At 67.6% G+C, this 56,680-nt stretch carries 53 protein-coding genes and 2 tRNA genes (2 of these 55 running past the window's edge); 22 read left to right on the forward strand and 33 right to left on the reverse strand.

Annotated features, from left to right (window positions below):
• Together ileS and E3T61_RS03540 are read right to left on the reverse strand one after the other, a co-directional pair.
• Positions 1–119, reverse strand: partial view of an isoleucine--tRNA ligase gene (gene ileS, locus E3T61_RS03535; RefSeq protein ID WP_134639503.1) — the start only. It extends 3,292 nt beyond the left edge of the window; only the first 119 of its 3,411 coding nucleotides appear in the window; it begins with the start codon at positions 117–119; its stop codon lies beyond the left edge, outside the window.
• Between the two features lie 271 nt (positions 120–390).
• Positions 391–1,005, reverse strand: a complete 615-nt coding sequence (locus tag E3T61_RS03540) for a TetR/AcrR family transcriptional regulator (protein ID WP_134639504.1) — start codon at positions 1,003–1,005, stop codon at positions 391–393.
• Positions 1,006–1,171: 166 nt separating this feature from the next.
• Here E3T61_RS03540 and E3T61_RS03545 point away from each other — a divergent pair, with 166 nt between their 5' ends.
• From E3T61_RS03545 to E3T61_RS03560, 4 genes are read left to right on the forward strand one after another with little or no spacing between them, the layout of a single operon-like run.
• Entirely contained in the window at positions 1,172–2,851 is a 1,680-nt protein-coding gene (locus tag E3T61_RS03545) for an ABC transporter substrate-binding protein (RefSeq protein WP_134639505.1), read from the forward strand.
• Positions 2,836–3,852 carry an ABC transporter permease gene (locus E3T61_RS03550; protein ID WP_134639506.1) on the forward strand — a complete coding sequence of 339 codons (1,017 nt, stop codon included), beginning with the start codon at positions 2,836–2,838 and terminating at the stop codon, positions 3,850–3,852. Before E3T61_RS03545 ends, E3T61_RS03550 begins: the two co-directional genes overlap by 16 nt.
• Positions 3,849–4,742, forward strand: coding sequence for an ABC transporter permease (locus tag E3T61_RS03555; protein WP_420898463.1), 894 nt, complete (start codon positions 3,849–3,851; stop codon positions 4,740–4,742). The genes E3T61_RS03550 and E3T61_RS03555 overlap by 4 nt, the downstream gene beginning before the upstream one ends.
• The gene (locus E3T61_RS03560; RefSeq protein ID WP_241992359.1) at positions 4,739–6,505 is read left to right on the forward strand and encodes a dipeptide ABC transporter ATP-binding protein; all 1,767 of its coding nucleotides are present in this window, start codon (positions 4,739–4,741) and stop codon (positions 6,503–6,505) included. Before E3T61_RS03555 ends, E3T61_RS03560 begins: the two co-directional genes overlap by 4 nt.
• A 34-nt stretch (positions 6,506–6,539) precedes the next feature.
• Here the strand turns inward: E3T61_RS03560 and E3T61_RS03565 are convergent, their stop codons facing one another.
• The 3 genes from E3T61_RS03565 to E3T61_RS03575 form a co-directional block, all read right to left on the reverse strand.
• Positions 6,540–7,286, reverse strand: a complete 747-nt coding sequence (locus tag E3T61_RS03565; RefSeq protein WP_198418631.1) for a DUF2071 domain-containing protein — start codon at positions 7,284–7,286, stop codon at positions 6,540–6,542.
• Entirely contained in the window at positions 7,283–7,777 is a 495-nt protein-coding gene (locus tag E3T61_RS03570; protein ID WP_134639507.1) for a metalloregulator ArsR/SmtB family transcription factor, read from the reverse strand. The genes E3T61_RS03565 and E3T61_RS03570 overlap by 4 nt, the downstream gene beginning before the upstream one ends.
• Before the next feature lie 76 nt (positions 7,778–7,853).
• A complete protein-coding gene (locus E3T61_RS03575; protein WP_166793129.1) occupies positions 7,854–8,597 on the reverse strand; it encodes a TetR/AcrR family transcriptional regulator in 744 nt (247 codons plus the stop codon).
• 187 nt (positions 8,598–8,784) lie between these two features.
• On the opposite strand from E3T61_RS03575, the gene valS reads away from it, so the two are divergent.
• From valS to E3T61_RS03590, 3 genes are read left to right on the forward strand one after another with little or no spacing between them, the layout of a single operon-like run.
• Positions 8,785–11,367, forward strand: coding sequence for a valine--tRNA ligase (gene valS / locus E3T61_RS03580; protein WP_134639509.1), 2,583 nt, complete (start codon positions 8,785–8,787; stop codon positions 11,365–11,367).
• A gap of 11 nt (positions 11,368–11,378) precedes the next feature.
• A complete protein-coding gene (locus E3T61_RS03585; RefSeq protein WP_134639510.1) occupies positions 11,379–11,825 on the forward strand; it encodes a GNAT family N-acetyltransferase in 447 nt (148 codons plus the stop codon).
• A 2-nt stretch (positions 11,826–11,827) separates the two neighbouring features.
• On the forward strand, positions 11,828–12,094 hold the full coding sequence (locus E3T61_RS03590) for a hypothetical protein (protein ID WP_134639511.1): 267 nt from the start codon (positions 11,828–11,830) through the stop codon (positions 12,092–12,094).
• A gap of 3 nt (positions 12,095–12,097) precedes the next feature.
• Here E3T61_RS03590 and E3T61_RS03595 read toward each other — a convergent pair whose 3' ends face one another.
• Positions 12,098–12,925 (reverse strand): methyltransferase domain-containing protein, encoded by an 828-nt coding sequence (locus E3T61_RS03595; protein ID WP_134639512.1) that lies wholly within the window; start codon positions 12,923–12,925, stop codon positions 12,098–12,100.
• An 83-nt stretch (positions 12,926–13,008) separates the two neighbouring features.
• Between E3T61_RS03595 and E3T61_RS03600 the strand changes: the two genes are divergently transcribed.
• On the forward strand, positions 13,009–15,054 hold the full coding sequence (locus E3T61_RS03600) for a M3 family metallopeptidase (RefSeq protein WP_134639513.1): 2,046 nt from the start codon (positions 13,009–13,011) through the stop codon (positions 15,052–15,054).
• 31 nt (positions 15,055–15,085) lie between these two features.
• Here E3T61_RS03600 and E3T61_RS03605 read toward each other — a convergent pair whose 3' ends face one another.
• The 7 genes from E3T61_RS03605 to E3T61_RS03635 form a co-directional block, all read right to left on the reverse strand.
• Positions 15,086–16,108 carry a 1-aminocyclopropane-1-carboxylate deaminase gene (locus E3T61_RS03605; protein ID WP_134639514.1) on the reverse strand — a complete coding sequence of 341 codons (1,023 nt, stop codon included), beginning with the start codon at positions 16,106–16,108 and terminating at the stop codon, positions 15,086–15,088.
• Positions 16,109–16,136: 28 nt separating this feature from the next.
• Positions 16,137–16,811 carry a GntR family transcriptional regulator gene (locus E3T61_RS03610; protein WP_134639515.1) on the reverse strand — a complete coding sequence of 225 codons (675 nt, stop codon included), beginning with the start codon at positions 16,809–16,811 and terminating at the stop codon, positions 16,137–16,139.
• A 130-nt stretch (positions 16,812–16,941) separates the two neighbouring features.
• Positions 16,942–18,222, reverse strand: a complete 1,281-nt coding sequence (clpX, locus tag E3T61_RS03615) for an ATP-dependent Clp protease ATP-binding subunit ClpX (protein WP_134639516.1) — start codon at positions 18,220–18,222, stop codon at positions 16,942–16,944.
• 158 nt (positions 18,223–18,380) lie between these two features.
• Positions 18,381–19,052 carry an ATP-dependent Clp protease proteolytic subunit gene (locus E3T61_RS03620; protein WP_166793130.1) on the reverse strand — a complete coding sequence of 224 codons (672 nt, stop codon included), beginning with the start codon at positions 19,050–19,052 and terminating at the stop codon, positions 18,381–18,383.
• A gap of 16 nt (positions 19,053–19,068) precedes the next feature.
• A complete protein-coding gene (locus E3T61_RS03625; RefSeq protein ID WP_110127494.1) occupies positions 19,069–19,668 on the reverse strand; it encodes an ATP-dependent Clp protease proteolytic subunit in 600 nt (199 codons plus the stop codon).
• A 164-nt stretch (positions 19,669–19,832) separates the two neighbouring features.
• Positions 19,833–21,221: a trigger factor gene (tig, locus tag E3T61_RS03630; protein ID WP_134639517.1), complete on the reverse strand. Its 1,389-nt coding sequence runs from the start codon at positions 21,219–21,221 to the stop codon at positions 19,833–19,835.
• A gap of 54 nt (positions 21,222–21,275) precedes the next feature.
• Positions 21,276–21,352, reverse strand: a tRNA-Pro gene (locus E3T61_RS03635).
• 216 nt (positions 21,353–21,568) lie between these two features.
• On the opposite strand from E3T61_RS03635, the gene E3T61_RS03640 reads away from it, so the two are divergent.
• Positions 21,569–21,642: transfer RNA gene (locus E3T61_RS03640), tRNA-Gly, on the forward strand.
• Here E3T61_RS03640 and E3T61_RS03645 read toward each other — a convergent pair.
• A complete protein-coding gene (locus E3T61_RS03645) occupies positions 21,631–22,614 on the reverse strand; it encodes an oxidoreductase (RefSeq protein WP_134639518.1) in 984 nt (327 codons plus the stop codon). The two genes, E3T61_RS03640 and E3T61_RS03645, sit on opposite strands and share 12 nt — an antisense overlap.
• Positions 22,615–22,617: 3 nt before the next feature.
• Positions 22,618–23,619 (reverse strand): L-lactate dehydrogenase, encoded by a 1,002-nt coding sequence (locus E3T61_RS03650; protein ID WP_134639519.1) that lies wholly within the window; start codon positions 23,617–23,619, stop codon positions 22,618–22,620.
• Positions 23,620–23,691: 72 nt separating this feature from the next.
• On the opposite strand from E3T61_RS03650, the gene E3T61_RS03655 reads away from it, so the two are divergent.
• Complete coding sequence (locus E3T61_RS03655; protein WP_134639520.1) at positions 23,692–24,405, forward strand: hypothetical protein; 714 nt, start codon at positions 23,692–23,694, stop codon at positions 24,403–24,405.
• A 16-nt stretch (positions 24,406–24,421) separates the two neighbouring features.
• On the opposite strand, the gene E3T61_RS03660 is transcribed toward E3T61_RS03655, so the two are convergent.
• From E3T61_RS03660 to E3T61_RS03690, 7 genes are all read right to left on the reverse strand, one after another.
• A complete protein-coding gene (locus tag E3T61_RS03660; RefSeq protein WP_134639521.1) occupies positions 24,422–25,096 on the reverse strand; it encodes a response regulator in 675 nt (224 codons plus the stop codon).
• A 20-nt stretch (positions 25,097–25,116) separates the two neighbouring features.
• The gene (locus E3T61_RS03665) at positions 25,117–26,736 is read right to left on the reverse strand and encodes a sensor histidine kinase (RefSeq protein ID WP_134639522.1); all 1,620 of its coding nucleotides are present in this window, start codon (positions 26,734–26,736) and stop codon (positions 25,117–25,119) included.
• Positions 26,737–26,881: 145 nt separating this feature from the next.
• Positions 26,882–28,372: an amidohydrolase gene (locus E3T61_RS03670; RefSeq protein ID WP_134639523.1), complete on the reverse strand. Its 1,491-nt coding sequence runs from the start codon at positions 28,370–28,372 to the stop codon at positions 26,882–26,884.
• Positions 28,369–29,055 carry an FMN-binding negative transcriptional regulator gene (locus E3T61_RS03675; protein WP_134639524.1) on the reverse strand — a complete coding sequence of 229 codons (687 nt, stop codon included), beginning with the start codon at positions 29,053–29,055 and terminating at the stop codon, positions 28,369–28,371. Before E3T61_RS03675 ends, E3T61_RS03670 begins: the two co-directional genes overlap by 4 nt.
• Before the next feature lie 78 nt (positions 29,056–29,133).
• Positions 29,134–30,162, reverse strand: coding sequence for an Fpg/Nei family DNA glycosylase (locus E3T61_RS03680; RefSeq protein ID WP_134639525.1), 1,029 nt, complete (start codon positions 30,160–30,162; stop codon positions 29,134–29,136).
• A gap of 33 nt (positions 30,163–30,195) precedes the next feature.
• On the reverse strand, positions 30,196–30,681 hold the full coding sequence (locus tag E3T61_RS03685) for a ribose-5-phosphate isomerase (protein ID WP_134639526.1): 486 nt from the start codon (positions 30,679–30,681) through the stop codon (positions 30,196–30,198).
• A gap of 40 nt (positions 30,682–30,721) precedes the next feature.
• Positions 30,722–31,348: a mycothiol-dependent nitroreductase Rv2466c family protein gene (locus E3T61_RS03690; protein ID WP_134639527.1), complete on the reverse strand. Its 627-nt coding sequence runs from the start codon at positions 31,346–31,348 to the stop codon at positions 30,722–30,724.
• A gap of 283 nt (positions 31,349–31,631) precedes the next feature.
• Here E3T61_RS03690 and E3T61_RS03695 point away from each other — a divergent pair, with 283 nt between their 5' ends.
• The 7 genes from E3T61_RS03695 to E3T61_RS03725 all read left to right on the forward strand — a co-directional run bounded on the left by E3T61_RS03695 (position 31,632) and on the right by E3T61_RS03725 (position 42,378).
• The gene (locus E3T61_RS03695; protein ID WP_134639528.1) at positions 31,632–33,206 is read left to right on the forward strand and encodes an MFS transporter; all 1,575 of its coding nucleotides are present in this window, start codon (positions 31,632–31,634) and stop codon (positions 33,204–33,206) included.
• A 167-nt stretch (positions 33,207–33,373) separates the two neighbouring features.
• Entirely contained in the window at positions 33,374–34,918 is a 1,545-nt protein-coding gene (locus E3T61_RS03700) for an SDR family oxidoreductase (RefSeq protein ID WP_134639529.1), read from the forward strand.
• Positions 34,919–35,060: 142 nt separating this feature from the next.
• Complete coding sequence (locus E3T61_RS03705; protein WP_241992360.1) at positions 35,061–35,816, forward strand: exonuclease domain-containing protein; 756 nt, start codon at positions 35,061–35,063, stop codon at positions 35,814–35,816.
• A 141-nt stretch (positions 35,817–35,957) separates the two neighbouring features.
• Positions 35,958–38,501, forward strand: coding sequence for an aminopeptidase N (pepN, locus tag E3T61_RS03710; RefSeq protein ID WP_134639530.1), 2,544 nt, complete (start codon positions 35,958–35,960; stop codon positions 38,499–38,501).
• Positions 38,502–38,613: 112 nt separating this feature from the next.
• Positions 38,614–40,134, forward strand: coding sequence for a mechanosensitive ion channel domain-containing protein (locus tag E3T61_RS03715; RefSeq protein WP_134639531.1), 1,521 nt, complete (start codon positions 38,614–38,616; stop codon positions 40,132–40,134).
• A gap of 85 nt (positions 40,135–40,219) precedes the next feature.
• Complete coding sequence (locus E3T61_RS22135; RefSeq protein ID WP_241992372.1) at positions 40,220–40,627, forward strand: globin; 408 nt, start codon at positions 40,220–40,222, stop codon at positions 40,625–40,627.
• 65 nt (positions 40,628–40,692) lie between these two features.
• Positions 40,693–42,378 carry an FAD-binding dehydrogenase gene (locus E3T61_RS03725; RefSeq protein WP_134639533.1) on the forward strand — a complete coding sequence of 562 codons (1,686 nt, stop codon included), beginning with the start codon at positions 40,693–40,695 and terminating at the stop codon, positions 42,376–42,378.
• 86 nt (positions 42,379–42,464) lie between these two features.
• Here the strand turns inward: E3T61_RS03725 and E3T61_RS03730 are convergent, their stop codons facing one another.
• Entirely contained in the window at positions 42,465–43,142 is a 678-nt protein-coding gene (locus E3T61_RS03730; protein ID WP_134639534.1) for a DUF8185 domain-containing protein, read from the reverse strand.
• Between the two features lie 63 nt (positions 43,143–43,205).
• Between E3T61_RS03730 and E3T61_RS03735 the strand changes: the two genes are divergently transcribed.
• Both E3T61_RS03735 and E3T61_RS03740 read left to right on the forward strand, forming a co-directional pair.
• Positions 43,206–44,081: an acyl-CoA thioesterase gene (locus E3T61_RS03735; protein WP_174776978.1), complete on the forward strand. Its 876-nt coding sequence runs from the start codon at positions 43,206–43,208 to the stop codon at positions 44,079–44,081.
• 47 nt (positions 44,082–44,128) lie between these two features.
• Positions 44,129–44,545, forward strand: a complete 417-nt coding sequence (locus E3T61_RS03740) for a QcrA and Rieske domain-containing protein (protein ID WP_134639535.1) — start codon at positions 44,129–44,131, stop codon at positions 44,543–44,545.
• 89 nt (positions 44,546–44,634) lie between these two features.
• On the opposite strand, the gene E3T61_RS03745 is transcribed toward E3T61_RS03740, so the two are convergent.
• The 4 genes from E3T61_RS03745 to E3T61_RS03760 are packed head-to-tail and all read right to left on the reverse strand — an operon-like array spanning position 44,635 to position 47,883.
• Positions 44,635–45,138, reverse strand: a complete 504-nt coding sequence (locus E3T61_RS03745) for an acyl-CoA thioesterase (RefSeq protein WP_134639536.1) — start codon at positions 45,136–45,138, stop codon at positions 44,635–44,637.
• A 6-nt stretch (positions 45,139–45,144) separates the two neighbouring features.
• Positions 45,145–46,827, reverse strand: a complete 1,683-nt coding sequence (ettA, locus tag E3T61_RS03750) for an energy-dependent translational throttle protein EttA (protein ID WP_130178805.1) — start codon at positions 46,825–46,827, stop codon at positions 45,145–45,147.
• A 5-nt stretch (positions 46,828–46,832) separates the two neighbouring features.
• The gene (locus E3T61_RS03755; RefSeq protein ID WP_241992361.1) at positions 46,833–47,339 is read right to left on the reverse strand and encodes a DUF6993 domain-containing protein; all 507 of its coding nucleotides are present in this window, start codon (positions 47,337–47,339) and stop codon (positions 46,833–46,835) included.
• 46 nt (positions 47,340–47,385) lie between these two features.
• Positions 47,386–47,883, reverse strand: coding sequence for a single-stranded DNA-binding protein (locus E3T61_RS03760; protein ID WP_134639537.1), 498 nt, complete (start codon positions 47,881–47,883; stop codon positions 47,386–47,388).
• A gap of 194 nt (positions 47,884–48,077) precedes the next feature.
• Here E3T61_RS03760 and E3T61_RS03765 point away from each other — a divergent pair, with 194 nt between their 5' ends.
• The 3 genes from E3T61_RS03765 to E3T61_RS03775 all read left to right on the forward strand — a co-directional run bounded on the left by E3T61_RS03765 (position 48,078) and on the right by E3T61_RS03775 (position 50,323).
• Positions 48,078–49,085, forward strand: coding sequence for an aldo/keto reductase (locus tag E3T61_RS03765; protein WP_134639538.1), 1,008 nt, complete (start codon positions 48,078–48,080; stop codon positions 49,083–49,085).
• A gap of 100 nt (positions 49,086–49,185) precedes the next feature.
• Positions 49,186–49,467: a hypothetical protein gene (locus E3T61_RS03770; RefSeq protein WP_134639539.1), complete on the forward strand. Its 282-nt coding sequence runs from the start codon at positions 49,186–49,188 to the stop codon at positions 49,465–49,467.
• Positions 49,468–49,498: 31 nt separating this feature from the next.
• On the forward strand, positions 49,499–50,323 hold the full coding sequence (locus E3T61_RS03775; protein WP_134639540.1) for an EI24 domain-containing protein: 825 nt from the start codon (positions 49,499–49,501) through the stop codon (positions 50,321–50,323).
• 29 nt (positions 50,324–50,352) lie between these two features.
• On the opposite strand, the gene E3T61_RS03780 is transcribed toward E3T61_RS03775, so the two are convergent.
• The 6 genes from E3T61_RS03780 to E3T61_RS03805 form a co-directional block, all read right to left on the reverse strand.
• The gene (locus E3T61_RS03780; RefSeq protein WP_478213445.1) at positions 50,353–51,435 is read right to left on the reverse strand and encodes a formylglycine-generating enzyme family protein; all 1,083 of its coding nucleotides are present in this window, start codon (positions 51,433–51,435) and stop codon (positions 50,353–50,355) included.
• Between the two features lie 73 nt (positions 51,436–51,508).
• Entirely contained in the window at positions 51,509–52,591 is a 1,083-nt protein-coding gene (locus E3T61_RS03785; protein WP_134639541.1) for a LacI family DNA-binding transcriptional regulator, read from the reverse strand.
• 30 nt (positions 52,592–52,621) lie between these two features.
• Positions 52,622–54,463 (reverse strand): glycoside hydrolase family 2 protein, encoded by a 1,842-nt coding sequence (locus E3T61_RS03790; RefSeq protein WP_134639542.1) that lies wholly within the window; start codon positions 54,461–54,463, stop codon positions 52,622–52,624.
• 26 nt (positions 54,464–54,489) lie between these two features.
• On the reverse strand, positions 54,490–55,326 hold the full coding sequence (locus E3T61_RS03795; protein ID WP_241992362.1) for a carbohydrate ABC transporter permease: 837 nt from the start codon (positions 55,324–55,326) through the stop codon (positions 54,490–54,492).
• A 52-nt stretch (positions 55,327–55,378) separates the two neighbouring features.
• Entirely contained in the window at positions 55,379–56,320 is a 942-nt protein-coding gene (locus tag E3T61_RS03800; protein ID WP_134639544.1) for a carbohydrate ABC transporter permease, read from the reverse strand.
• Positions 56,321–56,350: 30 nt separating this feature from the next.
• Positions 56,351–56,680: the 3' portion of an extracellular solute-binding protein gene (locus tag E3T61_RS03805; protein ID WP_134639545.1), read on the reverse strand. Its footprint extends 957 nt past the window's final position; the window shows 330 of its 1,287 coding nt (coding positions 958–1,287); the start codon falls outside the window, past its right edge; the stop codon is at positions 56,351–56,353.

A 56,680-nucleotide genomic window follows, 5' to 3' on the forward strand; every position in this document is an offset into this window, starting at 1 on the left:
TTCGCCCAGAAGTCGAGCACTTCGCCCTCGATCTGGGGGAAGTTCGGTGAGGGAACGACGGCAGCGTCGGGGGTGGCCGGATCGGACTGGTTGTCTTCGGGGGACTTCGGGTACGTCATAGTTCTCCTGGACGAGGCGGGTGAAAAGCCGCTGGCCTATTCCACGAGGACGCCCGCCCCGACAGGGCATAACGCGGTACCACCTCGCTTGCCGTTCCCGTGCAGGCGAACGACCGCTCATACAAAGGCTGTGACGGGCCCGACCCGTTCGGCTCTACTGGCTGGTCTCGCACCGGGGTGCGATTCCACTGTTCTTCCGAAGACTCCCCGGTGATGGCCGGATCAACGTCGGTTCATACTACCGCGCCCGTCGACTCTGGCGCCGGGCGGGTCAGCCGTGATCGAGAACAGGACCGAATCCGGCGCAGACCGGAGTGATCGCCGCATCCACATAGGCGGCCAGATCGCCGCGCGCGACTCCGGCGCCGGCCCACTCCGTGGCGGCAGCGGCCGCGGCGGCCACTACGGCGGTGGAGAAGGCGCGCCCTACCGGGTCGGTGTCGGCGGAGTGCCCGGGACGGGCCCCCACGAATTCCCGCACCAGGCCCACCTGCACCAGAAACCGGGCGAGGGCGGATGCCTCCAGCTCGCTGGCCGTGGCCATCAGCTCGTATTGGGTGACGGACCAGGGCACCCGGCCGGGCCCGAACCCCGCGGCCACCCGCAGCAGCGCCTGACGCACCGCACCGGTCACGGCGGCGCTGCGGTCACACTCGGCGAGCGCGTCTGGCAGGGCGGCGAGGCCCGCATCGACATCCACCCAGAGCAGGTCGCTTTTGGCGGAGAAGTAGTTGAAGAACGTGTTGCGGCTCACGCCGGCTCGCCGCGCGATGTCACCGATGGTGGTCTTGGCGTAGGTCTGCTCGAGGAACAGCTCGGCGGCGGCCTCTTCGAGCATCGCCCGGGAGGAGCCGCGAGGGCGGCCGACGGTGCGGGAATCGTTCATGGTTCTTTCGTGTTCTACGATGGGACTCGACGTCTTCGGTTTTTGGACCGAGTCCAATAATGGCACAGCAGCCCTCGAAGCAGACATCATGGCCGGTCCCCCGGCCGCCCGACCGTCGACGCCCGTCTCCCCCCAGCATTCCGCACCCGTGAAAAGAGCCCATCGCATGCCCCGTCCGGCACTCGTTCGATCCATACCGCTCCTCTCGACCCGGCGCCCGCTCGGCGTGGCCCTCGCGGCCGGCGTCACCGTCCTCGGCCTTGCGCTCACCGGCTGCACCAGCGCCGCCCCCCAGGCCTCGTCGACCCCGACGGCGGGTGGAACCCTCACCTACGCCTCCGGCGACGCGGAACCCACCTGCCTCGACCCGCACGTGGGCGGCAACTACCCGCAGGCCCTGGTGAGCACCCAGTACCTCGAATCGCTGGTCTCCCTCGACTCGAAGGGCACCGTCATCCCCTGGCTGGCCGACAGCTGGACCGTCAGTGACGACGGCTTGACCTGGGAGTTCACGCTGCGCGACGGCGTCACCTTCTCCGACGGCACGCCGCTGGACGCCGCGGCCGTGCAGGCCAACATCGCCCACCTGCAGGACCCCGCGACCGGGTCGTCCACGGGCTACCTGGCCCTGGCGAAGGTCACCGGCACCGAGGCCGTCTCCGACTCGGTTGTGCGTTTCACGCTTTCCCAGCCAGACAGTGCCCTGCTCGAGTCGCTCTCCCAGCCGTGGCTGGGCATCGAGTCCCCCACCGCACTGGAGCGCAGCCAGGATGACAACTGCGCCGCCCCGGTGGGCACCGGACCGTTCGTCGTCGACTCCTGGGTGAAGCAGAACGCGATCACCCTGGTGCGGAACGACGACTACACCTCCCCGCCCGCCGACGCCGAGCACGACGGACCGGCCTACCTCGACACCATCGTCTGGCGCTTCATCCCCGATTCGGCCTCCCGCTATGCCGCGCTGCAGGCCGGCGAGGTAAACGTGATCGACAACGCCCAGCCCGACACGATCGCCCAGGCCGAGCAGAGCGATTCCATCGTGCACCTGGATGCCCCACGGCCCGGCGCCTCCAACCGGATCGAGCTGAACTCGGGCAAGGCACCGTTCAACGATGCGGCCGTGCGCGAGGCGTTCATCCGCTCGGCGAATGTCGACGACGCCGTTGCATCCCTGTTCCAGGGCAGCGCGGAGCGCTCCTACTCGGCCCTGTCGAGCGTCGAGCCCCTCGGCGTCTCGCGCCAGGAGCTCTTCGACTACGACCCCGCGGCCGCCGCTACCCTGCTCGATGAAGCCGGCTGGTCCGAGAAGGACGCTGACGGGTACCGCACCAAGGACGGCGTGCGCCTCACCGTGGTCTTCCCGGTGAGCACCAACCAGTCCATCCCGGCCGAGCAGTCCCTGTTCGAACAGATCCAGGCGACCGCCAAGGAGACCGGGTTCGACGTGCAGCTGACCAAGCTCGATCTCTCCAGCTGGTACACGGCCCTCGGCAGCAACGCCTACGACGCCGTGAGCGCGCCCTATACCAAAGTCGGGCCCGACGTCCTGCGGATCCTCTTCCACTCCGACGGCATCACCCCGGCACCGAGCGGCTATTTCGCCAACCACGCCCAGGTGAACGACCCGGAGCTTGACTCGCTCCTCACCCTCGCCGACCAGACCAATGACGCCGACGAACGCTCCGCGCTCTACGCCGACGCGCAGGACCTCATCCTCGAGGGCTTCTACATCCTGCCGCTCTACGACCAGCAGAACCACTTCCTGCTCGGCACGGCCGTCCAGGGCGCCCGCGCCCTGCCGACGGTGTCGACGCCCACCTTCTACGACGCATGGCTGAGCCGCTGACGGTTGCCCGCAGCTCCGGCGGGCGGCGCGTCCGGCGGCTCGGCGTGCTGATCGGCTGGCCGCTCGCACGGAGGCTCGGCGGCGCCGTCTTCGTGCTGTGGGCGGTCGCCACGCTCACCTTCTTCGCCGTCCGGCTGATCCCCGGTGACCCTGCCGAAGCCATCCTCGGCGGGCCGGGGTCGCAGACCTCACCTGAGGCTCTCGCGGCTGTGCGCGCCGAGTACGGTCTCGACCAGCCTGTCTTCCTGCAGTACCTCGCCCAGCTGGGCCGCCTCGCCACGGGCGACCTGGGCCGCTCGTACGCCCTGAACATGGACGTGGGTCCCCTGGTGCTCAGCCAGCTCGGCGGCACCCTGCTGCTGGCGGTGTTGTCCCTCACCGTCGCCTGGCTCCTCGCCCTCGGCCTGGCCACCTGGTCCACCGGACGTGGCGCGATGGCCCGGCGCATCGGATCGGGCCTGGAGATCGTCGCGGCGGCGCTGCCGCACTTCTGGCTGGCCACGACCCTCATAGTGGTCGCCAGTGTCTGGTGGGGCATCCTGCCGCCGATCAGCACCGCGGATGCGCGCGGCCTCGTGCTGCCGGTGCTCACCTTGGCCATCCCCCTGGCCGGGTTTCTCGGCCAGGTGATGCGGGAGAGCCTGACCACGGCCCTGGAGTCCCCGTTCGTGCTCTCGGCCCGCGCCCGCGGGGAGAGCGAGCGCGGTGTTCTGTGGCGCCACGCTCTCCGGCACGCGGCCCTGCCCGCCATCGGCCTGTCCGGCTGGGCCTTCGGCTCACTGATCAGCGGCGCCGTGGTGGTCGAGACCGTCTTCGCCCGCCCAGGACTCGGCCGCACCCTGCTCAACGCCGTCACGGTGCGCGACGTACCCGTGGTGATCGGAGTTGTGATGGTCGTCGCGCTCGCCTACATCCTCATGACGATCCTCACCGACCTGGCCTCCCGCCTGGCCGATCCGCGCCCCACGACAAACACCCGCACCCCCGGAGGAGCACAGTGAGCGAACTCGAGATCACCGCCTCCGCAGCCGGCCGGCCGGGTGCTCAGGATGCAGAACAGAGCGGCCGACCGGCTGAAGCCGCTCGGCGTCCCCGGATCAACGCCGTCGAGATCGCGGCCGGCCTGCTCGCCCTGCTGCTGCTGACTGCGGCCATCGCCCCCCAGTTGCTGGCACCGGGAGATCCGCTCGCGATCGACCCGCTGTCGGCATTCGGTGCGCCATCCTGGACGCATTGGTTCGGCACCGACGAGTCCGGCCGGGACATCTATACCCGGGTGATCGACGGCGCCCGCGACTCGCTCGTGATCGGCGTCTCGGCCACCCTGATCGGGTTGGGCCTCGGCGCCGTGCTCGGAACCGCCGCCGGCACGCTGGGCGCCGCCGTGGACTTCACGGTCAACAGGTTCCTCGAGGTGCTGTTCGCCTTCCCCGGCCTGCTGCTCGCGCTCCTGTTCATCCTCGTCTTCGGCCCAGGAGCCGGCAGCGCGATCGTGGCCGTCGGGCTGTCGACGGCACCGGGATACGCGCGCATCATCCGTGCCCAGCTGGTGCGGGTGCGCTCCTCCGCGTTCGTCGAGGCCGCCACGGTGCAGGGCCTGAGCCGCGCGCGCATCCTCGGCCGGCACATCCTGCCCAACACCCTGGCGCCCCTGCTCGTTCTCGGCACCCTCGGTGTGGGCCAGGCCATCGTCTGGGCCGCCGCCCTGAGCTACCTGGGCCTGGGCGCCCAGCCGCCGGCGGCCGAATGGGGCGCGATGCTCGCGGCCGGCCGCACGTACATCACATCAGCGTGGTGGATGAGTTTCTTCCCCGGCCTGTTCATCGTGCTGACCGCCGTGTGCGCCACGGCCCTTGGGCGAGCGATCGAACGCCGGATGAGGCACGCATGAGCGCCGCCGACGCTGTCCCGCTGGCCGTGCCGATGAGCGGCCGGCCCGCGCCGGCGCTGCGCGTCCGGAATCTCTCCGTCGGGTTCGGCTCCCAGACCGTGGTGCGCGGCGTGTCCCTGGAGCTGGCACCGGGCGAATGCCTGGCGATCGTCGGCGAGTCCGGGTCGGGCAAGAGCGTCACCGCCCGCAGCCTGCTGGGTCTCGCCGGGGCCGGCGCGCAGGTCAGCGCCGACGAAATCAGCCTGGCCGGCGAATCGGTGCTCGGCCTCAACGAGTCCGCCTGGCGCCGACGCCGGGGCCGTGACGTGGGCCTGGTACTGCAGGATGCTCTCGCCTCGCTCGACCCGCTTCGCCCGATTGCGCGGGAGATCGGTGACTCGCTGCGCCTCCACACGAAGCTCGACGGTGCTGCCCGCAGCAGACGGGTGCTCGAGGTCCTCACCGCCGTCGGCCTGCCCGACCCCGAACTCTACGCCGGCCGGTTGTCCGGGGAGCTCTCCGGCGGCCAGCGCCAGCGGGCGCTCATCGCGGCCGCGCTCGCCCTCGATCCCCCGCTGCTGATCGCCGACGAACCCACCACGGCGCTGGACGTCACCGTGCAGGCCCAGGTGCTCGACCTGCTCGAGGAGATCCGCGACCGCGGCACCGCCATCCTGCTGATCAGCCACGACCTCGCCGTGGTCAGCCGCATCGCCAACCGGATCGCGGTCATGCACGACGGCCGGATCATCGAGACCGGAACGCCGAACGAGGTGCTCGGTCGCCCCACGCACCCCGAGACGCGGCGGATGCTCGCCGCGGTTCCCGTGGACAAGCCGCGGGGAACCAGGCTGGCGCCCGCACCGGAACCGTTACTCACACCGGAGCAGACCGCCGGGGCGGGCCGTCTGCGCGTGGCCGAACGCCCGAGTGCGCCGGCAACTGAGGTGACCTCCGGGTCCCCGGGCGCCGCTCCCGACGCCCGGACGCCCTCCAGTCCCGACCTGGCCCTGGAGGGCATCGGGCTGAACAAGACCTTCCGAGGTCCGCACGGCACCGTGCAGCATGCCGTCGACGACGTGAACTTCAGCCTGCCGCGCGGCCGCACCCTGGGCATCGTGGGCGAGTCCGGCTCGGGCAAGACCACCACGGCCCGTCTGGCCCTGGCGCTCACTCCGGCGGACTCGGGCGTGGTGCGGCTCCTCGGCGAACCGTGGAGCGTGTTGCCCGAGAAACAGCGCCGCGCTCGGCGCAGATTAGTAGGAGCCGTGTACCAGGATGTGCTCGCCTCCTTCGACCCCAGGCTGAGCGTGCGCGAGATCCTGCGGCACGCTGTGGCCGTCGCCGCACCCGACGGGCGCGACGGGGCCAACCGCCGGGCCGGCGAGGCGCGGGTGGGCGCACTGCTGGACGATGTCGGCCTGTCGGCCGCCCTGCTCGACCGTCGGCCGACCGATCTGTCGGGAGGGCAACGACAGCGGGTGGGCATAGCCCGCGCACTGGCCTCCCGTCCGCAGATCCTGATCTGCGATGAGCCGGTGTCCGCGCTCGATGTGAGTGTGCAGGCCCAGGTTCTCGACCTGCTCGACGAGCTTCAGCGCGAGCTGGCGCTGACCCTGCTGTTCATCTCGCACGACCTGGGTGTGATCCAGCACGTCAGCGACCAGGTCGCCGTGATGCACGCTGGCCGCATCGTCGAGACGGGACCGGCGGAGCAGGTCTTTGCGCAACCGGCCCATCCGTACACCGAGGCCTTGCTCGCGGCGGTGCCCCGGCTCGTCTGATCCGGCTCCCTCCGGTCCAGGTCCATCGAGCGATCTAGGCGAGCCGGGCACGGCGAGCCGGATCACCTGCCGACGCCGTCGGGCCTGCCACCACCGCCCAGGTGATGGGAACATCGCGCATGACGAGGACGCTGTCGAGGGTGGCCGTGCCGGCGGGGAGGGCGGCGAAGAACGAGGACCGCACCGCCCGGGCCCGGCCCGGCGTGACCTGCCATCGCGTCGTCTCGAGGCGCAATCCCTCGAGGCGGCGACCGTCCCGGCTCGGCGACCAGCCCACGGCCCCGTTCCGGAAGAACGCCGAGGCGTCCTCAACGCTCGCGAAGAGGTCACTTGTCCAGTCCTCTGTGAGGTCGACCGCCGCGTGCACGTGGGTGCCTGGGGCTGTCATGGTCACCTCGATATGGCCATCCGTCTCGTGGCCGGCGAAACGCGCATGGTGATGCACCCCGGGAAGCAGGCGCCCACCCGCGACGACGGGCAGCCAGGAGGCGCTGTGCCGCTCGGGAATATAGACGCCCACCTGGGTTCCGTGCGCGTCGTCCCACTCCACGGCAATCCGATGCGCGGCGTTCTCGGCGCCCCACCCGACTGCCGGGGCGACCCATGCCGGTCGCAGGGAGCCGAGCCGCAGCAGGCACACGCCGGCGACGGCCTGATCGTTCACCAGCTGGGGCCGCAGCCCGGCGGGAAGCAGCCGGAGTGCCACCTCGGGGTCAACCCGGTAGTTGATCAAAAGGCGACGCTCGATAGTGGCCGCCAGGCGCGGTTTCACGGCCGTCACCGGTCGTCCTGGACCGACTTGGCGGCCTTCTGGGCTTTCTCGGCCTGTGCTGCAGACTTCTGCGCCTTCCGGGTCCTCTTTTGAGCACCCTTGTGCGACGCCGGCTGATTCCCCTTCGTGGCGGACTTCTTGGATCCCCCGACCGGCTCGGCGTCTGGTGACACGGCTGGGCGGGCTGTCGGCCGAATGCTGCGCAGCACCATCTGCTCTGGACAGACGGTGGAAAGGAAGTCCCCCACCGACAGGGCAAGGCGGTCTCCCGCCAGCGCGTAGAGGATGCGGTTGGCGTCCCGACGCTCGGTGACCAGACCAGCGACCCGGAGGACCGACAGGTGCCGGGAGATTGTGGGCCCGGTGGCCGGGAACCGTGCGGCAATCTCTCCCGCAGCCAACTCTCCGTCCTTCAGGTCCTGCAGGATCTGCCGACGAGTGGGATGCGCCAGGGCGGTGAAGACATCGCCAACGGCTTCGGGCGTGCTCGTAGCTTGCATGTTCGCAATCTAGCACTCAAGCTAAATAGCACACAAGCATTCCCCGAGCGGGGTGGTGCGTCGGCGCACGCGGCGTTCAGGCCTCGGGAACAACGACTGGGTCGGGCATCTCCCTCAGCAGCGTTCCCGCTCGCTCGGTGATGCCGTGACCGGACTCACCGTCATGGCCAAGCACCCGCAGGCTGCTGTAAAGGATCGTGGAGACCAGCGTCGGCGCATCTTCGTCCGGACGATCGGCGCGGATGGCGATGACGCTCTCCACCAGGCCGAAAATCACGTCGACCAGATAGTCGAGGGCGGATCTGGTGCCGCCTCCCGTCCCGCCGAGATCGGTGCGGACGGAGGCCTCGACACTCGCCATGATGAGTGCCGCGTAGGTCTCCCGGAGCCTGGCGCGTTCGCGTCGGAACGGTTCGAGGAGCTCATTGCGGATCTCGGGGAGGAAGTACAGCGTGCCGATGTTGTAGGAGGACCGGGCAAGTTGCCCGGAGTCGAAGCTGATCAGCGCGGCGAGCCGGACCACGGCCGGCGCCGGCGCGACCTCGAGGTAACCCGCCACCCGCACGGAGGGTTCCACCGTGCGCATCAGCAGCACCTTGAGGATCTGTTCCTTGCTCGGGAAGTGGTAGTACAGCGAGGCCTGGCGGATGCCCACCCGGTCGGCGATCGCGCGGGTGGAGGTGGCCGCGAAGCCGCGCTCCACAAAGAGCTGGGCGGCCGCGTCCAGGATCTGCTCGGTCGCGGAGAGATCGGGGCGCCGGGCCGTTCCGGACCGCGGGCGGCCCCGTTCGGGGCGATGATCCACGAGGGCGTCTGTCACAGAGCCATCGTGCCACAGACTCGTTCTCCCCGGGCCGGTCGTCTGAGAGGACTCCCAAACAGGGCCCGGATCAGCCGGTTCGAGGGGGTCCAGTGCGGCCTTCGGCGCAGAATCGGCTAGATTAGATCAGCACTACTGAAGGCACCTCACCATCGACACGGTGCCGCAGATATCGAATCGGAGAGTCATGACCAGCGCCGACCGCGTTCCCGAAAAGCCCGCCCTCGAAGGGTTGGAAGCGAAATGGGAAACCAGCTGGGAGGCCAAGGGCACCTACCGCTTCGACCGTGCCAGCGCCACGAAGGAGTCGATCTTCTCGATTGACACTCCCCCGCCCACGGCATCGGGCTCCCTACACATCGGCCACGTCTTCAGCTACACACACACCGACGTCGTTGCCCGGTTCCAGCGCATGCGTGGGAAGAGCGTCTTCTACCCGATGGGCTGGGACGACAACGGCCTGCCCACCGAACGCCGCGTGCAGAACTTCTACGGGGTCCGCTGCGACCCGTCACTGCCGTACACGGCAGACTTCGTTCCTCCGTTCGAGGGTGGCGACGGCAAGAGCACCAAGGCCGCCGATCAGCTTCCCGTGAGCCGTCGAAACTTCATCGAACTGTGTGAACGCCTCACCGTCGAGGATGAAAAGCAGTTCGAAGAGCTCTGGCGCACCCTGGGCCTCAGCGTCGACTGGACGCAGAGCTACCGCACGATCGCGCCCGAATCGATCACCGCGTCCCAGCTGGCCTTCGTCGGCAACGTCAACCGCGGCGAGGCCTACCAGGCCATGGCGCCCACCCTCTGGGACGTCACCTTCCGCACCGCCGTCGCCCAGGCCGAGCTTGAAGACAAGGAGATGCCGGCCGCGTACCACCGGGTCTCCTTCCACAAGCCGGATGGCGGCACCATCGAGATCGAGACCACGCGCCCGGAGCTCCTGGCCGCCTGCGTCGCCCTGGTGGCGCATCCCGACGACGACAGGTACAAGGAGTTCTTCGGTACCACGGTGCGCACCCCCGTGTTCGACGTTGAGATTCCCGTTCTCGCCCACCACCTCGCCCAGAAGGACAAGGGTTCGGGCATCGCGATGATCTGCACCTTCGGCGACGTGACCGACGTGGTCTGGTGGCGGGAACTCGACCTGCCCAACCGCGCAATCATGGGTTTCGACGGCCGCATCATCGCCGAGGCCCCTGACGTCATCGTTACCCCGGCCGCACAGGCCGCCTACGCCCAGCTCGCCGGCAAGACCGTCTTCTCGGCCAAGCAGGCCATGGTCGAGCTGCTCCGCGAATCCGGCGACCTGATCGGTGACCCCAAGCCGATCGTGCACCAGGTCAAGTTCTTCGAAAAGGGCGACAAGCCCCTCGAGATCGTCTCCACCCGGCAGTGGTACATCCGCAACGGCGCCCGCGACGAGAAGCTGCGCGCCAGACTGATCGAACACGGTTCCGCCCTGCAGTGGCATCCTGAGTTCATGCGGGTGCGCTACGAGAACTGGGTCAATGGCCTGACCGGCGACTGGTTGGTGTCCCGACAGCGTTTCTTCGGTGTCCCCCTGCCCGTCTGGTACCCGCTCGACGCCGAGTCCAACCCGGTCTTCGACCAGCCGATCATCGCCACCAGCGACCTGCTTCCCGTCGACCCGTCCTCCGACGTCGCCCCCGGCTACACGGCCGAGCAGCGCGGCGCGGCCAACGGCTTCGTCGGCGAGGTCGATGTGATGGACACCTGGGCGACGTCCTCGCTGACCCCGCAGCTCGCCGGCGGCTGGGAGCGCGACCCCGAACTCTTCGAGCTGGTCTACCCGTACTCGCTCCGCCCGCAGGGTCAGGACATCATCCGCACCTGGCTGTTCTCCACCCTGCTGCGCGCCGAGCTCGAGCACGGCGAATCGCCGTGGCAGCACGCGGCGCTCTCCGGTTTCATCGTGGACCCCGACCGCAAGAAGATGTCCAAGTCCAAGGGCAACGTCGTCACTCCGGCCGACGTGCTGGTTCAGCACGGTTCGGATGCCGTGCGGTATTGGGCTGCGTCCTCCCGTCTGGGAACGGATGCCGCCTTCGATCCGAAGAACCCCACCCAGATCAAGATCGGCCGCCGCCTCGCCATCAAGATCCTCAACGCCAGCAAGTTCATCCTCGGCTTCGCCGGCGACGACGCCGCCCCGGTGAGCCAACCCATCGACGCGAGCATGCTGGCCCGCCTCGACGTGGTTGTCGGCCAGGCCACTGCCGCGTTCGAGGGCTACGACCACGCCCGCGCACTCGAGCTCACCGAGAGCTTCTTCTGGACGTTCTGCGACGACTACCTCGAGCTGGTCAAGGAACGCGCCTACGGCGAAGCCGGTCCGGAGCAGGCCTCGGCCGTTGCCGCACTGCGCATCGCCCTGTCGACCCTGCTGCGCCTGTTCGCACCGTTCGTACCGTTCGCGACCGAGGAAGCATGGTCCTGGTCGAACGACGGCTCGGTGCACCAGGCCGAGTGGCCCGCCGCCTCCGGCGTGACGCCGGACGCCGACAGCATCGCCCTGTTGGACCTGGCCAGCCGGGCGCTCACGGGCATCCGTCGCGCCAAAACCGACGCGAAGGCGTCACAGAAGTCTGCCGTCGAGTCCGCCACCATCGGCGGACCTGACGCAGAGGTGGCCCTGCTCGCGCAGGTGGCCGCCGACTTGAAAGCAGTAGGCCGGATCACCGACTTGACCTTCGTCAAGGCCGATGACTTGGTCGTAGCTGATATCGTGCTCGCCACGGTGTCGGAAATCTAAAGGAGAACCGCATGTCAATCAAGGTTCGCCCGCTGGGCGACAAGGACTTCTTCCCGTGGCTCGGCCTGTTCGAAGGGTACAGCGAGCTGTCCAAGAGCGACCTGACCGATGAGAAGGCTCTGCGCGTGTGGAGCTGGATCATTGACAAGAACCATGATCTCGACGGCGCTGTCGCGGTCGACGACAACGGCGACTTCGTCGGCTTCACCCTGTACCGGGGTGTCCCCCGCACCCTCAGCGGCGACATGGGACTCTTCATCGATGACCTGTACGTGACCCCCGACGCATCAGAAGCCGGTGCCGGCCGGGACCTGATGGCTTTCGCGACCGAGTACGCCAAGGCGCACAACTACCGCAAGCTGCAGTGGATCACCACTGCCGACAACGCCGCGGCCCAGAAGCTCTACGACACGGTCGGCACCCGCACCAGCCTGGTCACCTACGAGGCAGAGGTTTAACCATGCAGCTCGGAACCCGCTGGTCCCTCGGCGCAGAACCGCCCGCGGGGCTGCCCGAGGTTGTCGTCATCGCGCTGCAGGCCGTGGAGGGCGACCTCGCCGCCCTTCCCGATGACACCAGTGCCTGGCGGTGGACCCTGACCTGGCTCGAGGGCAAGCCGGTCATCGAACTCGACGACGGCACCGTCATCAGGTTCGACCCGAAGGAAGACAGCGCCACCATCACCCAGCCTGCCGTCGTGGTGGACGACGACGAGGACTGGATCTAGACATCACCGGGTGGCGATGATTTCGCCGTGCGGGATGCCGAACCACGCGTCAGGGTCCTGCGCCCACTGGTGCCAGGCCGCGCCGATCTCGTGGAGATCCGCCAGCCTGGCACCGGTCTCGATCGCCCGTGCGGCGAAGTCGGGTTCGGTGACCCGTGCGGCCCAGGATTCCCCCCACCACTCCCGCTCGGCCGCCGACGCGAAGCACCAGATCGATGCGCTGCTCGCCACATCATCGAAGCCGGCCTGCCGTGCCCACGCCTTGAGCGCCCGCCCGGCGTTCGGGTCGCCGCCGCCCTGCCCGTGCACCGCCCGGTACACGCTCAACCAGGTGGCCAGCCCGGGAAGCCCTGGATACCAAGTCACGCCGCCGTAGTCGGCGTCGCGGGCGGCCAGCACACCACCCGGTTTGAGCACCCGCCGCATCTCCCGGAGCGCTGCCACCGGGTTGTCGAGGTGCTGCAGCACCTGGTGGGCATGCACGATGTCCACCGACGCATCCGGCACCGGGATGGCGTAGGCGCCACCGACCCGGAAGCGCGCGTTCCGCACCCCGCCGTCGAAGGCCAGGCCTGCCGCCTGCTCGACCATGAGGCGGGATGTGTCGATGCCGAGCACCGTGGCCGGCGCGACGCGGCGCGCCAGATCAATGGTGATGGTGCCCGGCCCGCACATCACGTCGACGACGCTCCGCCCCGCGCGCAGCTGGGGCATGAGGTACGCGGCCGAGTTGGCCACGGTGCGCCAGGTCAGCACGCGCGGAAGGTGCTCCCGGCCGCCCCCGGGTTCGTCTCGCGGTGCGGTTTCCTGACGCTCCGGGCTCTCAGTCATGCCCACACCCTACGTCGCGGTCAGGCTCAACGCACCGGGCACTACCCGGACCGACATCCCGACGGCGACACTAGGCTGGGGCGATGGCCGACACCTCGAACCCGTTTCTCGCTCCCAGTACCCTGCCGTACCAGCTGCCGCCATTCGCAGAGATTCGCAACGAGCACTACCGCCCGGCCTTCGACGCCGGCATGGCCGAACAGCTCGCCGAGGTCGCCGCCATCACGGCGGATCCCACCGAACCGACCATCGAGAACACGCTCATCCCCCTGGAACGAAGCGGACAGGTTCTGCAACGCGTGGCCACGGTGTTCTTCTCCCTGAGTTCGTCAGACGCGACCGAGTTCGGCACGGCCCTCGAGGAGGAACTGGCGCCCAGGCTCGCAGCGCACGCCGACGCCATCCGTCTCGACCCCGCCCTGTACGCACGGATCGCCGCCTTGCACCAGCGCCGTGCCGGCCTGGATCTCGACCCCGAGACCGCCTACCTTCTCGAGCGGTACTACACCGAGTACACCCTCGCCGGTGCGGCGCTCTCCGACGACGACAAGGGTGCCCTGCGCGACCTGAACATGCGCCTGTCCACCCTGACCACCAGGTTCGAGAAGAACCTGCTCGCGGACACCAACGCCCTGGCCCTGGTGCTCGACGACGTCAGCGAGCTGCACGGACTCGGCGAGGGCGAGATCTCCGCCGCCGCGGAGGCCGCCGCCGAGCGCGGTCTCGCCGGCAAGTACGTCATCACCTTGGTGCTGCCCACCAGCCACCCGTACCTCGCGTCTCTCACTGACCGTGCGGTGCGCGAGCGCTTGCTGACCGCATCCAGGTCACGGGGCATCCGCGGCGGCGAATACGACAACCGCGAGCTGGTGCTCGAGATCACCCGGCTGCGCGCCCACCGCGCCCGGCTGCTGGGCTTCAGCAACCATGCCGCGTACGTCACGGCCGACGAAACGGCCAAGTCCCCCGAGGCCGTCGCCGGCATGCTGGACCGGCTCGCGCCGGCGGCGGCACGGAACGCCCACGCCGAGCAGCGGGCTCTGCAGAACGCTGTGCGGGACTCCGGCGGCGACTTCGACCTGGCCGCCTGGGACTGGGCGTTCTACACCGAGCGGGTGCGCCAGTCCCGATTCGATGTCGACGCCAGTGCGATGCGTCCGTACTTCGAACTGGAACGGGTGCTGCACGACGGGGTTTTCTTCGCCGCCACCCGGCTCTACGGTGTCACCTTCACCGAACGCCCCGACCTCGCCGCCTGGAACCCCGAGGCCAGAGTCTTCGAGGTCGCCAACGATGACGGCTCACCGGTGGGCCTCTACATCGCCGACTTCTACACGCGCGACGCCAAACGCGGGGGCGCCTGGATGAACGCCCTGGTCTCCCAGTCCACCCTGCTGGCCACCCCGACGATCGTCACGAACAACCTCAACCTGCCCAAGCCCGCCGCGGGCTCCCCCACGCTGCTCAGCTTCGACGAGGTGACCACCCTGTTTCACGAGTTCGGCCACGCGCTGCACGGCCTGTTCGCGCAGGTGACCTACCCGCGTTTCGCCGGCACCAATGTGTACAGGGACTTCGTCGAGTTCCCCAGCCAGGTCAACGAGATGTGGATGCTCTGGCCCGAGGTCCTGGCGAACTACGCCAGGCACTACCGCACCGGCGAAGCCATGCCCCAGGAGCTCGTCGACCGCATCCGTGAAACGACGACGTTCAACGAGGGCTTCGGTACCAGCGAGTATCTGGCCGCGGCCCTGCTGGACCAGGCCTGGCACCGGATCGGCGCCGACGAATCCATCACGGATGTGGCCGCGTTCGAAGCCGCCGCGTTGGCCGAGGTGGGCCTCGACAACCCGGTGGTGCCCACACGGTACGCGAGCACCTACTTTGCGCACACGTTCTCCGGCGGTTACGACGCCGGCTACTACTCCTACATCTGGAGCGAGGTCCTCGATGCCGACACCGTGGCCTGGTTCACGGAGAACGGCGGCCTCACCCGCGCCAACGGCGACAGGTTCCGAGACCGCCTGCTCGGTGTGGGCGGCAGCGTGGACCCGCTGGCCGCCTATCGGGACTTCCGCGGCCGTGACGCCCGCATTCAGCCCCTGCTAGACCGCCGCGGGCTCAACTGACCAACTGTTCCGGGCTGGCAGGGGCGTCGCGTCAGTGATAGAGCGCACTGTAGGCGTTGATGGCTGGCTGGCCGCCCAAGTGGGCGTAGAGCACGTTGCTGTCGGGGCCGATGTCGCCGCTCGTGACGAGGTCGATCAGCCCGGCCATCGACTTGCCCTCGTAGACGGGGTCGATGATCACGCCCTCCAGACTGGCGGTGAGGCGGATGGCATTGTTCGTCGACTCCACCGGGATGCCGTAGTAATCGCCGGCCCAGCCCTCGAGCACGGTGACCTCGTCATCGGAGATGGGCCGCCCCACGCCGATCAGTTCGGCGGTGTTGCGGGCGATGCGGGCAACTTGCTCGCGGGTCGCGTCGATCTTGGCGGATGCGTCGATACCGATCACGCGGCGCCTGGCGCCGCCGAAGTTGGCCACGAGGTCGGCAAACCCCGCGATCATGCCGGCGTGGGTGGAGCCGGTGACGCTGCACACCACGATGGTGTCGAAGAAGACTCCGAGCTCGGTCTCCTGGGCCGCGACCTCGTGCGCCCAGTTGGCGAAGCCGAGGCCGCCGAGGCGGTGGTCGGAGGCACCGGCCGGGATCGGGTACGGCGTGCCGCCCGCGGCTTCCACGTCGGCGATCGCCTGGGTCCAGGAGTCCTTGAAGCCGATCCCGAAGCCATCCGCCGAGATGCGCACGTCGGCGCCGGTGAGTCTGGACAGTAGGATGTTGCCGACCCTGTCGTTCACGCTGTCCGGCCAGTCCACCCACTGTTCCTGCACAAGCACGGCCTTGAGCCCGAGGTGGGCGGCGACGGCGGCGACCTGCCGGGTGTGGTTGGACTGGATCCCGCCAATGGACACCAGGGTGTCTGCGCCCTGGGCGAGGGCATCCGGGATCAGGTACTCGAGCTTGCGGGTCTTGTTGCCGCCGAAGGCGAGCCCGCTGTTCACGTCTTCGCGCTTGGCCCAGATACGGGCACCGCCGAGGTGGTTGCTCAGCCGGTCCAGCGGGTGGATCGGGCTCGGGCCGAAGGTGAGCGGGTGACGGGGAAAATCACGGAGTGCCATGGGGTCCTTTGTGTCGGGGTGAGTGAGGTCAGTCGGCGTCGTGCTCGGCCGCGGTGGCCAGCATCCGGCCCAGGGTCAGCCAGTTCTCACGCACGGCGGCGCCGGCCTCTACGGCCCGCCCGGCCGCGCACAGGCGGATGATCCGATCGTGGTCGGCCACGGAGCCCCGGCCGGCGAGGGAGGAGAACCGGGCCCGCTCGAGGCGGCGCAGGGTGGGGGTCACCTGCTCGAGCAGGGCCGGCAACAACTCGTTGGCGCTGGCCCGCACGGCGACCGCATGAAAGTCGTCATCGGCGGCGATGGCGGCGTTGACGTCGTTGTCGGCCAGCGCCGTCCGAAAGCGCTCGTTGGCGGCCTCCATCAGGCCCAGGTCGGCGTGGGTGAGCTGGGCGACGGCCTCACGCGCGGCGAGCTCGTGCAGCGACGCCGCGATGGCCTGGGCACTCAGGGCCGCACGCTCGTCCAGCGGTGCCACGATGGTCTGCCGGGCCCGTTCGGTGCGCACCAGGCCGGCCGTCTCCAGCCGGGCGATCGCTTCCCGGATGGGCGTGCGGCTCACGCCGAGCCAGGACTCCAGGTCTGCGTCGCGCAGCTTCTCCCCCGGCGCGAGGGTGCCGTCGACGATGGCGCTGCGGATGGCCTCGTAGGCGTAGTCGCGCAGCGAAGCGGGGCGGTGGGAGCTATCGGGGCGGGGAACCGGCATGCAATATATTAGATATCCCCCACCCCGTCCTGTCAACTTCGGCGTGCCCCGCCGCCTGCGGCGTCCGTGAAGCAGAACCGCCCCCACCGATGCGGTGGGGGCGGTTCTGACCGGACAGCGAGCGGGTGGGTTACGCGGACTTGTCCTCGCGGCGGGCCTTGTGCAGCACGATGGTGGGAGCCGCGTTCTCGAGCACCGACTCCCGGGTGACGATGACCCTCGCGACATCCGTGGCTGACGGCACCTCGAACATGATCGGGCCGAGCACCTCCTCCATGATGGCGCGGAGGCCCCGGGCACCGGTCTTGCGGAGCACGGCGAGGTCGGCGATCGCCTCGAGGGCCGGCTGTTCGAAGTCGAGCTCTACCCCGTCGAGTTCGAACATGCGCTGGTACTGGCGCACCAGGGCGTTCTTGGGCACGGTGAGGATCTGCATGAGCGCCACCTGGTCGAGCTGGGTGACCGTGGTCACAACCGGCAGGCGCCCGATGAACTCCGGGATCAGGCCGAACTTGTGCAGGTCTTCCGGCAGCACCTCGCTGAAGAGGTTGATGTCGTCGCCCTTGCTGTGCAGCGGGGCGCCGAAGCCGATGCCCTTCTTGCCGGCACGCTGGGAGATGATGTCGTCGAGTCCGGCGAACGCGCCGGCCACGATGAACAGCACGTTCGTGGTGTCGACCTGGATGAACTCCTGGTGCGGATGCTTGCGCCCGCCCTGCGGCGGAACGGAGGCGACGGTTCCCTCGAGGATCTTCAAGAGGGCCTGCTGCACGCCCTCCCCCGACACGTCGCGGGTGATCGACGGGTTCTCGGCCTTGCGGGCGATCTTGTCGATCTCGTCGATGTAGATGATGCCGGTCTCGGCACGTTTCACGTCGTAGTCGGCGGCCTGGATGAGCTTGAGGAGGATGTTCTCCACGTCCTCACCGACGTAGCCGGCCTCGGTGAGTGCCGTCGCATCCGCTACGGCGAACGGCACGTTGAGCCGCTTCGCCAGGGTCTGCGCGAGATAGGTTTTGCCGCAGCCGGTGGGGCCGATCAGCAGGATGTTGGACTTGGCTATCTCGACGTCGTCGTGGATGGCGTCGGCGGCGGTGAGGGTGGCGCGGCTGCGCACACGCTTGTAGTGGTTGTAGACGGCAACGGCGAGGGCGCGCTTGGCGGCTTCCTGCCCGATGACGTATTCCTCCAGGAATCCGAAGATCTCCCGGGGCTTGGGCAGTTCGAACTCGCTGCCGGCTTCTTCGGCTCCGGCCTCGGCCAGACGTTCCTCGATGATCTCGTTGCAGAGCTCAACGCATTCATCGCAGATGTACACGCCGGGTCCGGCAATGAGCTGCTGCACCTGCTTCTGGCTCTTTCCACAGAAAGAACACTTCAACAGGTCGGCGCTCTCGCCTATTCGGGCCATCCGTGAGCCTCCTCCATCAGTGACGCTGAATTCGAGCCTAGCTTGTGCGTGTGACAGATTCGTGCACCCGCGGAACAAAGCGAAACGGCGCGCCGCCTCGAGAGCGACGCGCCGTTCGGCTAACAAGCTGGCCAGAGGGCCAACTCGGTGGTGGAGTGCTACTTGACCAGCGTGGGAACGTTCTTGCGGCTGGTCAGGATCTGGTCGATCAGGCCGTATTCGAGGGCCTCGGGAGCGCCGAGGATCTTGTCACGGTCGATGTCCTTGTGGACCTGCTCCTTGGAGCGGTTGGAGTGGCTCGCGAGGGTCTCTTCGAGCCATTCCCGCATCCGCTGGATCTCGGCTGCCTGGATCTCGATGTCGGACGCCTGGCCGCCGCCCTGGCCACCGGCGGAGGGCTGGTGGATGAGGATGCGGGCGTTCGGCAGCGCGAGGCGCTTGCCGGGGGTTCCCCCGGCCAGCAGCACCGCCGCGGCGGAAGCCGCCTGGCCGAGGCAGACCGTCTGGATGTGTGGACGGATGTACTGCATGGTGTCGTAGATCGCCGTCATCGCGGTGAAGGAACCACCGGGCGAGTTGATGTACATGACGATGTCGCGGTCCGGGTCCTGGCTCTCGAGTACGAGCAGCTGGGCCATCACGTCGTCGGCGGATGCGTCGTCAACCTGCACGCCGAGGAAGATGATGCGGTCCTCGAACAGCTTGGCGTAGGGGTCCTGGCGCTTGTAGCCGTAGGCGGTGCGTTCCTCGAAGGTGGGGAGGATGTACCGCGACTGGGGTGCCTGCGGAGCCATTCCGCCGGCCTGGTGACCAAAGTTAGTGAATTCCATGTCGTTTCTGCCCGTCCTACTTCTTGTTGACTGAGTCGTCGGTGCCGCCGCCGCCGACCACATCCGACGCGAATTCGCGCAGGTGGTCGACGAATCCGTAGGCCAGCGCCTCCTGGGCGGTGAACCAGTTGTCGCGGTCGTTGTCGATGAGGATCTGCTCGACCGACTTGCCGGTCTGCTCGGCGGTGAGTTCGGCCATGCGCTTCTTCATGTCGAGGATGACCTTGGCCTGGGTCTGGATGTCGGCGGCCGTGCCACCGAATCCGCCGGACGGCTGGTGCAGCAGCACTCGCGCGTTCGGGGTGATGTAACGCTTGCCCTTGGTTCCGGAGGAGAGCAGGAACTGGCCCATCGAGGCGGCGAGGCCGATGCCCACCGTGACGACATCGTTCGGCACGAACTTCATCGTGTCGTAAATGGCCATACCCGCGGTGATCGAACCACCGGGTGAGTTGATGTAGAGGAAGATGTCCCGCTGCGAGTCCTCTGCGGCCAACAGAAGGATCTTGGCACAGATCTCGTTGGCGTTGTCGTCCCGCACTTCTGAGCCGAGCCAGATGATGCGGTCGCTGAGCAGTCGGTCAAAAACTCCGGGTGTAAGTGCCATTTCGGCCATGTCGCGCTCCGTTTCGCTTGTCGCTTCAGAATGAATCTATAGGGTCCAACGCACACAAAAGGCTCTGTTCGCCCTCGGCAGATTCACACGGTGTGCGGCCACGCAAAACGGGCCGGATGTCCAGAGACATCCGACCCGTTAGCCAACGCCATCAGGCGTCGAGGTTACTTCTTGGCTGCAGCCTTCTTCTTGGGCTTGGCCTCGGCGGCCGGTGCCTCCTCGACGGCGTCGTCGGAAGCTGCCTCGTCGGTGGCCTCATCCGCGGCCGGCTCGTCGTCGACGACGGCCGTGAACTCGGACAGGTCGACGGTGGCACCGTTGGAGTCGGTGACCAGGGCCTTACCCAGGGCGATGGCGAGGGCCTTGTTGCGGGCGACCTCGGCGACCATGGAGGGGATCTGGCCGTTGCCGGACAGGGCCTGAACGAACTCGCTCGGGTCCATGCCGTACTGCGACGCACCCTGGATCAGGTACTGGGTGAGCTCGTCCTGGCTGACCTTGACCTTCTCGGCCTCCGCAATGGTGTCGAGGAGGATCTGCTGGCGGAAGGTCTTCTCGCTGGCTTCGGTGACCTCGGCGCGGTGGGTCTCGTCCTCGAGGCGGTTCTCGCCCTCGAGGTGACGGTGCACCTCGTCGGCGATGATCGCTTCGGGGATGGGGACCTCGACGGAGGAGAGCAGCTGCTCAATGAGCAGCTCGCGGGCCTGGTTGCCCTGGCCGAAGACCTTGGAGCGGCCGACCTGAACCTTGAGGCTCTCGGTGAGCTCCGCGATCGTGTCGAACTCGCTGGCGATCTGAGCGAAGTCGTCGTCGGCGGTGGGAAGCTCGCGCTCCTTGACGGCGATGACGGTGACGGTGATCTCCGCGGTCTCGCCCTCGTGGTCTCCACCGAGCAGCTTGGAGGCGAAGGTGGTGGTCTCACCGGCGGTGAGGGATTCGAGGGCCTCGTCGATGCCCTCGATGAGGTCGCCGGAGCCGACCTCGTAAGAGATGCCGCTGGCGTTGTCGACCTCGACACCGTTGACGGATGCGACGAGGTCGATCTGGGCGAAGTCGCCGGTGGTGGCGGGACGGTCGACCGTGATCAGCGTGCCGAACCGGCTGCGCAGGGTGTTGAGTTCCTCGGTGACCTCGTCGTCGGAGATCTCCACGGCGTCAACGGTGAGCTTGAGGCCCTCGTAGGCGGGCAGGTCGATCTCGGGGCGCACGTCGACCTCGATGGCCAGCAGCAGGTCTCCGGAGAAGTCCTTGTCGCTGGGCCATTCGACGATGTCGGCCTCGGGGCGGCCGAGCGGGCGCAGCTTGTGCTCGTCGACGGCCTTGCGGTAGAAACCGTCGAGGCTCTCGTTGACGGCGTGCTCCAGCACGGCGGACTTACCGACGCGCTGGTCGATGATGGGCGGCGGAACCTTGCCCTTGCGGAAGCCGGGGATGTTGATGTCCTCGGCAATGTGCCCGTAGGCGTGGGTGATGCTGGGCTTCAGCTCTTCCGGGGTCACCGAGATGGTGACCTTGGCGCGCGTGGGGCTCAGCTTTTCTACCGTGGACTTCACGTTTAAATCTCCTGTGTTCGACAGATTATGTTCGACAGATGTGCAGGGGGGTGATGGTCGGGGCGACAGGATTCGAACCTGCGACCTCTCGGTCCCAAACCGAGCGCTCTACCAAGCTGAGCTACGCCCCGGGATTCATCTCACCCGTTGGGGCCACCAACTCGGCGCGCAGACTCACGCGACAGGCGGATTGACCTCCGTCAGTCTAGTGCACGAGCCGAAGCCCGGGGCATCCCTGGGGGTATTCCGGGCGCGTTCCGGGCCATCTGTGGGGCACTCGGGGGCACCGGGGGAAAACGCGCACCGAAACCTGTACTACGATATTCGAGTGCCACACACCGGCACATGGGGATGTAGCTCAATGGTAGAGCCTCAGTTTTCCAAACTGATGGCGCGGGTTCGATTCCCGTCATCCCCTCCAAGAATCGTTGCGACTGCGCCCCGTGAAGTCGTAGTTGACGCCGGTCAGGCGTTCGCTCTGGGCCCAGAGCCGGAGCGCGTCGCCGGAATTCTCGGCGCGCTTGGAGCGTGTCACCGGGACCGGATGCCCGTGCTGCTGCCCGAACCCCTCCGGCCCTACGAACGAGTTGCCGGCCAAATCGGGCACGGTCGCGGCGAAGAGGGTGGGCAACGCGCCCCACCCGGCCGGCTGGGCCAACTCGCGAATGAGGGCCGCCGTCAACCGGCTGCGCCTGGTGGTGGCCTTCGAGCCGCGCATGGTCGGGCCCACGGTCTGCAGGTTGGTCAACGCGAAACCCGGATGCGCCGCCATCGCCCGCAACGACAGCTTCGCCGCCGTCGCCTTGCGCTGCAGCTCGCTGGTGAACAGAAGGTTGGCCAGCTTGCTCTGCCCGTACGCCGGCCACGGTCGGTAACGCCGGGCTCCCATCAGGTCGTCGAAGTTCATCTTGCCGATCCGGTGCACGGTGGACGAGAGCGTGACCACGCGCGCATCCGGGGCGGCCAGAAGCAGCGGCAGCAACCGGCCAGTGAGTGCGAAGTGGCCCAGGTGGTTGGTGCCGAACTGCATCTCGAACCCGTCGGCCGTCTGCCGCTGGGGCAGGTTCATCACGCCGGCGTTGTTCACCAGCAGGTCGAGGCGACCGGTCGCGGCGGTGAACTCGTCGGCGAAGGCAGCGATCGAGGCCAGGCTGGCGAGGTCGAGTACCCGCACCGTGAGGACCGCGTCCGGCAGGCCAGCCCGCATCCGTTCCACTGCCGCCGCTCCCCTGGCGGCGTCCCGCACGGCCAGGGTCACGGAGGCCCCATGCGCGGCCAATTGCGTCGCGGTCACGAAGCCCAACCCCGAGTTGGCGCCGGTCACCACGGCAGTCGTGCCGGTGAGGTCGGGGATCTCCTCTTCGGTCCAGCCGAACCCGAGTTTCGGTTCCACGGCTCAGGCCAGGCCGAGGGTGTCCAGCGAGGCGCGCAGGGTCGCGGCGGAGTGTTCGAAGAGGGCCTGCTCCTTGGCCGAGAACGGCACGTCGATGACGCGGGCGATGCCGCCGGCGTCGATGACGCTGGGCACCGACAGGGCCACCCCGCTCACGCCGCGGTAGTCGGTGAGCACCGAACTGACCGGCAGGATGGCGCCCTCGTCGCGCAGTACAGCCTCCACGATCCGGGCACCGGACAGTCCGATCGCGTAGTTGGTGGCGCCCTTGCCCTCGATCACCTTGTAGGCGGCGTTCTTGACCTCCTCGGCGATGGACTCGAATTCGGCCTCGGAGAACGGCACCGACCCGAGCGAGGCCGTGCCGCCGGAGCGGGCGGCTCCGGGCTCGCTGCGCGCGAGCATCCAGTCGGCCAGTGAGATCGGGCCGATCCGCGCCTGCGACCAGAGCGGGAACTCGGAGTCGCCGTGCTCGCCGACGATCAGGGCGTGCACATTGCTGATCGCCACCCCGACACGTTCCGAGAGCATCCAGCGCAGCCGGGAGGAGTCCAGCACGGTACCGGAGCCGAACACTCGCGCCGGCGGCAGGCCGCTGAACTGCTGGGCTGCGACGGCGAGCACGTCGACGGGGTTGGTGACCAGCACGAAGATGGCGTCCGGGGCCCGCTCGACGAGCTTGGGCATCAGGTCGCGAAGGATCTCCACGTTCACGCCGGCCATCTCGAGGCGGGACTGGCCGGGGTGCTGCCGGGCTCCGGCGGTGATCACGACCACGTTGGCGCCACTGACCACGTCGAGATCGTCGCCGCCGGTGACCCTGGAGGCACCGGTGAACTGGGTGCCGTGGGCGAGGTCGAGCACCTCGGCGGCCACCTTGGCGGAATTGATGTCGTACAGGGCCACCTCACGGGCGGATTCCCGGATCAGGGCCGCATAGGCCAGGGAGGTTCCGACGGCACCGGCACCGACGATGGCCAGTTTGGAGTTCTCAATCACGCTCATGGTCCCAGTGTCCTCCATCGAGCCCGCACCCCGGCACTGTGCGGCGTGGCGGATGCGGGCCACTATGGCTGCATGTCCGACGAGGAGCCGGCGCCGACAGCGCCGGGACCCGAGGTTCCCCCTTCGGTGCGCGCCCAGTTGCTCGCCACCGAGCACTGGAGCCTGCTGGCCTCCCGTAGCACCACCCAGGGCGAGGTCCTCACCCGCATCAGCATGTTCCTCTGCCTGGTATCGGCCGGCCTGGTGAGCCTGGCATTGGCCGGCCAGGCCACCGATTTCGACGAAGGATTCCCCGGATTCGCGCTCACGGTGCTGAGCATCATCCTGCTGGTGGGCGTCCTCACCCAGGTGCGGGTGACCAACGTGAGCATGGAGGACCTGGCCTATGTGCTGGCGATGAACCGGTTGAGAGCGGCGTACGTCGACCTCGACCCGGGGGTAGCGGCCTACCTGATGGCGTCCCGATTCGACGACATGCGCGGCGCCCAGACCACCTACTACTTCCTGGGCGGCCGGCCGCGGAACCTCAGCCAGATCCTGGGCAGCAGCATGGTGTTCATCATCGCGGTCAACGCCACCCTGCTCGGCTTGCTGTTGGCCGGCAGCACCCTCGGGCTGGGCCTGCCGCTGGTGATCAGCGTTGCGGCCTCCGTCGTCGGCAGCTTGTGCTTCCTGGTCGGCTCGGTCGCGGTGGGCGGCAGTCGGTACCTGGGGCTCTGGCGGCGCTACACACCCCTGTTCCCCTCTCCCCCGGCCGACGCACCAGCCGCGGCACCGCCCGAATGAGCCACGGGCGGGGCCGCTAGCCCTGCAGAAAGGCCAGAACCGCGAGCACCCGGCGGTGGTCGGACCCAGTGTCGTCGAGGCCGAGTTTGACGAAGATCGCGGTCACATTCTTTTCCACGGCCCCCACCCCGATGACGAGCCGTTCGGCGATGCCCACGTTGGTGCGGCCCTCCGCCATCAGCCCGAGCACGTCGCGCTCCCGCGGGGTGAGCGCCGCGAGCGGGTTGGTGCGCCGGGCCAGCAGTTCCCGCACCACCTGGGGGTCGAGCACCGTGCCGCCGGCGCTGACCCGGGCGACGGCGTCCTGCAACTCGTCGAGGGAGGCCACCCGATCCTTGAGCAAGTAACCCAGGCCGCCCTCGCCGGACGCGAGCAACTCCTGCACGTAGGTGCCCTCGACGTACTGGCTGAGCAGCAGGATGCCGATGCCCGGCAGCCGGCGGCGCAGTTCGATGGCGGCGCGCACACCCTCGTCGCGGAAAGTGGGGGGCATCCGCACGTCGAGCACCGCGAGGTCGGGCCGGAGGAGCTCCACCTCGGCGAGCAGTGTGTGCGCGTCGCCGTAGGCGGCGACGGTCTCGAAGCCCGCCTCGGCGAACAGTCGCACCAGGCCCTCACGCAGCAGCACCGAGTCCTCCGCAAGCACCAGTCGCAGGGGGACGTTCGGGTTGGGGCGCTCGAGTGTGCTCACCCGTTCAGGATAGGTCCCGATCACACCGGAGCCACCGAGCTGCCTGCCACAGAACTGCCCAGGACGGTCACGACCGGGATGTGGGCGCCGATGGCCGTCGGGCCGCCCGCCGGGCTCCGCACCGACAGGATGCCGCGCAGGCCGCGCAGGCGTTCGTCGAGGCCGGCCAGGCCGTGGCCGTCTCGCAGCACGGCGCCGCCGTGGCCGTTGTCGATCACCCACAGGTCGAGCCAGGTGGAGTCGTCCTCCGGCACCCGGCGGAGTTCCAGGTGCAGCCGGATGCCGGTGGCGCCGGCGTGCTTGGCCACGTTGGTGAGCAGTTCGGCGGCGATGAAATAGGCGCTGCGCTCGATCTCCGAGGGCAGCCGGAGGTCGCGGTCCACCTGCAGTTCACGCTGCACTGGCACGGTGCTTCTGGCCGCGAGCGACTCGAGGGCCGCGATGAGGCCTCGGTCCTGCAGGATCGGCGGCACCAGCCCACGGGACAGCGCCCGCAGCTCCTCGAGGGTGTCACGGGCCTGCTCGCGGGCTTCACCGAGCAGCCGGCGGGCGGCATCCGGGTCGTCATCGAGCCGGCGTTCGGCGCTGGCGAGGTCCATCTGCAGTCGCACGAGGCGCTGCTGCGGGCCGTCGTGGATGTCGCGTTCGAGCCGGCGCAAGGACTGGTCCTCGGCCGACACCGCGGCGCCGCGGGATGCGCTGAGGTCGGCGACCTCGCGCTGCAGGGCCTCGGACGACCACGCGCCCAGCATCACGACGGCGATGCCGTGGTGCATCATGACCAGCGCCCGGGTGAGGAACGGGAGGGTGAGCAGGAAGGCGAGGCCGAGTGCGGCGTTCACGATGTTCTCGGCGACCAGGTTCTGGGTGCTGCCCGGACCGTAGGCGCCGGTCCACAGCCCGAAGAGCCCCACGGAGCCGCTGTCGGCCGGCAGAGTCCAGCTCCATAGCCAGTAGGTGAGCCCGCCGAGCGCGCCGGACACCCAGACGATGGTGAGCGACCAGGACACGAGGCCGACGATGAAGTTCACGACCATCCCGTGGAGCAGGTAGAGCCAGTAGTGCCCGGACACCAGCGGGCCGAGGATGGCGCGCAGCGGGGTGGCCGGCTCGCCCCGCGGAGTCCACTGCGGCGCGGTGATGCGGGGCCGGCCCGCCCAGTTCAGCCGGGTGAGCTCGACGACCCCGAAGCCGCGCGCGGCGTATAGGGCGGCCACCACGATGAACAGGCCCACAAACAGGGCGACCAGGCTCAGACCGGTGGAGAAGAGGGTCACGAGGACCGAGAAGGCGACGACGATAACGGGCAGGGTCGGCAGCAGGAAGCCCAGTTCCCGCGGTGTTCTCGACCAGAGGCCGAGGTACCCGCGCCCTGCGCCCGACAGGCTGTCAGATCCGTCCCCGGGCGCTCTGCTGGTGGGGCTGCCGGAGGTCAGGCCGGACGGCGCACTGTTGGACTGCCCCGTCGGAGTGCCGGTCGGAGTGGTGGATGGTTCGCTGGCGGGCTGCACGAAGCCCAGCGTGGCAGAGTTCAGGCGTTCGGTGTTGCCATCGGAGGTGCTGTCGGTGATGCTGTCGGGGGTGTCACCGGGGCCGGGACCGGCTGGGCTGTCGGCGGAGTTGAGGGTGTCGTTCGTCATGGTTCCAGCGTGCCCGGCGACGCAGACGGCGCCTATCCCCCCAGCCGCCGGATCGGGTTGGGGGTTATCCCCCGCAGGCGCGTCACGCGTACGTCGCGGGGTCTCGACAGGCTCGACCAGCGCACCGGGGCCACCCGGGCGTGACCTACAGCGTGTTGTGGGTGAACCGGCCGCCGAGTAACGTCGCGGCCACGGGCATGCGCCGCAGGTCGGCGACGGAGGCGACGAACGGGTCGATCTCGCAGACGGCCAGGTCGGCCGGCTGGCCCACGGCGATGCTGTGCCGGCCACGAGCCGACGCCGCCAGCGCAGCCTGCCGGGAGATTGCCTGGCCGGGGTGCCAGGCGGCACGGTCGCCGCGGCTGCGGCCCACCGCGGCGGAGATCGCCACCCACGGGTCGAGCGGGGCGACCGGCGCGTCGGAGCCGAGCGCCAGGTGCACGCCGGCGGCGAGCAGGTCGGCCAGTCTGAAGGCCCGGTCGGTGCGGCCGGCCCAGTACCGGTCGGCCACGTCGCGGTCGTCGAGGGCGTGTTCGGGCTGCACACTCGCGGTGATGCCCAGCCTGGCGAACCGGGCCACATCGGCCTCGGTGAGCAGCTGGGCGTGTTCGATGCTGCCGGTGCAGCCCACGGCCTCGAAGGCGTCAAGGGCCAGGCTGTTCGCGTTGTCGCCGATGGCGTGCACGGCGGGGCGGATGCCCGCGGTGTGGGCCCGGCGCATATGCTCCACGAGTTCGTCGATGGGCACGGTCAGCATGCCGCGGTCGTGCTCCCCGGAAAGCCCGGGATATGCGTCGAAGCAGTACGCGGTGCGGGTGTTCAGCGAGCCGTCGGTGATGACCTTGTACGGGCCGACGGTGAGCAGTCCCCCGGTGCCGTCGATGATCTGGCCGCTGGTGAGGCCCTGTGCGATCGCGTCGTCGAGGTGGTGGGTGTACAGGCCGAAATCGACGCGCAGGGAATTCTGACCCGCGGACATCCGGCGGCGCCAGACGTCGAGATTCCAGGTCATTTCGAGGTCGACGATGCCCACCACTCCGCGAGCGGCGGCGGACCGTGCGGCCTCGGCAGCCCAGGCGTCGAGGTCGGCGTCCGGCACGTTGTCGATGGCGCGTTCGACGGCGAAGGCGTCGTCCTCGCGCAGCAGCCCGGTCTGGTGGCCGGCGAAGCCGTAGACGGCCAGGGCGGCGGAGTTCAGCCAGCAGCTGTGCAGGTCGCCGCTGACCAGCACCACGGGTACCGGACCGGACGCCGCGTCGAGCAGGGTGCGGCTCGGGGCATCCGGCCAGAGGCCGTCACGAAAGCCGAAACCGACCAGCCGGTCCTGGTCTCCGGCCGTGGGCAGGGCCGCCAGTGCAGCCAGCCGTCCGGCCACCAGCTGGGCGGCGGCGTGCGCGCTGGTGGCCCCGGACACGTCGAGGCGCCGGGAGGTCTGCGCCCACTGGCTGAAATGCACGTGGTTGTCCCAGAGCCCCGGGGTGATCCAGCGTTCGCGAAGGTCCACGGTCCGGATAGTCGGTGAGCGGCCGGTGTCGGCCGCGACGTAGCCGATCGAGGTGATCTGGCCGTCGTCGATCTGCACGTCGACGAGTTCGTCGCTGCCCGGCAGCCGGCCGTTGCGCAGCAGCAGGCTCATTCGGCGGCCTGCCGACCTGACGCGGCCTGGTCGGATTTGCGCTGGTCGGGTGAACTGGCGTGGGCGCGGCGCATCTGCGCGGCGAGGGATGGGCTGGCGTACGGACCGTCACCGTCCAGTTCGGCGAGGATCCGCTCGACGGTGTCGGCCGGTTTGTTCTGGCTCATCTTGTTCTTGGCCGTGAACCGGGTCACCCGCAGCCGGAACCCGACGGTGCCGGCCACGATCCGCGCAGCGTATTCGGCGTTCTCGACGGTGCCGTTCATCCGCCGGGGTGCGGGCAGGCGATCTTCGAAGTGGTCGACGAGAGCGGCGAGCACTCGCAGGTTCTCCGCGTCGCTGAGGATCTCGGGTGTGCCGTGCAGGTGCGCGGTGACGAAATTCCAGGTGGGCACGGCGGGGCGGGCGTCGTACCAGCCGGGCGAGATGTATCCGTGTGGTCCCTGCACGATCACGAGCAGCTCGTGCGCGCCCAGCTCGTGCAGCTGCTCGTCCGGACGGCCCACGTGGCTGAGGAGCACGATCTCACCGTCGGCCGCCGCCGGGTCCAGGATCACTGGATAGTGCGAGGCTACGAGCTCACCGGCATCGGTGTGGCTGATCAGGGACACCCACGGGTTCTCTCGGATCAGCCGGCGCACCTCATCGACCTGGTCGAGCGCGAAACTGGGGTTGGTTCTCACGGGGCAGGCTCCTGGTGCGATGCGGGGTCGGCGGCGGATGAAGCGGGACGGATGCCTGGACGGGGCCGGCGGTGCAGGTCAGGCCTGGCAGCGCGGACAATAGTAGAGCTTGCGGGCGCCCATCTCCTCGAGGGTGATGTGGGTGCCGCAGACCCGGCAGGGCAGGCCCTCGCGCTTGTAGACCCAGTGCCGGTCGGCCCGGTTCTTCATCGCGAGCACGTAGGCCTCCCCGTCGAGGTCGTCCATGGTCATCATCTGGCCGGTGGCCACGCCGATGGCCAGCAGGTGCGCCCAGTCCCGCCAGAGGGCGCGCAGGCTCTCCTCGCTGAGGGACTTGCCGGGCGCGTGCGGGTTGATCCGGGCCCGGAACAGCAGCTCGGCCCGGTAGACGTTGCCGATGCCGCTGACCACGGATTGGTCCATCAAGAGCAGGCCGATGCGGGTGGGCTTCTTGCGCACGGTGTCTACGAAGCGCTGTTCGGCCTCTGGCGTGTCGTCCAGCTGAGGGTCGGGTCCGAGCCGGTTCATCACCGCATCCACCTGCGCCGGGTCGAGCACCTCGCAGGCCGTGGGGCCGCGGAGGTCGGCCGAGACGGTGTCGGTGAGCAGGCGCACCCGCACCTGGCCCACGGGTTCGGGCGGGAAGGTGTCCTCTGACGGTCCCTGAGCCTGTCGAAGGGTTTCCTGCTCGGCCATCCGCACCCGGGTGCGCCGGGGCGCACCGATGCTGTGCATCGAGTTCTCGCCGGCGGAGTCGAGCACCGCATCGCCGTCCGGCCCGGGCGAGGCGAGAGCGTCGAGGTCGGTGCCGCGCTGGTTGGTCTGCCCCATCCGGCCGTTGCTCGACGCGATGGTGGCGTCCATGATGATGTCGCCGGCGAAGTCCCAGGCGCCGTACATGCCCAGGTGAATCCGCAGCCAGAGCCCGTTGTCGAACTCGAGGAACATCTGCTTGCCCACCGCGCGGGCATCCGTCATCACGTGGCCATCAAGCTGCGCCGCGCCGGCAGCGAACCGGCCCTGCGGGCTCGACAGGGAGACCCGACGGCCCACGAAGTTGCGCGCGAACTGGCGGGTGATGCGATGAACTGAATGACCCTCTGGCACGACGGCGCCTCTCGGACTCGGGTGGTGGACAGGTCAGCTGAGGACGGTACCGGCGATGGTGCCCGTGTTCTCGTATTCGGCCAACTGGTCGATACGGCGCTGGTGGCGCTCCTCACCGGGGAACGGGGTGGCCACAAAGGTGTCGATGAAGGCGATCACGTCGTCGATGGGGTGCTGGCGGGCGCCGATCGCGATCACGTTGGCGTTGTTGTGCTCGCGGGCGAGGGTGGCCGTCGCCTGGTTCCAGACCAGCGCGGCCCGAGCACCGCGCACCTTGTTCGCGGCGATCTGCTCGCCGTTGCCCGATCCGCCGAACACCACACCGAGAGCGTCGACGCCGGCGGCTTGGTCGGCGACCACGGCCGCGGCCGCGCTGATGCAGAAAGCCGGGTAGTCATCGAGCGGGTCGTAGCTCGTCGGCCCGTGGTCAATGACCTCGTGGCCGGCGTCGCCCAGATGGCTGATCAGGTGCTTGCTGAAGTCGAGTCCGGCGTGGTCGGTGGCGATATGGATGCGCATGCTCAGCAGTCTATTTTGTCAAGCCCGGGCGGCGCGGGCGCTACTCTGCGCCCGCGACGAGCGCAGGCGCGAAGATCGGGTCGCGGGTGCGGCTGCGCTTGATCTCGAAGAACCCGTCATAGCCGGCCACGGCCACCACTCCGTCCCAGAGGGCGAGGGCCTGGTCACCGGTCGGTGCCGGTGAGATGACCGGGCCGAAGAAGGCCACGTCGTTCACCGCGATCACCGGAGTTCCGACATCCTGGCCCACCCGGTTGATGCCGTCGAAGTGGCTGGCGCGCATCTGCGCGTCGAACTCGTCGCTCTCGGCGTAACGGGCGAAGTCGGCCGGCAGACCCACCTCGGCGAGCGCCGCGGGAATCACTGAATCGGCATCCGAGTTGCCCTCGTGGTGGATTCGGGTGCCCAGTGCGTCGTACAGCGCCTTGACCGTCTCCTGGCCGTGCAGCTCCTGCGCGGCCTGCACCAGGCGGGTGTATTTGAGAGCTCGCGGGAAGAACGCGCGGTACTCCTCGCTCACATCGTTGTTCTCGTTCAGCACCGCCAGGCTCATCACCTGCCAGCTCACCTCGAAACCGCGCAGATCACTCACCTCGTCTACCCAACGAGAAGTCATCCAGGCCCAGGGGCAGGAGGGGTCGAACCAGAAGGTCACAGAGTCGCTCATCGACCCAGCCTAAGCGAGTCGAAGGTGCCGCAATTCCCCCGAACGGGGCATCCCAAAACTCGGCTAAAGCCCTGTCCAGGGCAGCTATCGAAACCAAAATGCCTGATACTGCGGCAAATTGCGCTAAAATTATCGCTTATGCCCACTGAGGGGCGGCCCCGCATCCGGGGCACATGACCTCCATCTGAGGCATCTCACGACCTCCCACCGAGGCCTGACGTGTCTGCGCAAGAGTCATGTCATGACCTCCACAAGAGGCATCTCTACAGTCAGAAAGTGACTCATGTCAAACTCTATTAATGGTGCTGATCGCGCCGTGAAGAAGATCAAGAAGCCGCTGCTTCGTCGGCGGTTGAAGGTGTCCGACGTCAACGTCGTCGACCGTCCCGTTCTGAAGAAGGCCCTGGGCGGCACCATCGTCGGAAACACCATGGAATGGTACGACGTCGGTGTCTTCGGGTACCTCATCACCACCATGGGTCCCGTCTTCCTCCCCGAGGCCGACCCGACCGTGCAGACCCTGTTCCTGCTCGGTACCTTCGCTGCCACCTTCATCGCCCGCCCACTCGGTGGCGTGTTCTTCGGTTGGCTCGGCGACAAGCTCGGCCGCCAGAGGGTGCTCGCCATGACGCTGATGCTCATGGCCGCGTCGACCTTCGTGGTCGGTATCTTGCCCGGCTACGCCCAGCTGGGCATCTGGGCCGCAGTGCTGCTCGTGCTGACCAAGCTCGTGCAGGGCTTCTCCACCGGTGGCGAGTATGCCGGTGCCACCACCTTCGTCAGCGAGCACGCCCCGGACAAGAAGCGCGGCTTCCTCGCCAGCTTCCTCGACATGGGCAGCTACCTCGGCTTCGCCATCGGTGCGGCTCTCGTATCGATCCTGCAGGTCACCCTCGGCCAGGCCGCTATGGAGGAGTGGGGCTGGCGTCTGCCGTTCCTGCTCGCAGGTCCCCTCGGCCTGATCGCGATCTACTTCCGGATGAAGATCGAGGAGTCTCCTGCGTTCCAGGCCAGCCTGGACGCCCAGGAAGCCGCGCTGAAGGACCCGAACACCATCGACGATGACAGCATCCCCAAGGGCCCTCTCGCCATCTTCAAGAACTATTGGCGCGGTATCGTGCTCGCGATGATCCTCGTGGCCGCCGCGAACACCGTCGGCTACGCCCTCACCTCGTACATGCCCACGTACCTCACCACGACCATGGGGTACGACCCCGTGCACGGAACCCTGCTGACCATCCCGATCCTCGTGATCATGGCATGCTGCATCCCGCTCACCGGTCGCCTCAGCGACAAGATCGGCCGCCGCCCGGTGCTGTGGATGGGCTCGATCAGCGCCGTGGTGTTGTCCATCCCCGCGTTCCTGCTCATCGGCGCCGGCTCGATCTGGACGACACTCCTGGGTCTGGCCCTGATCGCCATGCCCGTGACGTTCTACGTCGCCAACCTCGCCTCGGCGCTGCCGGCCCTGTTCCCCACGGCCAGCCGCTACGGCGCAATGGGTATCGCCTACAACTTCGCGGTCGCGATTTTCGGCGGCACGGCGCCGTTCATCATCGACGCGCTCATCGTGGGCACCGGCAACGACATGATGCCGGCCTACTACCTGATGGCCACCTCGTTCATCGGTGGTATCAGCATCTTCTGGCTCAAGGAATCCGCGAACCGCCCGCTGCCCGGCTCCATGCCGAGCGTGGAATCGGTCGAAGAGGCCCAGGAACTCGTTGACGGCCAGTTCGAGAACCCGCTGCTCGACCACGACGAGATGCCGTTCGACGCCACATTCGAGCCGCCGACCTCGTCGATGGACCTGAGCGCGCTCAAGACCGACCCCGAGCACGAGCCCGCCAAGGTCTAGCCTCACCGCGCACCGCCCGTCCTCCCTGTGAGGGCCCGCCTCTTCTCGAGGTGACTGTGGCCGGTGCGGACAATTGTTCCCCGCACACCGGGCGCAATTGTCCGCACCGGCTACAGTTGTCTGCGCACCCGGCCGTCTGAGAGGATGCGCCGTCGTAGAATTCTCTGATGACCACCGAGCAACACCCGCAGGGCGCACCCGCCGATTCAGCGTCCGCCGAGTCCCTCAGCAACACGACCGCCGGCGACGCATCCGCCGGCCCCGCCATCGACCCGAAGGACCTCGAGGTGGCCCTCCGTGTGCTCGCGTCGCTGGCCACCATCGACCCGGACGACCCCGACTTCGTCACCGTGCGCCAGGCCACTGCCAAGATGTTCAAGTCGGTCAAGACCGTGCGCCGGCACGAGAAGCGCCAACTGATCGCGGACGCCGACCGTGAGGTCATCGCGGCCACCGCCACCGGAGCTCCCACCCGCATCGACGACGAGACCATCGGCGCACAGCTGCGCCTGGGCACCGACCGGCCCAGCGCCGGCGAGCTGCTCGTGCCCCGGGCCTGCTACATCTGCAAACAGAAGTACACCCTGGTGGATGCGTTCTACCACCAGCTCTGCCCGAGCTGCGCGGCGATGAGCCACACCAAGCGCGACGCCCGCACCGACCTCACCGGCAAGCGTGCCCTGCTCACCGGCGGGCGCGCCAAGATCGGCATGTACATCGCGCTGCGGTTGCTGCGTGACGGCGCGCACACGACCATCACGACCCGATTCCCGCGCGACGCCGTGCGACGGTTCAGCGCTATGCCGGACTCCAAGGACTGGCTGCACCGCCTGCGGGTGGTGGGCATCGACCTGCGGGACCCGGCGCAGGTGATCGGCCTGGCCGACTCCGTCGCCGCTCAGGGCCCGTTGGACATCCTGATCAACAACGCCGCCCAGACCGTGCGCCGCTCCCCCGGCTCCTACTCCCCCCTGGTTGAGGCCGAGTCGTCGCCGCTGCCGGACGGGGAGCTGCCCGAGATCGTCTCCTTCGGGCACACCAATGACGCGCATCCCACCGCGCTCGCCGCCTCGGTGGCCAGCCACCCGATCCTGGCCGCCGCGGCGACCGGCGCCGCCCTCACCGCGGACGACCTCACCGCGCTGGCACTGGCACCCGGGTCGTCCTCGCTCGCTCGGCTGAACGCGGGCACCGCCATCGACGCCGGCGGCCTGGTGCCCGACCTGCACGAGGAGAACAGCTGGACGGCCAACGTCGAAGACGTCGACCCCCTCGAGATGCTCGAGGTGCAGCTGTGCAACACCACAGCCCCGTTCCTGCTGGTCAGCCGGCTCCGCGCCTCGATGGCCGCATCCGACGCTCGCCGCACCTACATCGTGAACGTGTCGGCGATGGAGGGTGTCTTCGGCCGCGGCTACAAGGGCCCCGGCCACCCGCACACCAATATGGCCAAGGCTGCGCTCAACATGCTCACCCGCACCAGCGCCAAGGAGATGCTCTCCGACGGCATCCTGATGACGAGCGTCGACACCGGCTGGATCACCGACGAGCGCCCGCATCCCACCAAGATCCGCCTGGCCGAGGAGGGCTTCCACGCTCCGCTCGACCTGGTCGACGGCGCCGCCCGGGTCTACGACCCCATCGTGCGCGGGGAGGCCGGCGAGGACATCCACGGCGTCTTCCTCAAGGACTACCGCCCCGGCACCTGGTAGCCCCACTTCCCTCCCCGCGAACTGTGAGAAAAGCCCCATAAATCTCGATTTTGAGGTGCTTAGCTCACAGTTCGCGGAAGGGAATGGCGGCACTCCCGGGCGCCTCACCGTGAGTGTCGGTGGGCGCCGATAGGGTCGGAGCGTGCAGACAACTACCGCGAAGACCGCCATCGCCGACATCCCCTCGCTGTGTGTGTTCGACCTGGAGACCACAGGGGTGAACACCGACGAGGACCGCATCGTCACGTGCTTCATCGGCCGGGTCATGCGTGACGGAACTGTGAACGGCTCGTACAGTTGGCTGCTCAACCCGGGCATTCCCATCCCCGACGGGGCTTCCGCCATCCACGGCATCACCGATGAGGTCGCCACACGCGACGGGGCCGACCCGGCCACCGCGATCGCCGAGATGCTCACCGTTCTGCGCCGCAGCATCGAGGGCGGTCGCCCGATCGTGGCCTACAACGCCAGCTTCGACCTCTCCATGCTCAACTCCGAGGCCCGCCGCTACGGCCTGGCGCCCATCGAGGACTTCGGCCCGGTGCTCGACCCGTATGTGATCGACAAGGCCATCGACCGGTACCGCAAGGGCAAGCGCACCCTGGTGGCCACAGCGGAGTACTACGGCGTGCTGCTCGAGGGTGCCCACGACGCCGAAGCGGATGCCGTGGCCACCGGCCGGGTGGCCTGGGCGTTGCTGGCCAAAACCGAGGAGACCGACCTGCACACCCTGCACGACCGCCAGGTCGGCTGGGCGTTGGAGCAGGCGCAGAGCTTTCAGGCATACCTGCGCAAGTCCAAGGGCGACGACCTGATCGTCATCGACGGGGCGTGGCCGATCCGGGTTGGTGCCGACCGCGCGAGCGCTGTGCCCGTGCTCATCGCTCCCCCGGCGTAACCGCCCCGCGCGCGCACCAACCTTCGGCGCCCGTTCTGCGGCCCCCGGCCTCCTCGGGTGCGCTGCCGTCGCCACCGTGGCTAGGCTTGTTCCCTATGCGGATGCGCCAGAAGCGCCCCCGAGACGAAAATGGAGAAACCGTTGCCCGGAGAAAACCTCACCAGGATCGAAGCCCAGGAGCGCAAGGCGCTCGTCAGCGTGACCAGTTACGACGTCACCCTTGACCTGACGACGGGTCCGACGACCTTCGCCAGCACCACCACCGTCACCTTTGGTGCCGTGGCCGGCAGCTCGACCTTCATCGACGCGATCACCGAGAGCGTGCACAGCGTCACCCTCAACGGCGTTCAGCTCGACCCGGCCGCCGTCAGTGACGGCATCCGTATTCAGCTGGAAAACCTTGAAGCAGAGAACGTGCTCACCGTCGTCGCCGACGCGGCGTACACGAACACCGGTGAGGGCCTGCACCGCTTCGTCGACCCCGTCGACAACGAGGTCTACCTGTACAGCCAGTTCGAGGTGCCGGACTCCCGGCGGGTCTTCGCCGTGTTCGAGCAGCCCGACCTCAAGGCCGTGTTCAACTTCACCGTCACCGCCCCCGGCGCCTGGGAGGTCATCTCCAACTCGGCCACGCCAGAGCCCACGGATGCCGGCAACGGCAACAAGACCTGGGCGTTCCCGCCCACCCACACCATTTCCAGCTACATCACCGCCCTCGTGGCCGGTCCGTACGCCGTGGTGCGCAGCGAGCTCACCTCCAGCGACGGCCGCATCATCCCGCTGGGCCTGTTCAGCCGTAAGAGCCTGTTCGAATACCTGGACGCCGACTACATCTTCGAGAAGACCCGTCAGGGCTTCGCCTACTTCGAGGAGAAGTTCGACTTCCCGTACCCGTTCGACAAGTACGACCAGATGTTCGTGCCGGAGTTCAACGCCGGCGCCATGGAGAACGCCGGCGCGGTCACCTTCACCGAGACCTACGTCTTCCGCTCCAAGGTGACCGACGCGATCAAGGAACGCCGCGTCGTCACGATCCTGCACGAGCTGGCGCACATGTGGTTCGGCGACCTGGTCACCATGAAGTGGTGGAACGACCTGTGGCTGAACGAGTCGTTCGCCGAATGGGCGTCGACCATCGCCACCGCGGAGGCCACCGAGTGGACCGAGGCGTGGACCACCTTCGCCGCGATGGAGAAGAGCTGGGCCTATCGCCAGGACCAGCTGCCCTCGACCCACCCGGTCGTGGCCACCATCACCGACCTCGAAGACGTGCAGGTGAACTTCGACGGCATCACCTACGCCAAGGGCGGCTCCGTGCTCAAGCAGCTCGTGGCCTGGGTGGGCATCGACGCGTTCTTCACCGGCGTCGCCTCGTACTTCAAGAAGCACGCATGGGGCAACACCGAGCTCTCCGACCTGCTCGTTGAACTAGAGGCCGCCAGCGGCCGGGACCTGTCCGGCTGGGCCGCGCTGTGGCTGGAGACCGCCGGCGTCAACACGCTCCGCCCGCAGATCGAGGTCGACGAGGCCGGTGTCATCACCGCGTTCGCCGTGCTGCAGACGGCTACGGACGACTACCCGACCATCCGCCCGCACCGCCTGGCGATCGGGTTCTACGACCTGGTCGACGGCGCCCTGGTGCGCACCCACCGCATCGAGCTCGACGTCGACGGCGCCCAGACGGATGTTCCGGAGCTCGTCGGCCGCAGCCGCGCCGACCTGATCCTGCTCAACGACGACGACCTCGCCTACGCCAAGGTGCGCCTGGACCCGGCCTCGCACGCCGTGGCCCTCGAGCACCTGGCCGCGATCGAGAGCCCGCTGGCTCGCTCGCTGGTCTGGGGTTCAGCGTGGGACGCCACCCGCGACGCGGAGACCTCGCCGCGCGACTTCGTCAAGCTGGTGCTGGGCAACATCGCCACCGAGACCGAGTCGACCACGCTCCGCACGGTGCTTGGCCAGGTGTCGCTCGCGGCGCAGTACTACGTGGCGCCCGAGCACCGCGACGCCACTGTCTCTTCGGTCGGCGACGCGCTGTGGGCTCTGGCCCAGGGCGCGGAGGCCGGCAGCGACGCGCAGTTCCAGTTCGTCAAGTTCTTCGCCTCCGTCGCCGAGACGCCGGCGCAGCTGGCGGCCGTCGCGGGACTGCGCACTGGCGCGTTCGCGCTGCCGGGCTTGAGCATCGACACCGACCTGAGCTGGGAGCTGCTCGCGGCGCTCGTCGCCGGCGGCGAAGCGGGCGAGACTGAGATCGCTGCGGCCCTGGCCGCCGATAACACCGCCACCGGTGCCCAGTCGGCCGCGAACGCGCGCGCCGCGATCCCCACCGTGCAGGGTAAGCAGGCCGCCTGGTCGTCGCTCATCGATGTGGACACCGCCCCGAACACGATCGTGCGGGTCACCGCAGCCGGGTTCCTGCGCGCGCATGACACGAGCCTGCTCGAGCCGTTCGTGGGCCAGTACTTCGACGTGCTGCAGAAGGTCTGGGCGTCGCGCAGTTACTCCATCGCGGAGAAGCTGATCGTGGGTCTGTACCCGTCGCCGCTGTCGAACCAGGCCCTGGTTGACGCGACCCGCGCGTGGCTGGACGCCAACCCCGAGCCCGCAGCGCTTCGCCGTCTCGTGGTGGAGAACCTGGCCGGCGTGGAGCGGAGCCTGCGCGTGCAGGCCCGCGACCAGGAGTAACCGGAACCACCCGCAGCACCTCGACGGCGTCGCCCCGATCTCCATGTGAATCGGGCGGCGCCGTCGTCGTCTCAGGATGCGCCGGGCAAGCGCTCGGTAGACTGGCCGGGCTATGACATGGGACACATTCTGGAAAACAGCCAACACGATTTTGGAAGAATGGACGATCCTCCAAGTCGCGTTCATCATCCTCTTCGCCTTCCTCGCCCGCTGGGTGCTCCTGGTCTCGATCCACCGCGTTGTCGCGCAGATCGTCTCCGGCGTCAAGAAAACCCAGAACGTCGACGACACGCAGGCGCTGAATGTCTCTCCGCTGTCGGCCGTTCGCACCGTGCAGCGCACGAGGACCCTGGGGTCGGTGCTGACGAATATCGTCAACGTGCTCGTCGTGGTGATTGCGATCCTCCTGATCGTCACGGCGCTCAACCCCGACATCCTCACCTCGTTCGCCCTGCTCACCGCCGCTCTCGGCGCCGGCCTCGGTTTCGGCGCCCAGAACATCGTCAAGGACGTGCTCAACGGCCTGTTCATGGTGATGGAGGACCAGCTCGGCGTGGGCGACGTGGTGGACCTGGGCCCCGCGACGGGTGTCGTCGAGGCCGTCGGCATCCGCATCACCCAGGTGCGCGACGTGAACGGCACCCTGTGGTTCGTGCGCAACGGCGAGATTCTGCGCGTCGGCAATATGTCCCAGGGCTGGGCCCGCGTGATCATCGACCTCGCCGTGCCGTACAAGACCGACGTCGACGCCGTCCAGGCCGAGATGCTGCGTGTTGCCGTGGAGATGGCGACGAATAGCAAGTGGCGCTCCAGGGTGCTGGAGAAGCCCGAGGTGTGGGGCATCGAGTCGATCGCCGAAGAGGCCATCGTCATCCGCATCGTCATCAAGACCCGCACCACGGCCAAGGACGATGTGGCCCGCGAACTGCGGTTGCGGCTCAAGAAGGCGCTCGACGCTATGGGCATCGAGTTGCCCTCGCTGACCAGCATCGTGCTCACCGGTTTCGAGGGCGCCGCGAGCGTGCAGGGCGCCCGCCCGCCTCGCACCACACCGCTTCCCGTGATCGCTCCGCCGAAGAAGGCCCCGCGGAAGAGCCGTGCCGCCAAGGCCGCCGAAGCAGCAGCCGCGGCCGCCGCGTCGTCGCCGCACGCAGCGACACCCCAGGCCGCAGCGCCGCAAATCTCAGCACCTCAGTCCCCGCGCGCTGCGAAGCCACCGGTGACGCGCCCCATCGGGTCCAACCCGCAGACCAGCGACGCCACCGCCCAGCCCACCACCCGCATCCCGTCCATCGCCCGCAACCAGGCACCGCGGGCACCCCGCACAGTGCACCTGCCGGTGCAGGATGCCTCCCCCGCGTTCTCCGACGCGCCCGACGTCCCGGCGGCACCGCCCGTCGCCACACCGCCCGACCGCCAGGCGGACACAGGCGAGCACGCCGGGTCGCCCACCAAGCCCGTCTCGAAGCAGCCGACGAAACCGCGCACCCGGCCGATCGACAAGCCTGCCGAACAGAATCCGGCCAGCCAGGCGCCGACCGGGCAGAAGCCGGCCGCCCAGAAGCCGGCTGGGCAGAAGCCGGCACCGCAGTCCGACCCGAACCCCTCGCGCGATGGAGACCTCAATGACTGATCCGAACGCCTCGAACGACACCGTCAGTCCAGCCTCCGCCCGAGGACCGGTGCTGATCCCGGTCGCGGGCGCCTCAGGGGTACACCTGCGCGCCGGCGAAAACGGCGCGGCGCTCGGGCCGTCTTTCTACCGCGAGGTCGGCGGTCGGCCGTTCTTCGAGAAGCTCGTCGCCGAGTTCTACAGCGGAGTAGCCGGCGACCCCGTTCTGAAGCCCATGTACCCGGAGGAAGACCTCGGCCCCGCCGCCGAGCGGCTCACCGGGTTCCTCGAACAGTATTGGGGCGGCCCAGGCACCTACAGTGAACAGCGCGGTCACCCGCGCCTTCGCCAGCGCCACCAACCGTTCAAGGTGAACCCGGACGCACGCGACCGCTGGCTGTTGCACATGAAGAACGCCGTCGACTCCTGTGAGCTGCCGCCGCTGCAGCGCGCCACACTCTGGGACTACCTCGAGCGCGCGGCGCACGCTATGGTCAACACTTTCGACGAATAACCCCAACCACGCGCCATCCGTGCCGCACGCCCCTGTTCCACCACCTCACTGACAACGGAGTCATCATGAGCCCAACCCGCCCCGGCCCGCCCACCCAGCCGAACACATCCGCAGACGTGATCGTCGTCGGAGCAGGCTTGGCGGGCCTGGTGGCCACGGCCGAACTGGTCGACGCGGGCAAGCGGGTGCTGCTCGTCGACCAGGAGCCCGCCGCCTCGCTCGGTGGGCAGGCCTGGTGGTCGTTCGGCGGGCTGTTCCTGGTGGACTCTCCCGAACAACGGCGGATGGGCGTGAAAGACTCCTTGGAGCTTGCCCGGCAGGACTGGTTCGCCAGCGCCGGTTTCGATCGCACCGAGGACTACTGGCCCACCCGGTGGGCCGAGGCGTACCTGAATTTCGCCGCGGGCGAGAAGCGGGCCTGGCTGCGGGAACGCGGGGTGTCGTTCTTCCCTGTCGTCGGCTGGGCGGAACGAGGCGGGTACACGGCCCTCCAGCACGGCAATTCGGTGCCCCGATTCCACATCGTCTGGGGTACCGGTCCGGCCATCCTGGAGCCATTCATCACGCGGGTGCGCGAGGGCGTGCGGGCGGGCCTGGTCACGGCCCTGCACCGGCACCAGGTCGACGAGCTAATCGTCGAGAGCGGCGCGGTGACCGGGGTACGCGGCAGCCTCCTCGCGCCCAGCACCGCGGCACGCGGGCAGGCCAGCAGCAGGGAAGCAGTCGGCGAGTTCGAGCTGCGCGCCTCGGCGGTGATCGTCACAAGCGGCGGCATCGGCGGCAACCACGATTTGGTGCGCGCACAGTGGCCGGCCCGGCTCGGCCCGGCCCCGGCCGCGATGCTCTCCGGAGTGCCCGCCCACGTGGATGGCCGGATGCTCGGCATCACCGAGGCGGCCGGCGCCCGGCTGATCAATGGTGACCGCATGTGGCACTACACCGAGGGCATCGTCAACTGGGACCCGGTCTGGGCTCGGCACGGTATCCGCATCCTGCCCGGCCCGTCCTCACTCTGGCTGGACGCCACCGGAAAACGGCTGCCGGCACCGCTGTTTCCCGGTTTCGACACCCTCGGCACGATGGAACACCTGCTGAAGACCGGCCACGAGCACAGCTGGTTCGTGCTGACCCAGAAGATCATTGAGAAGGAGTTCGCGCTCTCGGGCAGCGAACAGAACCCCGACCTCACCGGCAAGGACCTGCGCCTGCTCGCCAAGCGGGTCGCACCGGGCGCGCCCGGCCCGGTGGAAGCGTTCAAACGCAACGGCGAGGACTTCGTGGTGGCGGATAGCCTGCACCAGCTGATCGCGGGCATGCAGCAGCGCTCCCCCGAGGTGCGCATCGATGCGGGGCGGGTGGAGCGCGAAGTCCTGGCCCGCGATCGTGAACTCGACAACAACTTCAGCAAGGATGCCCAGATCAACGCGATCCGGCAGGCCCGGCAGTACCGCGGCGACAAGCTCATCCGCGTGGCGAGCCCGCACAAACTGCTCGACCGCGCCAATGGGCCGTTGATCGCCGTGAAGCTGCACCTGCTCACCCGCAAGAGCCTGGGCGGCATTGAAACGGACCTTTCCTCCCGGGCGCTCAGCCCCGACGGACAGCCGGTGCCCGGCCTGTACGCGGCCGGCGAGGCCGCCGGATTCGGCGGCGGCGGGGTGCATGGCTACCGTTCCCTCGAGGGCACCTTCCTGGGCGGTTGCCTCTTCTCCGGCCGCACCGCCGGCCGGGCCGTCGCTGCCGCGCTCTAACCCCCGCCCCTCCCGCGAACCTTGAGAAAAGCCCCGAAAAACGCCGGATTCTGGGGCTTAGCTCACAGTTCGCGAGGGCGCAGGGCTTAGGCGCGCAGGCTCCAGGGCTTGCGGCGCACCAGGATGTGGCCGCGTGCGGTGCTCAGACGGGTCCAGGGGCCGGTCTCGAACAGGTGCACCGGCTCATCCGCCGCCAGGAAACCCAGGCTCACTGCGGCGAACCCGGCCCCGGTCGGCACGAAGTCCAGCGCTTCGATCGGGCGACCCCAGACTTCGGAACGCACCCGCTGCACGATCTGCTCGCCGGTTCCGGTGGGGATGACGGAGGCGACCTCGGCGATCCCCTCACGGGCGGCGGCTTCGAAGACGGCAGCGGACGCGCTGCCCTGGGACGTCCAGCCGCCACGAGGCGGCGTGATGCCCGCCCAGGTCACCGATGACACCTGCAGCGGCACCGTCACCGTCACGGGGGCCTCTGCGTCCGTCACCGCCGCCTCAAGCCGCAGCAGCCGGTCCAGCAGCGACCGCACCGGCACGACGACGTCCAGCTCGACGGGTTCGGTCAGCGCGAAAGTGCGCAACCCGAGCACGGTGGGGCTGGTGTCCAGCAGTCCCCGCGGGTACAGGATCGCGGTGTAGACGGCAAGCACGCCCGCGGCGGACACCAGGCGCACCGACCCGTCCTCCACCCTGCTGGCGCGCGAAAGGTAGACCTGGAGGTCGCCGAGGGACAGGGAATCTGAGAGGGAGAATGACTGGCTCATCTGCTGTCTAAACTACCAAGGTACGTCGGCGTCCACGGACCCGAGCTCGAACAAGGAGGCAGCATGCACGCACCGCTGGAGGGTCTTCTGGCCGCTCTCGACCTGACCGACACCGGTGCCCGCACCAGCGAAGACATCTTCACCGGTCCGTCCCAGTGGATGCCGCAGGGGCGCGTCTTCGGCGGACAGGTGCTCGCGCAGTCCCTCGTCGCCGCCATTCGCACCGTGCCGGACGAACGACACGTGCACTCGATGCATGGCTATTTCCTGCGCCCCGGCGACGTGAACCACCCGATCACCTTCTCGGTCGACCGCATCCACGACGGCCGCTCCTTCTCCACCCGCCGCACCCAGGCGTACCAGAACGGCGTGCCGATCCTGTCGATGATCGCGTCGTTCCAGGACCAGGACGAGGGCCTTGAGCATCACATCGAGATGCCGACGGACCTCCCCGACCCGGAGTCCCTGCCGACCACGGCAGACACCCTCGGTCACATCGACCACGACTTCGCGCGAGCCTGGGCGAACGACCGGCCGTTCGACATGCGTCACGTGCCGTCGTCGATCTACCTCACCGTGGACGGGGAGCACACCAGCAAGCAGATGATCTGGATGAAAACCTTCGAGGCCATCCCCGACGATCCCGACCTGCACCGCGCCGCTCTCGCCTATGTGAGCGACTACTCGATCATGGAACCGGTCATGCGCCGGCACGGACTGGCCTGGGCCACCCCCGGGCTCAAGGTCGCCAGCCTCGACCACGCCATGTGGTGGCACCGCTTCGGCCGGGTCGACGAGTGGATGCTGTACGTGCAGGACTCCCCCTCCGCCCAGGGCGGCCGCGGCCTGTCCACCGGTAGCATCTACAGCCGTGACGGCCTGCTGCTGGCCACGGTGGCCCAGGAGGGCATGGTGCGGGTGCCCAAGCCCCGGGACTAGGCTCCCGCTGTAGACCCACCCCTCATCCTCATCCGACCGGGAGCATCATGACCGACCCAGCAGCCCTCACCCGCCGCAGCCTGCTCATTGCCGGCGGTGCCGGAACCGCCCTCGCCCTGGCCGCCTGCGCTCCTGACGAGACGAACGGCGACACCGACCCGGGTACCGGCACACCCACCGAAGTCGCCGTGCTGTCGGACATTCCTGTCGGCGGGGCCGTGGCGGTGATGCTCGACGGATCGCAGATCATCGTGTCGCAGCCCGCCGCCGGCGAGGTCGTGGCGTTCAGCGCCATCTGCACCCACAAGGGTTGCCCTGTCCAGCCGGAGCAGAAGGGCCTCGCCTGCCCCTGTCACGGCTCCCTCTTCGACACGGCGACAGGAGCGGTGTTGGAGGGTCCGGCCACCGATCCCCTGCCGCCGGTGACGGTCACCCTCGACGGCGACAAGATCCTCGCCGGCTGACCGCGCGCACTCTCGCGAACTCTCGCGAACTGTGGGCTAAGCCCCTAAAACTCGGAAAATATGGGGCTTAAGTCACAGTTCGCGGGAGGCTATTTGCGGGTGAAGGTTATCGCGGGCTCGAGGTAGGGAGTCCAGGCGGTTCGCTCGAGTTCGTTGATCTTGCGGGGGCGTTCCGTGGCCGCATCCACCAGGACGATGGTGGTGGTGGCGCGCGCGTACAACCGGGCGCTCTCCTGACCGGCGGGACCGTAGACCACGTAACACACGTCGAGGCTGGCTCCGCCGAGCTTGCCGATCCACAACTGGATGTCGATCGGCGCACGCAGATACGGGATCGGAGCGAGGTATTCGATCTCGAGCCGGGCGATCAGGGTCAGCGTCGCCGCCCCCGGTCGCCCATCCAGCACCGCGGTCCCCCGGGAGGCAGTGTCGTGCGGGGCGGTTCCGGAGCCGGCCGCGCCTCCCGCCTCGTCGTTCGACCAGAACGCCTGGATGCGCGCCTCCTCGAGGAGGCGCAGCATCTCGGCGTTGTTGACGTGGGCGTACGCGTCGAGATCCGACCAGCGCAGCCGGATGGGGACGTGTAGCCGCATGGCGACCTAGTCCCTGGTGAGCTTGCGGTACGCGGACCGGTGCGGCTTGGCCGCATCCGGGCCGAGTCGCTCGATCTTGTTCTGCTCGTAGGACTCGAAGTTGCCCTCGAACCAGTACCAGTTGCCCGGAGCCTCGGCCGTGCCCTCATAGGAGAGGATGTGCGTGGCGATACGGTCCAGGAACCACCGGTCGTGGGTGATGACCACGGCGCAGCCGGGGAACTCGAGCAACGCATTCTCCAGCGAGCCGAGGGTCTCGACGTCCAGGTCGTTTGTCGGTTCGTCGAGCAGCAACAGGTTGCCGCCCTGCTTGAGGGTCAGCGCGAGGTTCAGGCGGTTGCGCTCACCACCGGAGAGCACACCGGCCTTCTTCTGCTGGTCGGGCCCCTTGAAGCCGAATGTGGAGACGTAGGCGCGGGACGGCACCTCGGTCTTGCCGACCTGGATGTAGTCCTGGCCGTCGGAGACGACCTCCCAAAGTGACTTGTTCGGGTCGATGCCCCCACGCGACTGGTCGACGTAGGAGATGTCGACGGTCTCGCCGATCTTCAAGTCACCGGCATCCAGCGGCTCGAGGCCCACGATGGTCTTGAACAGGGTGGTCTTACCCACACCGTTCGGGCCGATGACGCCGACGATGCCGTTCCGCGGCAGGGTGAAGGACAGATCTTCGACCAGGACACGGTCGCCGAAGCCCTTCTTGAGCTTCTTCGCGTCGATGACCTGGGCGCCCAGGCGCGGGCCCACGGGGATCTGGATGTCTTCGAAGTCGAGCTTGCGTCCGCGCTCGGCCTCGTTGACCATCTCCTCGTACCGGGCCAGGCGCGCCTTCGACTTGGCCTGACGCCCCTTGGCGTTGGAGCGAACCCAGTCGAGTTCCTCGGCGAGGCGCTTGGAGAGCTTGGCGTCCTTCTTGCCCTGCACCTGCAGGCGCTCCTGCTTCTTCTCCAGGTAAGTGGAGTAGTTGCCCTCGTAGGGGTACAGGTGGCCGCGGTCGATTTCCGCGATCCACTCGGCCACGTGGTCGAGGAAGTACCGGTCGTGGGTGACGGCGAGCACGGCGCCGGGGTACTTGGCGAGGTGCTGCTCGAGCCAGAGCACGCTTTCGGCGTCGAGGTGGTTGGTCGGTTCGTCCAGGAGCAGCAGGTCGGGCTTCTGGAGCAGCAGCTTGCACAGGGCGACGCGGCGCTTCTCACCACCGGAGAGGTCGACGACGGAGTAGTCGCCCGGCGGCGTGCGCAGCGCGTCCATCGCCTGTTCCAGCTGGGAGTCGAGGTCCCAGGCGTCTGCCGCGTCGATCTCTTCCTGCAGGGTGCCCATTTCTTCGAGCAGGGTGTCGAAGTCGGCGTCGGGTTCGGCCAGCGCGGCGCTGATCTCGTTGAACCTGTCGACCTTGGCCTTGATCGGGCCAACACCTTCCTGCACGTTCTCCAGCACGGTCTTGGTCTCGTCCAGCTCCGGCTCCTGCATCAGGATGCCGACGGAGTAGCCGGGCGACAGCCGGGCCTCACCATTGCTGGGGGTGTCGAGGCCGGCCATGATCTTGAGGATCGTGGACTTACCGGCACCGTTGGGGCCCACCACGCCGATCTTGGCTCCGGGGAAGAACGACATCGTGACGTCGTCGAGGATGAGCTTGTCTCCAATGGCTTTGCGCGCACGCACCATCGAGTAAATGAATTCAGCCATAGTGTTTACCAGTCTATTTGGCGCGTGGCTCCGACGAGACACGTTCCGGTTGCGAGCGGGGCGGCGGCGATGCTGTGATAGCCGCCGGACGAGGGGCCGTTCTGGCCGATCAGGCACTCTCCGTTGACGCGGGCGGAGAATTGGATGGAGTCGGCCGGTTCATCCTTGGTGGTCGTGTCCGAGGTGACTTCCATGGTGGTCTTGTCGAAGCCGGCGGCGACGAGGGCGTCGATGTAGCTGCGGCCGGACGCGTTGGGGTCGGCGGCGAGTGCCGCGGTGATGACCGAATCGAAGTACGGCAGATTCTCGGCCGCCGTGCCCTCGGGCAGAAGCTCCGGCGCTGCAGCCTCCGTGGGGGTGGGCGTTGTCGTCGGTGACACGGTCGGTGTCGGTGTCGAGGCGTCACCCGTGGGGACCGAGCAGCCGGCCAGGCCCAGTCCGAGGACCAGACACGCTGCCCAGGTCGTCGCTCTGCGGCTGCGCCGAACGGATGCGTCCAAGTTCCGGGCCACGCGTAGTCCTCCCCCACCGCCGCACGCTGCGACCGAGAAGTCGAGTCTAGGCGGACTGTGTTTCCGTTTCCCTCTGCGTACCGTCTGGGCCGCCCTGCCCCGACTCTCCCGCACCCGCAGGCCCGGCCGGAATCCCGCCCGTGGCCCCGCCGTCCGAGTCCGGGTCCCGCTGCTCGGTGGCCGCCGGCACAATGCTGCGCACCAGGGACGTCGTTCCCCAGCTGAGGTTGTGGCCGACGGCGTCGGCTTCCACCTCGACGGAGGTGCCGGACCGGTCCTCGTTCTCCCAGTCACGGATGCGCAGGCGCCCGGTCACCAGCACCGGCTCGCCCTTGTGCACCGACTGCACCACGTTGTGGGCGAGCTGCCGAAAGCTCGAGACCGTGTACCAGTTGGTGTCGGCGTCCACCCAGGAGTTCTTCACCCTGTCGAAGCGGCGCTGGCGGCAGGCCAGCCGGAACGAGGTGATGGCCAGACCTGAACTTGTCACCAGATGGCGCGGGGTGGTGGCAACGATTCCGGTCAGGGCAATGGTGTCGGTCACGGGAACCTCCTGGGCGGCACGAGGCAGATGGCGGTGGACGCGACCCGGGAACACTCCTCGTGCCGGGTTCGTGTTCCCGGGCCGCTGCAGCCACCCTCCGCCTGTCGGCGCCGCTCCTCGGCCACGGCAGCCCAGGTGTGGACAACCTGCTCCCACAGCAGCGTGGGGAGGAGGCGCGGACCTAGAGTGAGTTCATGACCTTCACTGCTGCAGAGAACCGCTATTCCGAGATGTCGTACCGCCGCACCGGGCGCAGCGGCCTGAAACTCCCCGCACTGTCGCTGGGGCTGTGGCACAATTTCGGCCACGAGCGGTCGATCGACACCCAGCGCGGCATCCTGCGCCGAGCCTTCGACCTGGGCGTCACGCACTTCGACCTGGCCAACAACTACGGCCCGCCTCCCGGCTCCGCGGAAACCAACTTCGGCCGCATCTTCGCCGAAGACTTCCGCCCGTACCGCGATGAGATGATCATCTCCAGCAAGGCCGGCTACGACATGTGGGCGGGCCCCTACGGTGACTTCGGCTCGCGCAAGTACCTGTTGTCGTCGCTTGACGCGAGCCTGGGTCGCCTGGGCCTGGACTACGTCGACATCTTCTACTCCCACCGCCCCGACCCCGAAACGCCCATCGAAGAGACCATGGGCGCCCTGGCCACCGCGGTCCAGTCGGGTAAGGCGCTATATGCCGGCATCTCCAACTACAGTCCGGAGCAGACCGTCGCCGCCTACGCGGCCCTGGCCGAGCACAAGATCCCCCTGCTCATCCACCAGCCGCGGTACTCCATGTTCGACCGTCACATCGAAGACGGCCTGTTCCCCGTGCTCGACGACCTCGGCATGGGCAGCATCGTCTTCTCCCCTCTCGCACAGGGCCTGCTGACCGACCGCTACCTGAGCGGCTCCGTGCCCTCGGACTCCCGCGTTGCCACCAGCCGGTTCCTGAACGAGAGCTCGCTCAACGCCACCTACCTCGAGCGCGCCCGGGCCCTGAACGCCATCGCCGCCGACCGCGGCCAGACCTTGGCGCAGCTCGCCGTCACCTGGATCCTGCGCCAGCCGCAGGTCACCAGCGTGCTCGTGGGCGCCAGCAGCATCGGCCAGCTCGAGCAGACCGTGGCCGCACTCGACGCACCCGCGCTGGACGCCGGGGAGATCGCCGCCATCGAGCCGCACGCCGTGCACGGCACCGGCATGAACTAGTCGGGCGCGCGCATCCCGATGGGGGCTGGCGTGGATGTCGGTGGCCGGTTCTAGCCTGAGGCCAACGGCAACCGCGCCCGCCCTTCGTCTGGAGCACACCATGACCACTCTCACCATGGCGGTACGACCCACGACCATCGCCGACGGCGTCCAGCCCGCACGGGCAGGCGGCTCCGCGCGGGTCAACGGTCCGAGCCTGATCGTCGTGCGCGACGGACTGTGGCGGGTGGTCGACCGGTCCGGGGCCGTCCTGGGGCACATCGAACGCGAGACACATCCCGACGGCGAGCGGTACCTGGCCCGGCGTCTGGTCATGTCCACCCGCCGCATCGAACTCGGTGCCTTCTGGCGCATCGATGACGCGGCCGACTGCTTCCGCTGAAGCCGGGCGCTCGCGCCGCTACGCTGAAACGATGTTGCCCCAGCCGACACCCGCCCAGCCAGCCCGGTCCCAGCCAGCCCGGTCCCGGCCTGGGCTCGTTCCCGATCTACTCTCCGGTGTGGGCTACCTGGGTCGCGGGTTCGGTATGTGGATCACCTCGCCGAAGCTGATGCTGCTCGGCGCCCTGCCTGCGGTCGCCGTCGGCGCCGTGTACCTCGTCGGGATCGTGCTTCTGCTCGTGAACCTCAACGCCCTGGTCACCTGGGCGACACCCTTCGCCAACGACTGGGCCGAGCCAGTGATGCTCACGACCCGGGTAGCAGCCGCCCTGGTCTTCGTGCTGGTCGCCGCATTGGTCGTCGTCTACACGTTCACCGCGGTCACCCTGGTGGTAGGCGACCCGTTCTACGAGCGGATTTGGCGTGCCGTCGAAACCGACCTCGGCAACCCGCCCAACGCTCCGGAGCGGGGATTCTGGCGGTCGCTCGGCCGCGCCATCGGCGACGGCCTCCGACTCCTGCTGCCGGCCGTCGGCGTCGGCTTGCTGCTGCTGGCCAGCGGCTTCATCCCGCTCGTGGGGCCCATCCTGGTCGCCGTGCTCGGTGCCGTTTTCGGCGGCTGGCTGCTGGTGGTCGAGCTCACCGGATTCGCTTTCGACGCCCGCGGTTTCAGCCTGAGCGAGCGACGTCGTGCCCTTCGGACCCGCCGCGGCGTTGCCATCGGCTTCGGCGCGGCGGCCTACCTGCTTTTCCTCGTGCCGTTCGCGGCCGTCGTCGCCATGCCGTCGGCCGTGGCCGGCGCCGCGATGCTCAGCCGGGACACCATCGACACTCTCGCCGCACCTCCAACGCCATGACTCCGCACGGAACCTCCGGTCGCGGTCGCTCAGACGCCGGGTTGCAGCGAGTCGTCGTCCGCTCGCGTTTCGACCGTGCGAAAACCGCCGTTTCCCATCGACGAGTCGGGCGTGTTCGATGAGCGCGCCGAGTTGCGATATCTATTGCAATACGACATGTGACACAGATACGAGCCGCCACGCATGACGCGAACCTGCCCCTGCACCGGCCCGCGCGGGTCAACGAACGCAGAGGCGCGGTAATAGCCGGGATGCCACCAGTCAGCACACCACTCCCACACGTTGCCGATCGTTTGCCAAAGCCCGTAGGCGTTGGGTGTGAAGGATCGCACCGGTGCGGTGGTGAGGAACCCGTCCTCGAGGGCGTTGTCGATCGGGAAGGTGCCCTGCCAGATGTTCATCATCCACGGTTCACCAGGTCGTGTCTGGGTAGTGGGTGCGGCAACCGTCAAATCGGCGTGCGGGTCGTCACCCCAAGGGAACCGCGCACCGTCGAGCCCACCGCGGGAGGCTGCCTCCCACTGGGCCTCCGTCGGCAGCGACCGCCCGGCCCAGGCACAGTACGCGGCGGCGTCGTTCCAGCTGACGTGCACGACCGGATGGTCGCCGAGGTCGTGGATGCCTGAATTCCGGCCGCCGGGATGGCGCCAATCCGCACCCTTCACACCGCGCCACCAGGGCGTGTCTGGTGGGGTGCCCAGGAGATCCTGCATTGGAGCCGCGACGGCGAGGTGGAAGACCGCCGAGAATCCCCACACCTCGGCCTCGGTCCGATAGCCGGTCGCGTCGGTGAATCCGGCGAAGTCGTCATTCGTCACGCTCGTGGCGTCGATTGAGAACCTCTCGAGTCTCACCTCGTGCACGGGCGTCTCCCCATCGCCGCGGTTCTCATCACCGTTGGCGTCGCCCATCCGAAACGATTGCGCCGGCACGGTCACCTGCTCGATCCGGTGGAGCGGCGTCGCCATAGTGACCGGAATCGCAGTGTGGACCGGCCGGGGTGGCGGCGCAAGGAAAGCACCGCGGCCCATCGGCGCGCAACAGCTCGCGGCCGCGTGCCCCGCGGTGCGGGCTGCACCGAACTCGGCCGGGTCGCTCAATCCGCCCACCATGTCGTTCGGTTCATCGGTCGGGTTCATATGATTCACCCCACCACTCCCGCGCCCGAGAAAGCACCCAGGCTCCTCAGCCGGTTTCTGCGACACGAGATGGTCCGCGTGCGACCCGATCACGTATCTGGGTGGCGGAGGAGTCTCGCACAATGAGCGAATGTGGCACGACGATTTGCGAGGGAGGTCGATCTGCATCATCAATGCGTGCAATGAGAGCATCGACTGCGCTCTTGGCGATCAAGGCTTTGTTGGGAGAGATGGTCGTGAGCGACGGCCAGCAGTATCGGCCGTCTGGCGTGTCATCGAATCCGACGAGCGCGATGTCCTCGGGGACTCGCACCCCGAGAAGCCGAAACTGCCGCAAGGCGCCGACCGCCAACAGATCATTCCCACACACGATCCCGTCCACGTCGAGCCCGTCGGCGATCATCTGGCGCGAACGAGCTTCGCCTTCTTGATGGGTGTAATGGTCGGTTTCAATGATGAAACGATCGTCAAGGTCAATACCTGCGTTCGCGAGACTCTGCCGATACCCTTGAAGACGGAGATCGCCGGTTCCGGCCGAACTGTGCGGTTGATAGCCCATGAAGGCGATCCGCCGACGACCGGTGCTGATCAAGTGGTCTGTCAGCTCTTGCGCCGCCGTGACGTTATCGATTGCGACGTGATCAATCCGGCCCTCCCGCAGGTGTTCTCCGAGAATGACAATGGGAAATCCGCCCCGCAGTGCTTCGACCTCGTCCAGCTCCAGGGCGAGCGGGCTGAAAATCGTGCCTTGAACACTGCGCTCCGAGTATGCACGCACAGCGAGCCGTTCCCGGTTGATCCTTCCGCCAGTCACGTTGATCAACACGGTGTAGCGGAGGGATTCGGCATAAGAGATTATCGCGTGGGCGAGATGGGAGAAGTAGGGCGATTCGATATCGGGAATGGCCAACGCGAGTAGTCGAGACGGCGCTCCACGAAGCTCGCGACCTGCCGATGACGGCTGATATCCGAGTTGTTCGATGGCCGCTTCCACCCGCGCGCGCGTCGCCGCTCGAACATTGGGATGATCGTGGAGCACATTCGATACCGTGGCCCACGAGACGCCGGCGATCTCGGCGACGTCCTTCACGGTCGGCCGCTTCCCCTGGGCTGACGCGCTCGCGTTCATAGGTGCAACTTTACCCGGTTGTTCCCGCGCTCATTCCCCCGTTGCCCTGCCGCCCGCGAGTTCAGCCGGCCCATGCTCGTAGGCGGCCTTCTCCATTTGCACCGCCCGGATCCGGCCAATGTCGAGCTTTTCCGTGCGGTCGAATCGGTAGACGCCGTTTTGCTCTTGAAACACATCGGTCAGTTGCGTGTAGCAGTAACCGAACATATGAGGATTGGAGGAGAGCACACGCGTGAGTCCCGCGAAGCGATCGTGGAAATCGCTTTCGCTCGTGACTCGCTGCCCGTAACCCCAGGAGTCGGTCCGATCAGCCCCGTCGGCGTCGATGTGATCGGGGTTCCACCAGATGCCGCCGTACTCCGAGACGAAGTACGGTTGACCCTGATAGGGCAGCGAGAACGGCCCGTTCGCATTCTGGTTGACGAACGGGTGGCCGTCGGCGAGCCCACCCTGCTCCAGTGCAAAGAGCTCCGGGTCCTGCTCGTAGGAGTGAGAGTCGTAGATATCGGTCAGTAGGACTCGATGCGAGTATCCAGACGCATCAATCGTCGGGCGACTCGGGTCTGCCAGTTTCGTGGCGAGAAACATCCCTGTAGTGACATCGTCCAGTGCGGTGATGCGGTCGTGCATCAATTGGTGGGTCTCGTTCAAGGGACACCATCCGATGATGGACGGATGATTCCGGTCCCGTTCCAGCACCTCCAACCACTCCGTCACGAATGATGTAGTGGGCTTCTGGTTGTTCCCCGCCACGCCCTGGCCAGAAACGCCCCAGTCGCCGAACTCCGCCCAGACCAAGTACCCGAGGCGGTCCGCGTGATAAAAGAACCGTTCTTCGAAGACTTTTTGATGCAGCCGGGCCCCGTTGAAGCCCGCCGCCATAGACAGACGGATGTCTTCAATCAAGGCCTGGTCCGTCGGCGCGGTCATCAGTGTTTCCGGCCAGTACCCTTGATCGAGTACGAGCCGCTGAAAAACCGGCGCACCATTCAGCTTGACGATGTGGCCCTCGATCGAGACCGATCGAAGACCTGCGTAGCTTGCAACGGAGTCGACTGTGCTTCCGTCCTCCGCCACGAGCTGCACCTGAAGGTCGTAGAGATGCGGGTCCTCAGGCGACCACTGCCTGATTCGCTCTTCCGGGATTGAAATCCGCACCGTGGGCGCAAGATCGAGATCGGCGCGCACCCGCTCCACCGCAACTTCCCCGGAGGCATCCGAGAGCGAGAGCACGACTCGGTGCCCAGTGGGGTTCCCCGACAGAATCACCTCCACGTCGAAGGAAGAGGATGCGAGTTGTGGCGTAACCCTGAGCCGCCTGATGTGCAGAACGGGGACGGCTTCGAGCCACACGGTCTGCCAGATACCGGTCGTGCGGGTGTAATTGCAATGGGAGTTCTCGAACCAGGTCGCTTGCTTCCCACGAGCCTGCACGGAGCTCCTCAGATCTCGCGCACGGACCACGAGCACGCCCGAACTCTGCCCCGCGAGCGCGTCGGTGATATCGAACGAGAAGGAACTGAAGCCGCCCCGATGCCGTCCAACTTCAGCTCCGTTCACCCACACTGTTGTGTCGTGATCCACGGCGCCGAAGTGAAGCAGCACCCGTGTGTGAGCCCAGTGCTCGGGTACGTCGATGTCGCGCCGATACCACACCGCTTCGAGGAAATCGGTGTTTTCCACCCCCGAAGCCGCTGACTCCGGGGCGAAGGGAACGACAATTTTCTTCGTGAGTGGACGCTCCACCAGGCCACGTTCCATGCCGCTGTCGGCTTGATCGACCTCGAACTGCCACTCCCCGTTCAGGCTGAGCCATTCGTCCCTGACCAGTTGTGGACGAGGATGTTCGGGACGAGGGATCGTGTGGGTCATATGCTCTGGTTCTTTCGGTAGGTGGTTCATTTTCCGCCCGTCGTCGCGATGCCTTGGATCAGGTATCGCTGGCCGACAAGGAACACGAGGAAGACGGGCAGAAGGGTGAGAACGGACATTGCGAAGAGCGGACCCCAGGCGCTGCTTCCGGTTGCGTCGACAAATGACCGCAATGCGACCGAGGCGGAGTACATCTCCGGGGCTGTGAGGTAGATCAGCTGCCCAAAGAAGTCGTTCCAGGTCCAGATGAAGGTGAAGATCGTCGTCGTGACAAGCGCCGGCTTCATCAGCGGGAGGATGACGCTCCAGAAGGTCCTGAAGTATCCACATCCGTCAAGGCGGGCTGCTTCATCGAGTTCGCGGGGTATTCCGCGGATGAACTGGATCATCAGGAAGACGAAGAACGCGTCAGTGGCGAGGAGCTTCGGCACGATGAGTGGCCAGAACGTATTGATCCAGCCGAGCTGAGAAAACATAATGTACTGCGGAACAATCACGACGTGGATGGGAAGCATGATCGTCAGAAGCATGATCGCGAAGAAGATTTTCTTGCCCCTGAATCGGAGTCGCGCGAACGCGAATGCAGCCATCGAGCAGGAGACGAGATTCCCCACGATGCATCCCAGCGCGATGAGCGCTGAATTGATGAGGTAGTGACTGAACGGATGCTGGAGTCCGGTCCAGCCGTCCACGTAGTTGCTGGTCTGCAACGTTTTCAGGAGCAACCCCGGGGCTTGGAAGATCTCCTCCTCCGACCGCAGGGAACTGACCACCATCCAGAGCAGGGGATAGATCATCAGGATTCCGAATCCGATGATGACCAGATGCTTCAGCAACCGCAGGGCCCGTTTTCGCGGACTCATGGTTTTCCGGACACTCCTGATCAGCGTCTGTTGCGGCGCGGTGTGCACGGTTTCAGTCGTCATAGAACACCCAATATCTCGACGCAGCGAAGTTGATGGCGGTAAACGCGCCCACGATGATCAACAGCAACCAGGCCATGGCCGACGCATAACCCATCTGGAAATTCCCGAAACCCATCTGATAGAGGTAGAGCGTGAAGAACATCGTTGAATCTGATGGCCCACCGGTGCCTCCTGAGACGATGAACGCTTGCGTGAACGCTTGGAAGGCGTGAATGATCTGCAAGACCAGATTGAAGAAGATGATCGGGGACAACAGGGGAAGGGTGATCCTCCAGAACTGGCGCAACTGTGAAGCGCCGTCGACAGAAGCAGCTTCGTAGTACATCGTCGGTATCTGGCGCAGGCCGGCCAGGAAGATGACCATGGGGGCACCGAAGGTCCACACGTTCAACGTGATGAGGGTCCCGAGCGCAGTGGACGGGTCGGAGATCCACGCCGGCGGGTTGGCTACTCCGATGGCTTCGAGTCCTTGATTGACCAGCCCGCTCGTGCCGAACAGCTGCCGCCAGAGGACGGCAATGGCCACGGAGCCTCCCAGCAATGAGGGCAAGTAGTACACCGACCGATAGAAGGAGAGTCCCCGCATTCCGTAATTCAGTGCGATGGCCAACCCGAGGGCGGCGGCGAGTTGGATCGGCACCGAGATGAACACGTAAATGAAGGTGACCCCGAGCGAGTTCTTCAGTCTCTCGTCCGAGAACATCTGCGTGTAATTGTCGGTCCCGACCCAGTTCGGCGCCTGCAGCAGGTTGTAGTCCGTCAGGGAGATATAGAGCGAGACGAGCATGGGGCCAGCTGTGATCAGCACGAGACCGGCCAGCCAGGGCAGCAGGAACAGGTAGGCGGCGCGTTCCTCCTTCTTGTTCGCTTCTGATGTGAAGTCCGATCTGCCCGCCCGGCTCAGGCTCCTGATTTCACTGAGCGCTGACATATCGCCTCCGGTACGGCTGCCTCACTGCGTTCATGAGAGGATCTGCACAGACTGCTCCTGGAAGTCCTGCGCTGCCTTCGCCGGCGTGGACTTGTCGAAACTGATGTCCTGCGCCTGCCTCGCAAAGAGCGAGAGCAGTTCGTTGTAGCCGGTCGGCCAGGCCGCAGGAGCGGGGCCTGCGAGGTCGCGGACACGCTCGATGTACCCGGCCGCTTTGCCGGCTGGAGAGGTCGGGTCAAGCGCCAGTAGATCGATGGCGCGTTGCGTCGGCGGCACTCCCAGGACAACACCCAGGGTTTGGATTGCCACATCGTCATTGATCAGGAAGTCGATCAGGTCCGCGGCTGCCGCTGGGTCCTT

Source organism: Cryobacterium lactosi, from assembly GCF_004403945.1.
Lineage (GTDB): Bacteria > Actinomycetota > Actinomycetes > Actinomycetales > Microbacteriaceae > Cryobacterium > Cryobacterium lactosi.

What these genes read in the sequence shown, in the direction of transcription:
- E3T61_RS03540 (WP_134639504.1), bottom strand. Translation starts at nt 1,005, where the DNA reads ATGAACGATTCCCGCACCGTCGGCCGCCCTCGCGGCTCCTCCCGGGCG.
- E3T61_RS03545 (WP_134639505.1), top strand. Translation starts at nt 1,172, where the DNA reads ATGCCCCGTCCGGCACTCGTTCGATCCATACCGCTCCTCTCGACCCGG.
- E3T61_RS03550 (WP_134639506.1), top strand. Translation starts at nt 2,836, where the DNA reads ATGGCTGAGCCGCTGACGGTTGCCCGCAGCTCCGGCGGGCGGCGCGTC.
- E3T61_RS03560 (WP_241992359.1), top strand. Translation starts at nt 4,739, where the DNA reads ATGAGCGCCGCCGACGCTGTCCCGCTGGCCGTGCCGATGAGCGGCCGG.
- E3T61_RS03570 (WP_134639507.1), bottom strand. Translation starts at nt 7,777, where the DNA reads ATGCAAGCTACGAGCACGCCCGAAGCCGTTGGCGATGTCTTCACCGCC.
- valS (WP_134639509.1), top strand. Translation starts at nt 8,785, where the DNA reads ATGACCAGCGCCGACCGCGTTCCCGAAAAGCCCGCCCTCGAAGGGTTG.
- E3T61_RS03585 (WP_134639510.1), top strand. Translation starts at nt 11,379, where the DNA reads ATGTCAATCAAGGTTCGCCCGCTGGGCGACAAGGACTTCTTCCCGTGG.
- E3T61_RS03590 (WP_134639511.1), top strand. Translation starts at nt 11,828, where the DNA reads ATGCAGCTCGGAACCCGCTGGTCCCTCGGCGCAGAACCGCCCGCGGGG.
- E3T61_RS03595 (WP_134639512.1), bottom strand. Translation starts at nt 12,925, where the DNA reads ATGACTGAGAGCCCGGAGCGTCAGGAAACCGCACCGCGAGACGAACCC.
- E3T61_RS03600 (WP_134639513.1), top strand. Translation starts at nt 13,009, where the DNA reads ATGGCCGACACCTCGAACCCGTTTCTCGCTCCCAGTACCCTGCCGTAC.
- E3T61_RS03605 (WP_134639514.1), bottom strand. Translation starts at nt 16,108, where the DNA reads ATGGCACTCCGTGATTTTCCCCGTCACCCGCTCACCTTCGGCCCGAGC.
- E3T61_RS03610 (WP_134639515.1), bottom strand. Translation starts at nt 16,811, where the DNA reads ATGCCGGTTCCCCGCCCCGATAGCTCCCACCGCCCCGCTTCGCTGCGC.
- clpX (WP_134639516.1), bottom strand. Translation starts at nt 18,222, where the DNA reads ATGGCCCGAATAGGCGAGAGCGCCGACCTGTTGAAGTGTTCTTTCTGT.
- E3T61_RS03620 (WP_166793130.1), bottom strand. Translation starts at nt 19,052, where the DNA reads ATGGAATTCACTAACTTTGGTCACCAGGCCGGCGGAATGGCTCCGCAG.
- E3T61_RS03625 (WP_110127494.1), bottom strand. Translation starts at nt 19,668, where the DNA reads ATGGCCGAAATGGCACTTACACCCGGAGTTTTTGACCGACTGCTCAGC.
- E3T61_RS03650 (WP_134639519.1), bottom strand. Translation starts at nt 23,619, where the DNA reads ATGAGCGTGATTGAGAACTCCAAACTGGCCATCGTCGGTGCCGGTGCC.
- E3T61_RS03655 (WP_134639520.1), top strand. Translation starts at nt 23,692, where the DNA reads ATGTCCGACGAGGAGCCGGCGCCGACAGCGCCGGGACCCGAGGTTCCC.
- E3T61_RS03665 (WP_134639522.1), bottom strand. Translation starts at nt 26,736, where the DNA reads ATGACGAACGACACCCTCAACTCCGCCGACAGCCCAGCCGGTCCCGGC.
- E3T61_RS03670 (WP_134639523.1), bottom strand. Translation starts at nt 28,372, where the DNA reads ATGAGCCTGCTGCTGCGCAACGGCCGGCTGCCGGGCAGCGACGAACTC.
- E3T61_RS03685 (WP_134639526.1), bottom strand. Translation starts at nt 30,681, where the DNA reads ATGCGCATCCATATCGCCACCGACCACGCCGGACTCGACTTCAGCAAG.
- E3T61_RS03690 (WP_134639527.1), bottom strand. Translation starts at nt 31,348, where the DNA reads ATGAGCGACTCTGTGACCTTCTGGTTCGACCCCTCCTGCCCCTGGGCC.
- E3T61_RS03695 (WP_134639528.1), top strand. Translation starts at nt 31,632, where the DNA reads ATGTCAAACTCTATTAATGGTGCTGATCGCGCCGTGAAGAAGATCAAG.
- E3T61_RS03700 (WP_134639529.1), top strand. Translation starts at nt 33,374, where the DNA reads ATGACCACCGAGCAACACCCGCAGGGCGCACCCGCCGATTCAGCGTCC.
- E3T61_RS03715 (WP_134639531.1), top strand. Translation starts at nt 38,614, where the DNA reads ATGACATGGGACACATTCTGGAAAACAGCCAACACGATTTTGGAAGAA.
- E3T61_RS03725 (WP_134639533.1), top strand. Translation starts at nt 40,693, where the DNA reads ATGAGCCCAACCCGCCCCGGCCCGCCCACCCAGCCGAACACATCCGCA.
- E3T61_RS03730 (WP_134639534.1), bottom strand. Translation starts at nt 43,142, where the DNA reads ATGAGCCAGTCATTCTCCCTCTCAGATTCCCTGTCCCTCGGCGACCTC.
- E3T61_RS03735 (WP_174776978.1), top strand. Translation starts at nt 43,206, where the DNA reads ATGCACGCACCGCTGGAGGGTCTTCTGGCCGCTCTCGACCTGACCGAC.
- E3T61_RS03740 (WP_134639535.1), top strand. Translation starts at nt 44,129, where the DNA reads ATGACCGACCCAGCAGCCCTCACCCGCCGCAGCCTGCTCATTGCCGGC.
- E3T61_RS03745 (WP_134639536.1), bottom strand. Translation starts at nt 45,138, where the DNA reads ATGCGGCTACACGTCCCCATCCGGCTGCGCTGGTCGGATCTCGACGCG.
- ettA (WP_130178805.1), bottom strand. Translation starts at nt 46,827, where the DNA reads ATGGCTGAATTCATTTACTCGATGGTGCGTGCGCGCAAAGCCATTGGA.
- E3T61_RS03765 (WP_134639538.1), top strand. Translation starts at nt 48,078, where the DNA reads ATGACCTTCACTGCTGCAGAGAACCGCTATTCCGAGATGTCGTACCGC.
- E3T61_RS03770 (WP_134639539.1), top strand. Translation starts at nt 49,186, where the DNA reads ATGACCACTCTCACCATGGCGGTACGACCCACGACCATCGCCGACGGC.
- E3T61_RS03775 (WP_134639540.1), top strand. Translation starts at nt 49,499, where the DNA reads ATGTTGCCCCAGCCGACACCCGCCCAGCCAGCCCGGTCCCAGCCAGCC.
- E3T61_RS03780 (WP_478213445.1), bottom strand. Translation starts at nt 51,435, where the DNA reads ATGGTGGGCGGATTGAGCGACCCGGCCGAGTTCGGTGCAGCCCGCACC.
- E3T61_RS03785 (WP_134639541.1), bottom strand. Translation starts at nt 52,591, where the DNA reads ATGAACGCGAGCGCGTCAGCCCAGGGGAAGCGGCCGACCGTGAAGGAC.
- E3T61_RS03790 (WP_134639542.1), bottom strand. Translation starts at nt 54,463, where the DNA reads ATGACCCACACGATCCCTCGTCCCGAACATCCTCGTCCACAACTGGTC.
- E3T61_RS03795 (WP_241992362.1), bottom strand. Translation starts at nt 55,326, where the DNA reads ATGAGTCCGCGAAAACGGGCCCTGCGGTTGCTGAAGCATCTGGTCATC.
- E3T61_RS03800 (WP_134639544.1), bottom strand. Translation starts at nt 56,320, where the DNA reads ATGTCAGCGCTCAGTGAAATCAGGAGCCTGAGCCGGGCGGGCAGATCG.